The organism is Actinocatenispora sera (genome assembly GCF_018324685.1).
Taxonomy (GTDB): domain Bacteria; phylum Actinomycetota; class Actinomycetes; order Mycobacteriales; family Micromonosporaceae; genus Actinocatenispora; species Actinocatenispora sera.
Map to the genome: position 1 here is coordinate 2,262,080 of NZ_AP023354.1, position 57,250 is coordinate 2,319,329.

Sequence of the window (57,250 nt, forward strand, 5' to 3'; positions counted from 1 at the left end):
CGGCGCGGACAGCGTGATGCTCGGCTCGCTGCTGGCCGGCTGCGAGGAGAGCCCCGGCGAGCTGATCATCATCAACGGCAAGCAGTTCAAGTCGTACCGGGGGATGGGGTCGCTCGGCGCGATGCAGACCCGCGGTGCCGGCAAGTCGTTCTCCAAGGACCGGTACTTCCAGGGTGAGGTGTCCACTGACGAGCAGCTGATCCCGGAGGGCATCGAGGGCCAGGTGCCCTACCGCGGGCCGCTGCGCGGTGTGGCCCACCAGCTGGTGGGCGGGCTGCGGCAGGCGATGCTCTACTCCGGCGCGCAGACGCTGCCGTCGCTGCAGCAGCGCGGCCGGCTGATCCGGATCACCGCGGCCGGTCTGAAGGAGAGCCACCCGCACGACATCCTGATGACCGCCGAGGCGCCGAACTACCACACCCGCTGAGCCGCCGACCGGTTCCGCGTACCGATCGGGTGGTCCCGTCGACGCACGTGCCGGTCACCGTGACCGGTACAGTGCCGTTTCGGGTGTGAGTTCCGGACAGCGCGGCGATCCGGGCTCCGGATGGCGGGAGGGGTCCATCGTGCGGGACATGGTCGAGATCGGAATGGGCAAGGCGGCGCGCCGCGGGTTCCACCTCGACGAGGTGGCGCTCGTGCCGACCCGCCGCACCCGGGACGTGGACGACGTGTCGACCAGCTGGCAGCTCGACGCGTACCGGTTCGACATCCCGTGCGTGGGGCACCCGTCGGACGCCACGATGAGCCCGGAGTCGGTGGTGGCGCTGGGCCGGGCCGGTGGCCTCGGGGTGCTGAACGCCGAGGGGTTGTGGACCCGGTACGAGGACCCGATCCCGGTGCTGCACGAGCTGAGCCAGCTGGACGAGGAGGCGGCCGCCACCCGGCGGCTGCAGCAGCTGTACGCGGCGCCGATCCGGCCGGAGCTGATCGGCGAGCGGGTCAAGCAGATCCGCGACGCCGGCGGCACCGTGGCGGTGCGGGTATCGCCGCAGCACACGCTGCAGCTGGCCCCGGTGATCCTGGACGCCGGCATCGACATCCTGGTCATCCAGGGCACGATCGTGTCCGCCGAGCACGTCTCGAGCACCGACGAGCCGTTGAACCTCAAGGAGTTCATCGCCGACCTCGACCTGCCGGTGGTGGCCGGCGGCATCACGAACTACCAGACGGCGCTGCACCTGATGCGTACCGGCGCGGCCGGCGTGATCGTCGGCGTCGGCGCGGACGACTTCTCCACCACCGACACGGTCCTCGGCATCCGGGTGCCGATGGCGACGGCGATCTCCGACGCGGCCGCGGCGCGGCGCGACTACCTGGACGAGACCGGCGGCCGGTACGTGCACCTGATCGCCGACGGCGGCCTGTCCACCTCCGGTGACATCGCGAAGGCGCTCGGCTGCGGAGCGGACGCGGTGATGCTGGGCGAGCCGCTGACGATGGCCACCGACGCGCCGGCCGGCGGCGCCTGGTGGCACTCCGCGGCGAGCCACCCGAAGCTGCCGCGCGGCATGTTCAGCCCGGCCGGCGAGCAGCTCGGCAGCCTGGAGGAGATCCTGTACGGGCCGTCCGACGACCCGGAGGGCGCGATGAACCTGTTCGGCGGGCTGCGCCGGGCGATGGCCAAGTGCGGTTACTCCGATCTCAAGGAGTTCCAGCGCGTCAACCTCATCCTCGACCGCTGACCGTCGAGCCGACTCGGACCGTCGAGCGGTCTGGTTGATCTGGGCCGGTGAGCGGGCTGGCCGGCTCGGACCGCTGAGCGGTCGGTTCGGAGCGGCTTCTCACCGGCGCCCGGGGCGGTCGCGCAGCGCGTCGGCGAGGCGGTGGATGCCGTCGTCGATCTGCTCGGCGGGCACGGTGCCGAAGCCGAGGGCCAGGCCCTGTTGCCGGTTTTCGTTGGTGCAGAAGCGATCCAGCGGGTCGACCGCGACGCCCTGACGGGCCGCGGCGGCGAGCCGGGCGCCGAGGTCGGGATCGGGTTCGGTCAGCCGGGCGGCCACGTGCAGGCCGGCGGCGGACGGAACCACGGACAGCCGGTCGCCGAACCGGCGGTCCAGGGCGGCGAGCAGTGCCTCGCGGCGCGCCGAGTACGTGCGCTGGGCGCGGCGGACGTGCCGGGCCAGCAGCCCCTCGTCGATGAACCGCGCCATCGCACCCTGGATGACCGGGTCGCCGTACCAGTCGGCCACCCGGCGGGCCGCGTGCAGCGCCGGGATCAGCGACGCCGGCGCGACCAGGAACCCGAGCCGCAGCATCGGCGCCATCGTCTTGGCGAACGATCCGACGTACACGACCCGGCCGGCGGTGTCCAAGCTCTGCAACGGATCCAGCGGCCGGGCGCCGTACCGGAACTCGCTGTCGTAGTCGTCCTCGACGATCACCGCGCCGTGCCGGCCGGCCCAGTCGAGCAGCGCGTGCCGGCGGGCCGGCGACATCGCCACCCCCAGCGGGAACTGGTGCGACGGTGTCACGTACACCAGCCGGGCGTCGTCCGGCAGCGCGGTCACGTCGATGCCCTCGCCGTCCACCGGAACGCCGGTGAGCCGGGCACCGAGCGCCCGCAGCGCCTGGCGGGCCGGCAGGTATCCGGGGTCCTCGACGGCGACCCGGTCGCCCGGTTCGACCAGTACCCGGCCGAGCAGGTCGATGGCCTGCTGGGCGCCCTGGGTGACGACGACGTCGTCGGCGCCGGCCCGGACCGACCGGGACAGCGCCAGGTGCCGGGCGATCGCGGCGCGCAGCGCGGGCAGCCCGGCCGACTCCGCGTACGGCGGTCGGCGCAGCGTGGTGGCGCGCAGCTCGGCGGCGACCAGCCGGCGCCAGGTGGCGAGCGGGAACAGGTCGGGGTCCGGCACCCCGACCCGGAAGTCGTACGCGGCCGGGGACGCGTCCGGTGCCGGTTCGGCGGCGAGCTGCCGCCAGATCGCCCGCGGCCGGACCCCCTGCCGGGGCGCGGTCGGCGCATCGGCCGGCGCGGTCGACACCGGGCGCACGAACGTACCGGCGCCGACCCGGCCGGTCAGGAATCCCTCGGCGATGAGCCGCTCGTATGCGGCGGTGACGGTGGTGCGGGACACCGCGAGCGTGTCGGCCAGCTCGCGGCTCGGCGGCAGCCGGGAGCCGGACCGCAGCCGGCCGTCCACGATCGCGTCCCGCAGCTGCCGGTAGATCCGGGTGGTCCGGTCGCCGCGGCCGGCCAGGCTGATGTGCACGTCGACCACGAGCAGCAGCCTACCCATTGGTCCAGTCGAGATCACAGATCTTGGCCTGTCGGTGCGCCAATGTCGCACCGTAGCGTGGCGGCCATGAGCCGGTTGACCTCGGTACAGGGCGCCGCCGTGACCATCGGCGCCGTTCTCGGCACCGGCGTGATCACGCTGCCCGCACTCGCCATCCGTACCGCCGGGCCGGCGTCGCTGCTGGCCTGGCTGGCGCTGATCGTGCTGTCGGTACCGCTCGCGGCGTCGTTCGCGGCGCTCGGTGCCCGGTACCCCGACGCCGGCGGCGTGTCGACCTACGTCCGGCGCGCGTTCGGCCGGCGGGCCGCAACGGTCGTCGGCTGGTGCTTCTACCTGGCGGTGATGACCGGCGCGCCGGCCGCCGCGATGTTCGGCGCCGGGTACGTGTCGGCCGCGCTCGGCGGCGGCCGTACCACCACGATCGTGGTGTCCGGGCTGATGATCCTGGCGGTCGCCGCCGCGAACGCGTTCGGGGTGTCACTGTCCGGCCGCATCCAGGTCGGCCTGGCCGGGCTGCTGGTGGCGCTGCTGCTGGTCGCCACGATCGCCGCCGCGCCGCACGCGCACCTGACCAACCTGCATCCGTTCGCGCCGCACGGCGGCCTCGCGGTGGTGTCCGCGGCGACGCTGCTGGTCTGGGGGTTCGCCGGCTGGGAGGCGGTCACCGCGCTGGCCGCGGACTTCCGCCGGCCGGCCCGCGACCTGCCCCGCGCCACCGCCGCCGCCCTGATCGTGATCGGGGTGCTCTACCTGGCGATCGCGGCGGCCAGCGTGCTCGTGCTCGGCGCCGCCGCCGGGCACGCCCAGGCGCCGCTGGCCGACCTGCTCGCGATCGCGTTCGGCGGCGGGGTGCGGATCTTCGCCGCGGTCGCCGCCGTGCTGCTCACGCTGGGCGCGATGAACGCGTACTTCTCCGGTGCGGCGAAGCTCGGCGCGGCGCTCGGCCGGGACGGCGCGCTGCCCGGCTGGTTCGCGCACGGCAGCCAGGCCGGCGAGGTACCGCGGCGCAGCCTCGCCGTCGTGACCGTGATGGGCGGTTTGGCGCTGCTGGTGGTCGCGGTCGCCGGCGCCGGCACCGAGGTACCGACCCGGCTCACCACCGGCTCGTTCGTCCTGGTGTACGTGCTGGGTACGGCCGCGGCGGTGAAGCTGCTGCCGCGCCGCAGCTGGTCCCGCCGGGCCGCGGCGTTCGCGCTGCTGTGCGTGTCCGCGCTGTTCGTGCTGGCCGGCTGGTACCTGCTGTGGACGCTCGCGGTGGCGGCCGCTGCCCTGTGCTACGACCACCTGCGGCACGGCCGGCGGCGCGCGCCGGAGCCGACCGGCGAGGCCGAACTCTCCCGCGCCGGGCAGTGACCGAGGCGCCGGCGGATCCTCCCGGGCGCCGAGCGCCGCCGGGGCCTCGGGCAAATCGAGGCGCCGGCGCATCCTCCTGGGCGCCGAGCACCGCCGGGGCTCAGGCGGGCAGCGGCGGGGTCTCGCCGGTGAGCACCAGCCGCCGCTCGGCCCGGTGCCGGCTCACCGCGATCGTGTAGCCGGCCCGCACCGCCACCAGCTCCAGCGTGTCGCCGCCGGTGGCGCTGCGCACCACCGACCAGCCCTCCGCCACCAGGTGCCGGCGGACCGCGGCGATCCGATGCTCCGGGTCGCCGTCGGCGAGGTCACCGATCTCCACCCGGATCCGGCTGACCAGCGACCGGGCCGCACCGTCGGACAGCGCGCCGGCGCCGATCGGCCCGGCGTCGACCGCGACGACCGGATGCTGGTCCGGCACCGCCGCCACCGCGGTCACCAGCAACAGGCCGCGCAGCTCGTCGCGGGCCTGGTATGGGTTCGTGGCCCGGCGCGGCTCGCTCATCCGCCGGCCCCCGTCGTCGGAGACTGCGTGGCAGCCGGCCGCTGCGTGCCGCTCGACTGCGCCATCGTCGGCTGCTGCGCCGCCGGGGACGAACGGTCCGTGGCCGGTCGGGTGAGGACCCCGTCGAGGCTGCCCAGCACCCCGTCGACCGGTGCCTGGCCGGGCGGGTGCACCACCGCCGCCGGCCGGTCCAGCCCGGCGAGCGCGAGCTCCTCCTCCAGCGTGGTGTCGGTCCCGGTCACCTCGGTCAGCCGGCCGGCGACCACCCGGGCCAGGTTGTCCAGCGACTCGCTGCCGATCGCGTAGTACCGGTCGTGCCCGACGACCTCCGTCCCGCCCTGGGTGTCCAGCCTGGTCACGTCGGCGAAGTCGGCCGGATCGGCGCCGTGCACCCTGGAGTACGCGAGGGTGTCGCCCGGTGCCCGCACGGCCCAGCAGCGGGTGCCGGTGTGCGCCCGCAGCACCGGGTCGGGCAGGTCGTCCCGGCCGCTCGGGGTCGCCGGCCGCAGGTCGGCCGCCGACCTGATGCGCTCGCCGAGGCCGGCGCTGCCGACGAACACCACGTCGTCCGGCTGGTACCCGGCGCGCAGCGCCGCGGCCACCAGGACGGTGCCGAAACCGTGCCCGAGCAACACCGTACGGGCACCCGGGAGCAGGTTCGGGGTGATCCCGGCGACGAACCGGCGCAGCGCGGTCGCCCCGCTGCGGGCCCGCGCCGACATCCCGCCGGGGCCCGCCGCGCCGGCCGAGTCGTACCCCAGCCAGACGACCACCGCGGTACCGGCGCCGGCGGTGTCGGCGAGCAGCCGGGCGTCCGCGGCGAGCGAGTTGAACGTGTCCAGCCCGTTGCGCCCGCCGGGGACCAGCACCGCGACGTTGCGGGCCCGGGCCAGGTCGCCGAACACCTCCGCGACCCGGCCGGCGCCGCTCGGGTCGAAGCCGAGGAAGCTGCGCTCGTACCGGTTGGTGACGCGGGAACCGCTGGCCGGGTCGACCGCGCTGACCGCGCGGGTGGCGAGAAAGGAGTTGAGCGTGCCGATCCGCTGGTTGATCGCATCGGTGGTCCGGGCCCGGGCCACCGACCGCTCGCCGCCGGCCGCGGCGGCCAGCTCGCTGCGGCTGCGCCGCAGCTCCGACCGGCTCTCGTCGATCAGCTGCCGGCTCGCCGCGTACCGCTCCGGCAGCGGTGCGCCGGGCAGCCCGGCGACCAGCCTCGGCCGCTTCGTGCGGGCGGCCCGCCGCCGCGCCGCGGACATGCCGGCATACAGCAGCATCACCGCGGGGGCGAGGTCGTGCACCGAGCTGTGCCGGGTGGACAGCTCGTCGAGCCGGTCGGCGTCGTCGGGCTGCTCGGCCGGCGGGTCCGGGTCCGCGTCGTCGGCGCTCGCCAGCGCGCTGCCGCCGGCGCCGGCCGGCGGGGCGGTGACCTGCGGCCGGTCGGCCGGTTCTGGGTCGGCCAGCTCGCCCGGCGCGGCGCCGAGCTCGCGGGACGCGTGCAGGTCGGCCGCCTCGGCGACCACCAGCGCGCGGGCCGCGAGCGAGGCGGCGGTGCGGCGGACCGAGTCGTACACGTTGGCCAGCGGGCCGAGCATGGTGGACGGCAGCACGGTGACCTCGGCCCGGCCGTGCACCCGGCAGCCGACCAGCTCGGCGAACGAGTCGGCCAGCGACAGCAGCTGGGTCGCCTCGTCCAGCCGTTCGGCCACGTCGGCGACCACCGTCGCGGCCTGGGTACGCGCCTCGCCGAGCCGGCGCGCGTCGTCGACCAGCGCGTGCCGGTGCGCGGTCGACGCGGTCGCCGCCGGCCCGTGCCAGTTCGCCAGGTCCTTGCCGGCGGACTCGACCGCCTGCTCGACCACCGATGCCATCCGGGCGGCGTCGGCGCGCAGCGCGTCGGCGACCGCGGCGACCCGGCCCGGCCGTACCTGGCGGAGCTGTTCGACGGTGAGCATCACGAGTCGCCGCCGCGCAGCACCTGGTCGATGATGCGTTCGGTGTCGTCGTACCGGTCGGCGGCGGCGCGCAGCTGGTCGGCGTGGTCGGAGTAGTCGGCGGCGAGGCCCGCGACGCAGGCGTCCCAGCTGGCGTGCAGCCGGGACAGCGCCGAGCCGAACGACCAGCCGTCGAGCCCGGCGTCGCCCAGCAGCTGGGCCGGATCCGGCATCGGGCCGAGCGGTTCGTCCGGGCCGGTCGCGGCGTCGGAACGGCCTGGCCGGGCGTCGCCGGACGGAGTCGTCGGGGTGCCACCGGTCGGGCGCTGGCCCGACTCGACGGGGTGGCCGAGGCGGTCGCCGATCTCGGCCAGTCGGGCGGCGGCGCTGCGCAACCGATCGGTGTCGACCTCGAACCGGTCCGCGGTCATGACCGTCTCCCTCCTGCCCGCGTACCGAAGATGGACCGCCGTGCCGAGCATCCCCCGTACCTGCTCGGGCAGCGGTGCGGCCGACCAGCGACCGCGCACCACGCCATACCACCGGCGCGCTACCCATCAGGTGCCATACGGGGGATCATTGTCCATCGACGCAAACCCCGCAGCCGGAGGAGCACGATGACTGTGACCGAGCCGATCGCCGGCTTCGACGTGGTGATCGTCGGGTCCGGATTCGGGGGCAGCGTCGCGGCCCTGCGGCTGACCGAGAAGGGCTACCGGGTGGCCGTCGTGGAGGCCGGTCGCCGGTTCGCCGACGACGAGTTCCCGGAGACGTCGTGGCGGCTGCGCCGGTTCCTCTGGGCGCCCCGCCTGGGTTGCTACGGCATCCAGCGGATCACCCTGCTACGCAACGTGTTGGTACTGTCCGGTGCGGGTGTCGGCGGCGGCTCGCTGGTCTACGCGAACACGCTCTACCGGCCGCCGGAGCGGTTCTTCGCCGACCCGCAGTGGGCCGACATCACCGACTGGTCGGCCGAGCTGGCGCCGCACTACGACCAGGCGGAACGGATGCTCGGCGTCGTGCCGTACGTGGGGGAGACGCCGTCGGACCGGGCGATGCGCACGGTCGCCGAGCAGATGGGTGTCGGCGACACGTTCCACAACGCGCCGGTCGGTGTCTTCCTCGGTACCCCGGGTGAGCCCGTCGAGGACCCGTACTTCGGCGGTGTCGGCCCGGCCCGCAGCGGCTGCCTGCAGTGCGGCGAGTGCATGACCGGCTGCCGGCACAACGCCAAGAACACCCTGGTCAAGAACTACCTCTACCTGGCGGAGAAGGCCGGCGCACGGGTCTTCCCGCGCAGCACGGTCACCGCGGTCCGGCCCCGGCCCGGCGGCGGGTACCGGGTGGAGATGACCCGGACCGGTTCGGTCGGTACGCGGGCCAACCGGCAGGCGTTCGCCGCCGACCAGGTGGTGTTCGCGGCCGGTGCGCTGGGCACCCAGCGGCTGCTGCACGAGATGCGTGACACCGGGGTGCTGCCCGGGCTCTCGCCCGCACTCGGCACCCTGACCAGGACGAACTCCGAGTCGATCGTCGGCGCGAAGTCGAACCGGTCGGACGTGGACTTCACCCGCGGGGTGGCGATCACCAGCTCGTTCCACCCCGACCCGGACACCCACATCGAACCCGTCCGGTACGGGCACGGGTCGAACGCGATGGGGCTGTTGCAGACGCTGCTCACCGACGGCGGCGGGCGGCTGCCCCGGTCGCTGAAGTGGCTGGCCGAGGCGGCCCGGCATCCGGGCGCGCTGGCCCGCGGCATCTCCACCCGCCGCTGGTCCGAGCGCACCATCATCGCGCTGGTGATGCAGTCGCTGGACAACTCGCTGACGGTCCGCCGGCGGCGCGGCCCGTTCGGCGGGCTGACCAGCAGCCAGGGGCACGGCGAGCCGAACCCGGGCTGGATCCCCGCCGGCAACGAGGCGGTACGCCGGCTGGCCGAGCTGATCGACGGGACACCGGGCGGCAGCTGGGGCGAGATCTTCAACATCCCGCTGACGGCGCACATCCTGGGCGGCTGCCCGATCGGCGCCGACCCGGAGCACGGCGTGGTCGACGCCTACCAGCGGGTGTACGGGCACCCCGGGCTGCACGTGCTGGACGGTGCGGCGGTGTCGGCGAACCTCGGCGTCAACCCGTCGCTGACGATCACCGCACAGGCCGAGCGGGCCGTCTCGCTGTGGCCGAACCACGGCGCCGACGATCCGCGCCCGCCGCTCGGCGCCGACTACCGGCGGGTCGAGCCGGTGCCGCCGTCCGACCCGGTCGTCCCGCCGTCCGCGCCGGCGGCGCTGCGCCTCCGGCCGGCCCGCTGAGGCGTTCGCCCCGACCTGTCGTGATCTGCCCGCGACCCGGCAGCCGACCTGCCGCGGTCGGGCGCCGGCTACCGCGAACCGGCGGGGAAGCCGTGGCGCAACCCGGTGAAGGCGAGCTGAAACCGGCTCGCGCCACGCTGTCCGTATGAGCATCACAAGCATGGACACCACCCGCCGGCCGTCCGGCCGCCCGGGTACCGGGGGCGCCGACCTCGCGGTGTACGCCGAGGGGCTGGTCAAGTCCTTCGGCGGGCAACGCGCGGTCGACGGCATCGACCTGGTGATCCCCACCGGCGGGGTCTTCGGGGTACTCGGCCCCAACGGCGCCGGCAAGACCACCACGCTGCGGATGCTGGCGACGCTGCTGCGCATCGACGCCGGCCACGCGGAGATCTTCGGCGTCGACGTGGCCCGCCAGCCACACGTGATCCGCCAGCTCGTCGGCGTCACCGGGCAGTACGCCTCGGTCGACGAGAACCTGACCGCGCGGGAGAACCTGTGGCTGTTCGCCCGGCTGCACGGCATCCGGTCGGCGCGCGGCAAGAAGCTCGCCGTCGACCTGCTGGACCGGTTCGGGCTGGGCGACGCGGCGGACAAGACCATCGCCAAGTTCTCCGGCGGGATGCGCCGGCGGCTCGACCTCGCCGCGAGCCTGATCACCACCCCGCCGCTGATCTTCCTGGACGAGCCCACCACCGGGCTGGACCCGCACACCCGCGGCCAGATGTGGGACACGATCCGCGGCCTGGTGGCCGACGGCTGCACCGTGCTGCTGACCACCCAGTACCTGGACGAGGCGGACCAGCTCGCCGACCGGATCGCGGTGATCGATCACGGCCGCAAGGTCGCCGAGGGCACGCCGGAGGAGCTGAAGGCCGCGGTCGGCGACACCAGCCTGAAGCTGGTGCTCGCCGAGCCGGAGCAGACCGGTGCGGCCGGCGACGTGATCCGCCGGGTGCTGGGGATCGATCCGATCCTCAGCCCGGAGCGGTCCCGGCTGCAGGCGCCGCTGAAGCAGGCCGACCTGGCCGCCGAGGTACTGGTCGCGCTACGCGACGCCGGCATCCGGGTTGCGTCGGTCAGCGTCGAGGCGCCCAGCCTGGACGAGGCGTTCCTCACCCTGACCGGCCACCCGGCCGAGTCCCAGGACGACGAGTCCACGAAGGAGGAACGGCGATGAGCGAGCGTGAGCGAGTGAATCATGGGCATGGTGCGCCTTGGTGCCTCATCGGCGTTCCGACGAAGGAGGAACGGCGATGAGTGCGATTTCGGTGACCGGTGAGCGGGTACGGCCGGCGGACCGGGTCGCCGCGGCACGCCGGCGGATCAGCCCGGGTGAGGTCGTCAGCCAGACGATGACGATGGCGTGGCGGGCGTTGAAGAAGATGCGCCGCAACCCGGAGCAGTTCTTCGACGTGACGCTGCAGCCGATCCTGTTCACCGCGATGTTCGCGTACATCTTCGGCGGCGCGATCGCCGGCGACGTGCGCAGCTACCTGCCGCTGATGATCCCCGGCATCCTCGCCCAGACGGTGCTGACCACCTGCATGGCCACCGGTACCCAGCTGCGCGAGGACATGGAGAAGGGCGTCTTCGACCGGTTCAAGTCGCTGCCGATGGCGCGGATCGCGCCGCTGGCCGGTCCGATGGTCGCCGACCTGGTGCGGTACGCGATCGCCGCGACGCTGACGTTCGGCATGGGCATCGCGGTCGGGTACCGGCCGGACGGCGGGGCGCTCGGGGTGCTCGGCGCGATCCTGCTCGCGATCATCAGCGGGTGGTCGCTGGCCTGGGCGTTCACCTGGGTCGGCACGATCGCCCGCAGCGCCCAGGCGGTACAGGGCATCTCGATGATGATCATGTTCCCGCTGACGTTCCTGTCCAACGCGTTCGTGCCGCTGACCTCGCTGCCGGGCTGGCTGCAGGCGTTCGTCCGGGTCAACCCGGTGTCGCACATGGTCACCGCGGCCCGTGACCTGGCCAACGAGGGCACCATCAGCGCCGAGGTGGGCTGGACGCTGCTGGCCTGCCTGGTGGTCGTGGCGATCTTCGCCCCGCTGTCGGTACGCAGCTACCGCCGGCACCTGTGACCCACCGCCGTACCACGGTGCCGGCGTGACGGTGGCGCCGGCAGTGCCTCGATCCGGGCGCTGCCGGCGTCAGCCTGCGTCCGGTCCGAACGCCTCGTCGAGTACCCGCTCCGCCTCGTCCCGCAGCGCCGGTCCGCGGCGCTGGCCGTACTCCGCGCGTACCGCGTCGAGGCGGCCCGGCGCGGCCCGTTCGGCGTGCGGGACGAGTCGCTCCGGCGCCATCACCGGGACCACGCGTACCCCGCCGAACCGTTCGGACAGCACCAGCATCCGGACCGCCGGTTCGGTCTCCAGTGCGTGTCGCAGCAGCGCCCAGCTGGCGAGCCCGAACAGCAGCGCGCCGGCCACCGGGTAGTCCGGGAACGCGGTAACGCCGAACAGCAGGCGGCGGACGCTGCGGACGGAGTCGGCGTAGAGCCCCGTGCCGAACGCCAGCTCCGCCGGCCCGGCGAACCGGGCGTACGCGGTCAGCGCCGCCGCCTCGGCGGTCATCACCCAGGGCTCGGCGCCGGTGAAGACCGCCGGGTTCGGTACCCGGAAGTCGCGGGCCCGGCGCACCGCCAGCCGGAACTCCGCCAGCGCCCGCTCCCGCTCGCCACTCGCCAGGGCCAGCTCGGCGGTACAGAGGTGGATGAGCCCGAAGCTGCCGAAGACCGCGGTGCCGTCGACGGCCCGGGCGATGCCGGCCAGCTCGCGTTTCGCGGCGTCCAGGTCGCCGTGGTGGATCGCGGCGGTGAACAGCACGGCCCGCATCTGCGTCTGGTCGTCGACCGACCCCACCCGGGTCAGTACCGGCAGCGCAGCGCGGGCGTGCTCGACCGCGCGCCGAGGGTCGCCCAACCGCAGTCGCAGCGACGCCAGCATCGCGTGCAGGATGGCCGCCACCCACGGACCGTCGGTGCCGAGCGACAGCGCGAGCGCCTCCTCCGCGGCGGTCGCCGCCGCCTCCGGTTCGCCGGCGTTCTCCAGCAGGAAGCTCGTCACCTGCGCGGCCAGGAAGACCACGTTGGGGTCGTCGCTGCGCCGGAGCTCTTCGAGCTGCCACCGGCTCGCGAGGCCCTCGGCCGGATCGCAGGCCAGCAGTACCGTCGCCATCGCGGCGATGCGGGGCTCGGTGTCCGGCCCGGTCGGCAGCCGGGCGAGCAGCTCGCGCAGCGGCAGCGACAGCTCGTCGTCCAGGATGGTCATGATGTTCATCAGCGTCGTCACCACCGCCGCCCGGGTGACCTCGACCAGGTCCGGAGGTGGGTGCCAACCGGCGAGAGTGGCGCTGATCGCGTCGCCCTGCGCGATGAGGCGCAGGTGGTCGCCGCGCAGCGACCACAGCGGCGCGAGCCCGGCCAGCAGGTGTACCAGGGTCGGCCGGTCCGGCTCGGCCAGCGCCTGGCGCAGCAGCTCGCCGAGGTTGCCCTCCTCGGCCCACAGGGCGTCCGCCGCGTCGAACTGGTCCGGACCGAACAGCGCCGCGGAGTGCCGCGCGGTGTAGTCGATCGCCCAGTCGCGCTGGGCCGCTCGGGCCGCGTCCGCCTGGCCCGCCTCCGTCAGCCGGAGCCGGCCGAACTCCCGGACCGTCTCCAGCATCCGGTAGCGCAGCCCCGTCCCGGTCTCCTGGACGGTCAGCAGCGACTGCTCGGCGAGCGCATGCACCGCGGACAGCGCGGCCGGGCCGAGCATCCGTTCGGCCGCGTCGAGGGTGAACCCGTCGCCGAACAGCGACAGCCACTCCAGCGCCTGCCGCTGCGCGTCGTCGAGCAGGTTCCAGGACCACTCGATCACCGCACGCAGCGTCCGGTGCCGGTCCGGCGCGCTACGGTCGCCGCCGCGCAGCAACGCGAACCGGTCGGCCAGCCGGCGGGCGACCTCCTCCGCCGACATCACCCGTACCTTGGCCGCGGCCAGTTCGATCGCGAGCGGCAGGCCGTCCAGCCGGGTGACGATCTCGCGGACGGTCGGCTCGGCGAGGGTGGCGCCCGGCCGGACGGCCAGGGCACGCTGCGCGAAGAGCGTCTCGGCGTCCGGGCCGGCCAGTTCGGCGAGCGGGTAGACCTGCTCGGCGGGGATCGACAGGGGCGCCCGCGAGGTGGCCAGCACCCGCAGGTCGCGGGTCGTGGCCACCAGGTACGCGGCGAGCTCGGCCACCGCGGCCACCAGGTGCTCGCAGTTGTCCAGGATCAGCAGCGCGGGTGCGCCGTCCAGCTGCCGGGCCAGCCGGCCGCGTACGTCGGCGCGCTGCTGGGCGGTGAGCATCCGCCGGCCGGGCACCGAATCGCGCACCCCGAGCATCGCGCCCACCTCGCCGACCACCGCCTCCGGCGTGGAGACGCCGACGAGCTCGACGAAGTGCACCACCGGTGCGGTGGAGCGGCGGCCGACGGCGTGCGCGAGCCGGGTCTTGCCGAGTCCGCCGGGGCCGACGATCGACACCACCCGGTGCGAGCCGAGCAGGCCGAGCACCGCGGCGATGTCCCGGTCGCGGCCGAGCAGGGCGGAGGAGTCGTAGTACAGCCCGGTGCGTACCGGCCGGTCGGCGGCGAGCAGCTCCGCGTGCACCCGGGTCAGCTCGGGCCCGGGGTCGGCGCCGAGCCGCTCTCGCAGCGCCGCGCGATGCCGCTCGTACCGCTGCAGTGCCGGCCCGGTGCCCCGGACCGCGGCCTCGCTGCGCAGCAGCTGGGCGAGCAGTTCCTCGTCGCCGGGGTGGTCGGGCAGCGCCGCCTCGAGCAGCGGCAGCGCGCCGTCGTGGTCGCCGCCGAGGCTGCGCGCCATCCCCGCGATCCGCCGGGCGGCGGCGCACCGGGCCGCGGCCTGCCCGGTGAGCTCGGCGAGCGGCCCGTCCGGCGGTACCGGGAGGGCGCCGCCGAGCCGCAGCGCGTCCTCGGCCAGCCGGCGGGCATCGTCGGCCCGGCCGGCGCCGAGCGCCTGCCGGGCCTGCTGCACGGCGGAGGTCAGTCGCAGCGCGTCCACCTGGTCGTCGGCCAGCCCCAGCCGGTACCCGCCCGGGGTACGCAGCACCGCGTCCGCGGCGGTCGCCGCCCGGGTGCGCGAGACCACCACCTGCAGCGCCTTGGTCGGGTTGGCCGGCGGCTGGTCCGGCCACAGCCGGGCGACCAGCTGCCGGTCGGCGACGCCCGCGTGCGGGTGCAGGGCGAGCAGCGCGAGCAGCGTCCGCGCCCGGTCCCCGGAGATCGGCGTCCCGTGCCAGCGGACGCCGTCGAGCAGGGTCAGCACCGGAGCCACACGACCCAGGATATGGGCCGCCGCCAGCGGATTTCGGCGCCGCACCGGTGCCGGGCGTGCGGGGGCGGGCAAGGATCGCCCCGAAGGGCGCGCAGCGGACATCTCGACCGGGTCAGCCGGTACCGGCGACCGGCAGGTCGGTCGGTGTGCGGGTGACCGACAGCCCCGCGGTACGCGCCAGCTCGGCCAGCTCGACCGCGTCGGTGACGGCGAACCCGTGCGGGTCGTTGTTGAGATACACGTAGGTCTCGGTGCCGGCGAACGTCTCGCCGATGCGGTCCAGCCACCGGCGCAGCGCGTCGCTCGGGTAGTGCGGCCACGGCTCGGTACCGCCCTCGTGCAGCCGCAGGTAGCCGAAGTCGGCGGTCCGCCAGGTGGGGGTGACCGGGCCGAAGCGGTCGGCCCAGCACAGCGCGGCGCCGTGCCGTTCGAGCAGGTCCCGGGTCGACGGCGTCCACCAGGACTCGTGCCGCGGCTCGACCGCCACGCGCTGCCCGGCCGGAAACGCCGCGAGGGTGGCGGCGAGCCGCTCCGGTTCGGCGGTGAGGGTCGGCGGCAGTTGCAGCAGGATCGGGCAGAGCCGGTCGCCGAGGCCGGCGGCGTGCGACAGCAGCCGGGCCACCGGTTCGGCCGGCTCGCGCAGCCGGCGTACGTGGGTGAGGTAGCGGCTGGCCTTGACCGTGAGGACGAACCCGTCCGGGGTGCGCTGCCGCCAGGCCGCGAACGTCTCGCGGCTGGGCAGCCGGTAGAACGCGTTGTTCAGCTCGACCGTGTCGAACCGCGCCGCGTAGTGCTCCAGCCAGCGGCGCTGCGGCACCCCGGCCGGGTAGAGGACGCCCCGCCAGTCCCGGTATTGCCAGCCGGACGTGCCGAGCACGATCCGGGCCGCTCCGCGACCGCTCACCCACCCAGTCTGCGCTGCCCGCCGGCTCCTCGCCCGGCGCGGCGCGCTACACGGTGGGCGAAATCGTCCGGCATGTGGGATCGGGGCAACGCGGGCATAACAGTTTGCAGATCGCGCCGGAGAGACCTATCCGGCATGTCAGTCGGCTTGTAAGCTCAAGCATCGTTCATAGCCGGAACTTTCCAGACTAACCCTTGGGATACGTTCGGCGCCTTAACTTCCCGAAAACTGGAAGTGTGAGGCGGGAAGAGGACGTGCGAGACCGTGGCGACGACGCAGCTAGACCGACCCAGCCGGCGCGGGGTCGCGGTGCGGAGCCGGCGACGCTCGCGCGACCGGTCCGGTCCGACCGCGGTGCTGTTCAGCCTGCCGGCGCTGGCGATCTTCGCGGTCTTCACCATCCTGCCGACCGGCTACACGTTCGTGATCAGCCTGTTCAACTGGAACCCGCTGAACGCGTCGCAGTCGACGTTCATCGGCGCGGACAACTACCGCAGGCTGTTCGCACACTCCACGCCGTCGTTCGCGGCGAGCGCGCTGACCTCCCTGTACTTCACCGCTGGCATGGTCATCGGCGGCACCGCGATCTCCCTCGCGATCGCGCTGCTGCTGTCCCGCGGCGGGGCCTGGCTGTCCGGCGTGCGGGTGGCGGTGTTCGTGCCGCACGTGACGCCGCTGGTGGCCACCTCGATCGTCTGGGTATGGATCTTCAACCCGCAGTTCGGCCTGGCCAACGCGATCCTGCGCTGGCTGCACCTGCCGGCGGTGGACTGGCTCGAGTCGTCCACCACCGCGATGCCGGCGATCCTCACCTACAGCCTGTGGCACGAGGTCGGGTTCACCGTGGTGATCTTCCTCGGCGGCCTCGCCGTGGTCAGCGGCGAGCTGGGCGAGGCGGCCCGGGTCGACGGGGCGAACCGCTGGCAGGAGTTCTGGTACGTCACCTGGCCGCAGCTGCGGCCGGTCACCCTGTTCGTCGTCACCGTCTCGACGATCTCGTCGCTGCAGGCGTTCACCCAGTTCTTCGTGATGACCGAGGGTGGCCCCGCGGACGCCACCACCACGCTGAGCTACCTGCTGTACCAGGAGGCGTTCGTCTTCTTCCACACCGGCTACGCGGCGGCGCTCGCCGTCGTGCTGTTCGTCGTCACCGCGCTGTTCACGGTGTTGCAGTTCCGCACCCGTCGGTCCACCTCAGCTAGGAGTACCAGTGCGTAAGACTCGTGTCGCCGCCGCGCTCGCGGTGTGCGTGCTCGGCGCGGGCGGGCTCGCCGCCTGCGGATCGGGCTCGTCGTCCGGCAAGACCACGATCACCTTCATGGAGGCGATGAGCGCCGGCGCGCTCAAGCCCACGATGGAGACGCTGACCAGGCGGTTCGAGAAGGCGCACCCCGACATCGACGTGCAGCTGCAGGTCGAGCCGGACTACGGCACGCTGCGCAACAAGGAGACCGCGGCGCTGTCCGCCGGGAAACCGCCGACGATCGGCCAGGTGTACTCGGACTGGGCGGCCACGTTCGCCAACAGCAACGTGGTGGTGCCGCTGACCGACTACGCGAAGCCGGCCGACCTGAAGGCGCTGTATCCCAGCGTGCGCGGCGACCTCTACCTGCCGTCCGACCACAAGCTCTACATGTGGCCGTTCAACAAGAGCGTGGTCATCCAGTACTACAACCAGAAGATGCTGTCCGCCAAGGGAAAGGGCGCCCCGAAGACCTGGGACGAGTTCGCCGCGGCGGCGAAGGCGGTGTCCGGCAACGGAACCGTCGGCATCGCCATCGACCCCGGCGGCTCGGCCGGGCCGGCCGGCGGCGAGGCCTGGTTCGAGATCCTGTCCCAGGCGAACGGGACACCGGTGTTCTCCGCCGACGGCAAGCCGCAGTTCACCAGCCCGGCCGCGGTCAAGGCGATGAACTTCCTCGTCGGGCTCAAGAAGGCGGGCGCGCTGACGCTGGGCAAGAACTACCCGGGCCAGGTGGCCCTCGGCGCCGGCAAGGGCGGCTTCGACATCTCCAGCGTCGCGAGCTACTACTTCAACGCCAAGGCGGTGGGCGGGAAGTTCCCGATGGGCACCGCCCCGCTGCCCACCGGTCCCGGTGGCACCCGGGCCAACCAGATGGCCGGCACCAACATCGTGATGTTCGCCAAGGCGTCCGACGCGGAGCGCAAGGCGGCCTGGAGCTACCTGAAGTTCCTCACCTCCGCCGACTCCCAGGCGTACTGGGCGGAGTACTCCGGCTACCTGCCGGTGACACCCGCCGCACTGCCGAAGATGACCGACTTCGTCAAGAAGAACCCGTACCAGAAGTTCGCCGCCCAGGCGCTGACGACCGCCAAGGCGGACCCGCCGTACCCGTGGATCACGCAGGCGCAGGGCATGCTCGCGGTGGCGATGCAGTCGGCGATCACCGGCAAGCAGTCGGCGTCGGCGGCGCTCGGCTCGGCCCAGAAGCAGGCCGTCGACGCGATGAAGTCGGGGCAGTAGGTGGCGACCCGGCGACGCGTGGTCGGCCCGGTACTGCGCCGTGTCGTGGCGGTCGTTGTCGGGTTGACGTTCCTGGGCCCGTTCTGGTGGGTGCTGATCACCTCGCTGGCCCGCACCAGCGACGTGTACACGTTCCCGCCGTCGCTGCTGCCGCACTGGCACTGGGCGAACTACGCCCGCGCCTGGGCGGCGGCACCGTGGGTCCGGCTGTTCGGCAACACCGTCCTGATCGCGCTGTGCACGGTGGTCCTCGCCGTGGTCACCTCGGTACTGGCCGGGTACGCGTTCGGGGTGCTGCGGTTCCGCGGCCGCACGGCGCTGTTCACCGTCGTGCTGGCCGTGATGATGGTGCCGCAGACCGTCCTGCTGATCCCGGACTACGTGATCGCGCAGACGATCGACTGGCTGGACACCTACTGGATCCAGATCATCCCGTTCGGCGGCAGCGTGTTCGGCATCTTCCTGGTCCGGCAGTTCTTCGCCGGGCTGCCGGCCGAGCTGTTCGACGCCGCCGAGCTGGACGGCGCCGGGAAGCTCCGCGCGCTGTGGTCGATCGGGGTACCGCTGGTGCGTCCGGCGGTCATCATCGTGGCGCTCAACGTGTTCATGGGCTCGTGGAACGCGTTCGTCTGGCCGTTCATCATGACCTCCTCCACCTCGGTGCAACCGGTCGAGGTCGGCCTGGCCACGTTCTACGGCGCCGAGGGCACCGACTGGACCGGGCTGTCGGCCGCGGTCACCTTCACCACGCTCCCGGTGCTTGCGATCTTCCTTGCGCTGCAACGACACTTCGTCACCGGCGCGTACTCCGCGGCAGGAGGCCTGAAGTGATCGAGGGTATCCTGCTGATCGACCTGGACGGCACGCTCTACACCGGCGACGAGCCGATCCGGTGCTACGCCGCCGAACTGGCCGCGCTGACCGGCAACCCCGCCCTGGTACCCGGGGTCGAGGAGTACCTGGCCGGCACCTCGCCGATCGTCGCCGCCGACGGCTGGGAGGCGGTACGGTCACTCGCCGGTACGGTGCCGCGCCGGCTCGCCGACGCCGCGTTCCTGCGCTCCCGGTACGGGATGGCCGACGGGACCGTGTCGGTCACGGTCTCGGAACCGCTGGTACGGCTGGTGACCGAGCTGCGCGACCGTTGCCTGCCGGTGCTCGCGACCAACAGCCCGGCCGACGGGCTGGCCGCGCTGCTCGACCGGCTCGGGGTGGCGAACCTGTTCGCCGAGGTGGTCTTCAGCGCCCGCAAGCCGGACGGGCTGGTTCCGCTGGCGACCCGGCTGCTGCGCTCGATCGGCGCGGCCGCGCAACCGCACCGGTTGCTCAGCATCGGCGACCACTGGCGCAACGACATCGCCCCCGCGTTGCGGCTCGGTGCGATCGGTGGGTATGTTGACCGGTTCGGCCGGCGGGCCGGGCCGGCGCAGCTCTCCGGGCGAGTCGTGGACGACCTGCTGCCCGGAGTCCGCAGCTGGGCGGCCGATCCGGCCGCGTTCGTCGCGACCCACCAGGTCGGCTGACGACCTTCGTCGGCCGGCGGTGGCGATCGATCCCCAACCAGCAACGGGAGTTGTGCGTGTCCACTGTGGAATTCTTCGGCGGCCTCGGGGTCATCGGATCCAGCAAGATCATGGTTAGCCACGGCGGGCACCGGGTGTTGCTGGACATCGGCCTGGACATCCCGGCCGGCGGCGACCTGTTCCGCGCGCCGGTGACGCCGCGACCGGGCCGGGAGCTCGCCGACCGGCTGCGGGTGGGCGCCGCACCGAGGATTCCCGGGCTGTTCGATCCGGCCCTGCTGCCGGGTTCCGGTGAGCCGGCCGCGCTGGCCGGCGCCGGCGCGGAGGCTGAGTTGGCCGCGCTGGCCGAGCCGGTGGGGGAGACCGCCGTGTTCGTCAGCCACCCGCACCTGGACCACGTCGGCCTGGCCGGATTCGTCCGCCCGGACGTTCCGGTGCACGCGCACCGCGACGCGGTGCGGCTGCTGGCCGCGCTGGCCGACACCGGGGAGGGGCTGCCCGGGCACGAGCCGTCCTGGCGGCCGCTCGACGACGGCGAGATTGTCCACTGTGGAGAGATCAGCGTCGAGTGCGTGCCGGTCGATCACGACGTGCCGGGCGCCAGTGGCTACCTGGTCCGCACCCCCGACGGGGTGCTCGCCTACACCGGCGACATCCGGTTCCACGGCCGCCATCCGGGCCGGTCGGAGGGTTTCGTGGACCGGGCGGCGGGCTGCGACCTGCTGGTCACCGAGGGTACCACGCTCGGCTGGCCGGCGCCGGACGGCCCGCCCCGAAACGAGGACGACGTCACCGACTCGTACCGCACCCTGCTGCGCGAGACCGCCGGGCTGATGCTGCTCGCGCTGTACCCGCGCGACGTCGAGCGGGCCGCCGAGTTCGTCGCCTGCACGGAGACGGCCGGCCGCCGGCTGCTGTGGCCGAGCGGGGTCGCCGCCTTCCTGCGTCGAATGGGGGTCGACGCCGAACCGCTCGACGCGGTACCGCTCGCCGACCTGCACGCCGCGCCCGGCGACTTCGTCGTCGCGCCGGAACCGTACGAGTTCCCGGCGCTGCTGGATCTGCCGCTGTCCGCGGACTCCGCGTACGTGCACGCCAACGGCGAGCCGCTCGGTGCGTTCGACCCCCGCTGGTCGCTGCTCACCGGCTGGCTCGCCACGCTGTCCGTACCGCTGCACACGATCGGCTGTTCCGGCCACGCGTCGCCGGACGACCTGCACCGGATGGTGCAGCGCATCCACCCGACCACGGTCGCGCCGATCCACACCACCGAGCCGACCCGCCTGCACCCCCCGATCGGCACCCACCGCCTCGTGCCCAGCTACGCCACCCGGTACACCATCACCGGTGACCCGCTCTGACCCGTCACCGCCAAGGCCCTACGGACAGCCAGCGCCCTTTGCTCTGCTTCCTCATGGGAAGCGCCCGTGCTTCCTACCCGGAAGCAGAGCAAAGGAGCGCCGGAACGCCCACGCGGGGCGCGAGTCGCCGCTCGCCGGCCGCTGTTGTTGCGCAGCGAGGGTGCCGGGTCGCCGCGACGCCGCGGGTCTGGTGGGGTTCGCGCATCGAAAGAATGCAGGTACGAGGCGGACGAAGCGTCGTCTCGCTCGTCGTGGCGGCGGTCCTGAACGTGCTGACCGCGGCGATGTTGACGGTGCTCATCGCGACCTCCTGGACGAGCTACCGGTCCGAGCGGCTGGCCGAGCGCGGCGGTACGTTCATGGCACCGCGACACGACTTCGCGACGCAGCAGCTCCAGTTCGCGGTTCTCCTGATGCCAACCCTGATCGTGGTGGTGAGCGCGGGTTGTTGGTTGTCGGCGCGGCCCCGGCCGCCGGAAGAGCGATGGGCACTGTTGTCGGTGGCGGCCGTCCTGGCGGCGCTGGGTGGAATCATCGTCGACATCTGTTGGGTCCTCGACCAGGCGCTCTTCGTCCTGTGATCGGATGGCCGGTCAGGCACGGACGACGGTCGCGTTCTCGGCGTCGAGGAGGTCGATCAGGCGGGTGGCGTTGGTCTGGGCATAGTCGCGGTAGCAGTTGTTGAGCAGGACGTAGGTGCGGTCCGAGTCGTCGGCGAGGCGGGCGAGCCGGGGTGCCCACTGCGCGAGTTCGGCGTCGGAGTAGTGGTAGCCGAACTTCTCGTGGATGTCCTTGCTCGTCCACTGTGGACTGTGCCCGTGGAAGCGCATCGCCGAGACCGGGGCGGTGGCGCGCAACACCGGCGGTACCGAGGAGCGGTGGCCCTGTGGCATGTCGACCGCGACGTATGGGATCTCGTTGCGGGACAGCAACTTCAGCGTCTCGTCCGCGTTGTCGCCGTCGAACCAGCTGGCGTTGCGCAGCTCCACCAGAGCCGGGATCGGCGCGCACCGGTGCGCGCACTCCAGGATGAACTGCTTGTTGTCGCTCCGGATGGTGAACCACGGCGGGAACTGGAACAGGATCCCGCCGAGCTTTCCCGCCTGCGCCAGCGGGTCCAGGGCGGAGAAGAACCGGTCCCAGCAGTCCTCCAGCGTCTGCGGTGTCAGGTCCTTCGGGTACACGGTGCGCTTGTCGGTGTCCGGCCGCAGGTCCTTGTAGATTGCCGAGACCCGGGTCGGGTGGCCGGTCAGCAGGCTGAACGCCTTGATCGTGAAGGTGAACCCGTCCGGCGTACGAGACGCCCAGCTGCTCGCGGTGCGCTCGGCCGGCGGCGTGTAGTACGTCGCGTCCACCTCGACCAGCGGGTACTGCCGGGCGTAGTAGCGGAGCCGCCGCTCCGGGTTGTCCGCCGTCGCCGGGTACCAGCCGGAGTCGAGCAGCGTCCGGTCGGTCCAGGACGCGGTACCCACCCGGATCTCCCCCATACCCGACAGTTCACCGCGCCGGCGGCGCGCCGGCAACCGGAACCGGGGTCACGGCCCGGTATCGGACCGGTTGCACCCGGTGTCCCGCGTCGCGTCGCGCCGATACCCTGCCGGCATGCGTCTGTCCAGGGTCCTCGGCGCCGTCGCCGCGCTCGGTCTCGTCGCGGCCGGGCTGGCCGGCTGCGGGTCGGCCACCACCGAGGTACACGCGCCGGAGTTCACCGTGCCCGACCCGCCTCCGCTGACGCAGCAGGGCCGACCGGGCAGTGCCGGTCAGGCGAACACCTTCCTGACCAACTGGATGCACGGGCTGCGCGAGGCCGCCGATCCGGAGGGTCGCGCCGAGCTCGCGGGCAGCTGCCACGACGACCCCGGCCGCCTGCGCCTGATCCGAGCCGCGGCGACGCTGCCGAAGCCGTCCGGTGACGTGTACTACGAGAACTGGTCGGTGGGGTTCACCCAGGCGGTCCAGGCCGATCCGAAGCACTCGGACAGCTGGACGGTGGTGATCCGTCCCACCTGGGTCACCTACGACAAGTTGCTCGACGGCCGGTACGACGGGTGGACCACCCGCACGCCGGTGCGGGTGCGGCTGGCGCTGGTGGGCCAGGACGTGCAGACCGACTGGCGGCTCTGGCTCACCCCGTTGCCCGCCGGTTCGCACGCCGCCGGCGGGGTCCAGCTGTCCCACCCGAAGTACGGCGACATCTGACCCACGCCGCGCCCGGCCCGATCGCGCGCCACCGGTCACGACGCCCCGTTTCCGGCGACCGCGGGTCGCCGCTTCTCGGCGCCGCAGCACAGCCGGTCGGCCAGCCCCGGTGCCGGCTGACCGCGGGTTGCCGCGCCGGCCGCGCCAGCCGTGGCCGCGCCCGGCGCCGACCGGCTGGCCGCCCGCTGGGCGCCGCGTCCCGGCGCCGGGACGCTCCGGCCCGCTGGCTACCCTCGGACCATGGAAAACACGCCGCGTCCGGTGCTGGTCGTCGACTTCGGGGCGCAGTACGCGCAGTTGATCGCGCGCCGGGTGCGCGAGCTCCAGCTGTACTCCGAGATCGTGCCGCATTCGGCGTCGGTGTCCGAACTGCTCGCCCGCGACCCGGTCGCGATCATCCTGTCCGGCGGCCCGGCCAGCGTGTACGCGGCGGACGCGCCCGGCGTCGACCCGGCCCTGTTCGGTACCGACGTGCCGGTGTTCGGCATCTGCTACGGCTTCCAGGCGATGGCCCGGGCGCTCGGCGGCACGGTGGCGCAGACCGGCCGGCGCGAGTTCGGCGGTACCCCGCTGCTGGTGGACGCGCCGGGCGCGGTGCTGGCCGACCTGCCGGCGGAGCAGTCGGTGTGGATGAGCCACAACGACGCGGTGACGGCCGCGCCGGACGGCTTCGCGGTGACCGCGCGCTCGGCCGGCGCACCGGTCGCGGCGTTCGAGGACACCGCCCGGCGGCTGGCCGGCGTCCAGTTCCACCCGGAGGTGGCGCACACCCCGCACGGGCAGGACGTGCTGCGTCGGTTCCTGTACGACGTGGCCGGGTTGACCCCGAACTGGACCACCGGTTCGGTCATCGACGACCAGGTGGCCGCGATCCGGGCCCAGGTGGGCGACGCGGCGGTGCTCTGCGCGCTGTCCGGCGGGGTCGACTCGGCGGTCGCCGCGGCGCTCGTCCACGAGGCCGTCGGTGACCAGCTGACCTGCGTGTTCGTCGACCACGGGCTGCTGCGTGCGGGCGAGGCAGAGCAGGTCGAGCGCGACTACGTGGCGGCCACCGGGATCAAGCTGAAGGTGGTCGACGCGGCGGAGACGTTCCTGTCCCAGCTCGCCGGCGTCACCGACCCGGAGCAGAAGCGCAAGATCATCGGCCGCGAGTTCATCCGTACCTTCGAGGCCGCCGCGCGGGAGGTCGCCGCGGTAGAGGGCGTGCAGTTCCTGGTGCAGGGCACGCTCTACCCGGACGTGGTGGAGTCCGGTGGCGGCACCGGCACCGCCAACATCAAGTCACACCACAACGTCGGCGGGTTGCCGGACGACCTGGCGTTCACCCTGGTCGAACCGCTGCGCACGCTGTTCAAGGACGAGGTGCGCGCGATCGGCGCCGAGCTGGGGCTGCCCACCGAGATGGTGCAGCGGCACCCGTTCCCGGGGCCGGGCCTGGCGATCCGGATCATCGGCGCGGTGACGCCGGAGCGGCTGACCATGCTGCGCGCCGCCGACCTGATCGCCCGCGAGGAGCTGACCGCCGCCGGCCTGGACGGAGCGATCTGGCAGTTCCCGGTGGTACTGCTGGCCGACGTGCGGTCCGTCGGGGTGCAGGGCGATGGCCGCACGTACGGGCACCCGGTGGTGCTGCGGCCGGTGGTCAGCGAGGACGCGATGACCGCCGACTGGGCCAAGCTGCCCTACGACGTGCTCGCCCGCATCTCCACCCGGATCACCAACGAGGTGCCGGAGGTCAACCGGGTCACGCTGGACATCACCAGCAAGCCGCCGGGCACCATCGAGTGGGAGTGACGACCGGGGGCCGCGTCCGGCCCCCGGTCCCGGGGTGGGGTGTGAACGCCTGTCGTCAGTCCTCCGGGATGAACAGCGCCGCCGCCAGGTAGGCGATGACCAGCGTGCCGCCGGTGAACAGCGAGCCGAGTACCACGGCGATGCGCACCAGCGTCGGGTCGACGTCGAAGTACTCGCCGAGGCCACCGCAGACGCCGACCACCTTCCGGTCGGTCCGGCTGCGCAGCAGTCGCCGATAGGTCGTGTTGGTCTGTGTCGCCATCGAAGCCGCCTCCCGGCTGTCGTCGGTTCCCACCCTGGTGCGGTAGGAACTGGGTATGCCTCCACGGTGCGGCACCGATCGCCCGAGCGGCATCGGGTGCGTTCCCTGGTCGCACCCTGACCCGCGACCCTGACCCGGTGCGGGTCCACCCATCCGAGACGGAGGCAGCGTGCAGACTCGGCGGATCGGCGCGTACGGAGTGCTCACCGACGACGCGGGCCGGGTGTTGTTGACCCGTTCGTCCGCGCTGTCCGACGTCGCCGGCACCTGGTACCTGCCCGGCGGCGGCGTCGAGCACGGCGAGGCGCCGGCCGACACGGTGGTACGCGAGGTCGCCGAGGAGACGGGGCTGCGGGTCGCGGTGACCGGGGTGCGCGACGTGGTCTCGGACGTGCTCGCGATCCCGGCGCGCGGCCAGCGGCTGCACACCGACCGGGTGCTGTACGACCTGCGGCTGCTCGGCGGCGAGCTGCGCGCCGAGGTGTCCGGCAGCACCGACCTGGTGCGCTGGGTGGCGCCGGAGGAGCTGCCCGGGTTGCGGCTGATGCCGTTCGTGGCGGCGGCGCTCGGGCAGCCGGTGCGGGCCCCGTGGGTACGGCCGGACCTGCCGCCGGCGGAGCCCGCGCCCGAGCCGTCGCCGGACGGGGCGCCGCGCGGCCAGCGGTTCGCCGCGTACGCGGTGGCCACCGACCCGGCCGGCCGGCTGCTGCTGACCCGCATCTCGCCCGGGTACCCGGGCGCCGGGCGCTGGCACCTGCCCGGTGGCGGCGTGGATCACGGTGAGCAGCCCGGCCAGGGCCTGCTGCGCGAACTGCGCGAGGAGACCGATCAGCTCGGCGTGCTGGGGGAGGTGATCGACGTGTCCAGCCACCGCGATCCGGCCGCGCTCGGGCCGGAGGGGTATCCCCTGGACTGGCACGCGGTGCGCGTACTGTATCGGGTTCAGGTGCCGGAGCCGACCCGACCCAGGGTGATGGACCCGGACAACTCGACCGATGCGGCCGAGTGGTTCAGTCCGACACGGATCGCCGACCACGCGATCACCGATGTCGTACAACGGGCACTCGACGCACTCTCGTCGTCGCGCTGAGCATCACCCAGCGTATTTCTCATCCGCAGGCATATGCAGTGGTTCGTCACGCTGTCGGCTAGAGTGACCGATCACTGGCATCGCCAAGGCATGTACTCATATGCCATGGTGTAGGACGCGCGCCGGTCGGCCGCCGACGAGGCGGGACCAGCCGATCCGGCGAGGAGGAGACTGCGTGCCGACAAGTCCTTGGCGCCGCCGTCGTGTGACGGACAGTCCACGACCCGGCGGTCGCCGTATCAGCCGAGGTCTGCGCCGCGGCGGGTCGCTGGCCCGCCGGGTGCTCGTCGGGCAGCGCTCGTACGAGCCGACCGCCACCATCCGGCGGCCGGACGACGCGCCCCGCGACGGGCAGCACCGCACCATCGGCACCATCGTGCCGCCGCGCCCCGAACCGGCCGCGCTGGCGCTCCCGTCCGTACCGGCCGAACCGGCCCTCGGCGCGCCAGGGCCGCGGGTGCCCCGACTGCTGCCGGGGGAGCACACCTTGCGGCGCCGGATCGGCTTCCTGCTCGCCAACGGCTGCACCGTGGCGAGCCTGCTGCTCGGCGTCACCTCGATCTTCCTGGCGATCGCCGGCGACCTGCGGATCGGCGCGCTGTGCCTGGTCGGCTGCGTCGTCTTCGACGGCCTGGACGGCGGTGTCGCCCGCGCGTTCGGCGTGTCCAGCCCGTTCGGCGCACAGATGGACTCGATGGCCGACATGTGCTCGTTCGGTATCGCCGCGCCGGTGCTGGTGTTCCGCTGGCTGTCCAGCGACACCCCGCTGTACGTGCTGGGACCGGCCTGCGCGCTGATCGCGGTGTGCGCCGCGATCCGGCTCGCCCGGTTCAACGTGTCGCCGAAGGACGGGCACTACTTCTCCGGCATCCCGACCACGATCGTCGCCTGCATCCTGGCGCTCGGCTGCCTGCTGCACCCGGACCACGGCGCGCCGATCGTGGTCAGCATCGCGGTGCTCGCGCTGCTGATGGTCACCACCTTCCCGTACGCGAAGCTGGCCCAGCTGCGGCGGCTGCCGCTGTGGCTGGCCATCGTGCCGATCGCCGGTGCGCTGCTCGACCTGAGCACCACGTTTCTCGCCCTGGTGGCGATCTACCTGCTGTCCGGGCCCGCCATCTGGCTGTTCCGGCGCCGCCGCACCGCCACCCCCGCCTGACCCCCGCAGCGCCCGGCGTGGGGTCGACCCCGGCGCCGGGCCGCTCACCCGCACCAGCCGCCCGGCCCGCCGGGCTCAGACGGCGACCAGCCCCGACTGGTACGCGAAGACGACCAGTTGCGCGCGGTCCCGGGCGCCGAGCTTGGTCATCGCCCGGCTGACGTGCGTCTTCGCCGTCGCCGGGCTGATCACCATCCGGGCGGCGATCTCGTCGTTGCTCAACCCGTACGCCACCAGAGCGACCACCTCGCGCTCCCGGTTGGTCAGGACCGTCAGCCCTTCCGCGGGCAGCGCGTCGGCCGGCCGGGAGACGAACTCGGCGATCAACCGGCGGGTGATCGCTGGCGACAGCAGCGCGTCACCGCGGGCCGCGACCCGTACCGCGCTGAGCAGTTCGGCCGGCTCGGTGTCCTTGAGCAGGAACCCGCTCGCGCCCGCGCGCAGCGCGGTGAACACGTACTCGTCCAGGCCGTAGTTGGTCAGGATCACCACGTGCACGCCGGCGAGCCGCGGGTCGGCGACGATCCGGCGGGTCGCCTCGATCCCGTCCAGTACCGGCATCTGCACGTCCACCAGCGCCACGTCCGGGACGTGCTCGGCGGCCAGCGCGACGCCCTCGCTGCCGTTCGCCGCCTCCGCCACCACCTCGAGGTCGTCCTCGGCGGACAGCAGCGCCCGCAGCCCGCCGCGGATCAGCGCCTGATCGTCCACCAGCAGTACCCGGATCACGCCTGCTCCTGGAGCGGGAGCTCGGCGTGGACCAGGAACCCGCCGTCTGGACGGGGCGCGGCCGACAGGGTGCCGCCCAGCGCCGTGACCCGTTCGCGCATGCCGAGCAGCCCGATGCCCGGTCGCGGTGGCGCGTCCGGGGTGGCACAGCCGTCGTCGGACACCTCGACGACCAGGCTGTCCGGCAGCCGCCGGATCGCCACGGTCGCCGCCGACGCCCGCGCGTGCCGGCCGGTGTTGGTCAGCGCCTCCTGCACGATCCGGTACGCGGCGCGGTCCACCGCGACCGGCACCCGGCCCGCCGTGGCGTCCCGGTGCAGGGTGACCGGCAACCCGGCCGCCACCGTCCGGCCCACCAGGTCGGGCAGCGCGTCGACGCCGTTCCCCGGCTCCGCCGCGTCGGTACGCAGCGCGCCGAGCGTGGCCCGCAGCTCCCGGTTGGCGTCCCGGCCGGCGTCCTGGATCGCGGTCAGCGCCTCCGGTACCGGCTCGCCGCGCTTGTTGGCCAGGTGCACCGCGACGCCCGCCTGCATGGCGATCACCGAGATGCTGTGGGTCAGCGAGTCGTGCAGTTCGCGCGCGATGCGCAGCCGTTCCTCCACCGCGCGCCGGTGCGCCGTCTCCTCCCGGGTACGTTCCGCGTCGGCCGCCCGCTCCTCCAGCTGGCGTACGTTCGCCGCGAACTGGCGCCGCGCGGCGCCCATCGCGGTCGCCGCGACGATCCAGCCGAGCAGCAGGAACGCGGTCTGGGACGCCTGCCGTACGGACTGGCCGGCGAGCACCCAGAGCACCGCGCTGGACGCCAGCGCGGCGAGCGGCACCAACGCGATCCAGCGCCCACCGGCCCGTACCGCGGAGAACAACGCGACGAGCAGCGGCAGCGCGATGCCGTACCCGGGATAGTCGAAGTCGAAGTAGACCGCGATGCAGACGGTGGTCAGCACGACGACGGTGCGGGGCAGCCGCCGCCGGGCCAGCAGGCTGACCGCCGCGACGACCGGCAGCGCGTAACCCAGCGCGTCCAGCCCGGTGCGGCCGGGCGGCGCGATCAGCGCGGCCACCGTCGCCACCGCCGCGACCACGACCACCAGCGCGATCTCCTGGCCGCGCCGGCCGCCGGCACCCGTGGGACCCATGCCCGAACGGTAACCGAGCGTCCGGCCGGGCACGTCCTCCGGCAAGCCGAGAGACCGGCTACTCCCGGTGTGGTAGTCGGCTCCGGATGCTGCCGCCGGCCGCGCAGCGGCGGGTGTCATCCCCCGTCCGACGACAGCGGGCATCGCCGTGACCAGCATCGATGGCATGAACACGACACCGATACAGACCTCCGCCGGGAGGGGCCGGGCACGCGCACCGGGCCGCCCGCGTACCACCGCGAAGGACCGGCTGTTCCACCTCTCGACCTCGTTGCACCGGCGGATCTTCCGGGCCACGAAGGGTCGGGTCCTCGGCCGTGCGATGGGCATGCCGGTCGCCGAACTCGTCACCGTCGGCCGCCGTACCGGCCGGGAACGCGCCACGATGCTGGCCGTCCCGGTCCTGGAGGCGGACCGGCTGGTGCTCGTCGCCTCGTTCGGCGGCGACGACCGCCACCCGGCCTGGTTCCTGAACCTTCGCGCCAACCCCTCGGTGCGGGTCACCGTCGCCGGCTCGACCCGGCGGCCGACGGCGCGGGTCGCGACCGGCGCGGAACGCGCCGCGCTGTGGTCACGCATCGTCGAGCGCTACGCCGGCTACGCGCGCTACCAGCAGCGCACCGAACGGGAACTTCCGATCGTCGTCCTGGAAGGCGGGAGGCAGCAGCGATGATGAGTCTGGACGGGGAGATCGTCGGCCCGGGCGACCCGGCGTACGAGGAGGTGCGGCGCACGTTCGTGCACCGCGGCCGGCCGGCGCTGATCGTCCGGTGCCGCAGCGCGGCCGACGTCGCGGCGGCACTCGACCATGCCCGTACCCACGGGCTCGCGGTGGCGGTGCGCGGTGGCGGCCACCACGCGGCCGGGTTCGGTACCAACGACGGCGGGCTGGTCGTCGACCTGTCCGGGCTGGACGCGGTCGAGCTGCTCGACCGCGACCGCCGGCTGGTCCGCATCGGCGGCGGCGCCACCTGGGGCCCGGTCTCCAAGGCCCTCGCCGGGTACGGGCTCGCGCTCAGCTCCGGTGACACCGCCGACGTGGGTGTGGGCGGGCTGCTGCTCGGCGGCGGGATCGGCTGGCTGGTCCGGCGGTACGGGCTGGCGGTGGACGCGGTCGTCGCCGCCGAGGTGGTCACCGCGGACGGCTCGATCGTGCGGGCCAGCGCCACCGAGCGGCCGGACCTGTTCTGGGCGCTGCGGGGCGGCGGCGGCAACTTCGGCGTGGTCACCGCGTTCGAGCTCGTCGCGCAGCCGGTCACCGACGTGGTGTTCGGCGCCGTGCAGCACGCCGCGGCCGACGCCGGCGCGGTGCTGCGGCAGTGGAGCCGGCACGCGGCGGACGCGCCGGAGGAGCTGACCACCGCGGTCAACCTGCTGCCCGGCGGTGGGCCCGTGACGGTACAGGCCTGCCACGCCGGCGGTGACCTCGCCGCGGCGCGCTCGGCGTTGCGGCCGCTGCTCGGGCAGCACCGCAGCTGTCCGACGACCTGCGGACCGTCCCGTACCCGGAGATCCTGGCCGACATGCCCGGACTGCCGCCGGGCTTCCGGTTCGTGCTGCGCAGCGCGTTCGTGCGGCGGATCACGCCGGAGCTGGTCGACGAGCTCGTCGCCGCGACGGCGACGGCGGCCGTGAACGTCCGCGCCCTCGGCGGCGCGGTGGCCCGGGTGCCCGCGGACGCGACGGCGTTCGCGTACCGGGACAGTGCGGCGCTGGTGACCCTCGCGCTGATGGGCGAGGAGGCGATGGTCGAGCGGGCCACGCCGCGGCTGGTCGAGACGTGGCAGCGGATCGCCCCGTTCACCACCGGTGCCTACTCGAACTTCGGCACCGCCGACCATCCGACCGACGCCGCCTCGATCTACCCGGCGTCCACGCACCAGCGGCTGGCGGAGGTCAAGCGCAGCTACGACCCGGACAACGTGTTCCGGCACAACTACAACATCGCGCCGGCGGCCTGACCGGTAGCGGCCGCTGGCCACCCTGCCGGCGTGTACGACGGTGCGCGGCAGGGCGGCGGGCGGCTGGGGCTGTCCGCCGGCCTGTCACCGACACCGATGCGCTGGTGGTGCAGGAGGACCCGGCGGGGGGTGTGGGGCGGCGCCGTGCTCGCCGGGGCCGGCGCCGTGATCCTCGCCGTCACCGCCTGGCGCCGGCGCACCGCCTACCGACCCGCACTCTCAGCGAGCCCGATCCACCCACGAGCAAGCGCTTGCCCGCCGCGCCGCCCCGATCAACCACGGCGGAGGGCGCGCGGTGCCGGCTGGTTCGGCTGCCAGCGCGCGATGACGGTGGCGCCACCGGCCACCTTGTCGCCCGGCGCCACGACGGCCTCGGCGGCACCCGCCGGCAGGTACACGTCGGTGCGCGAACCGAACCGGATCAGGCCGAACCGCTCGCCCCGGGCCAGGAGCCCGCCGACCGGCACCCGGTGCACGATCCGGCGGGCGACCAGCCCGGTCCGTTGCGCCACGACGACCGGCCCGTGCGGCGTCTCCAGCACCGTGTACGCGGCCACGTTGTGCTCGGCCGCCGCCTTCATCGCCGGTGCGTACCCGCCGGTCTCCCGGAACACCTCGATCACCCGGCCGGCCACCGGCGCCCGGTTGACGTGCACGTCGAGCACCGACAGGAAGACCGCGATGCGCAGCCAGTCGCCGTCGCCGACGCCGAACTTGTCGTCGTGCAACTGCTCGATGCCGAGCACGGTGCCGTCGCTCGCCGCGACGACCGCGTCCGGGTCGGTCGGGGTGGTCCGCTGCGGGTCGCGGAAGAACGCCGCCGCCGGCACCGCCGCCAGCGCCGGAACCAGCCACAGCTTCGAGGACGGCCGCGCCCGCTTGGCGAGCAGCGCCAGCCCGAGGCAGGCGACCCCGGCGGCGACGCCGTTCGAGTCCAGGTGCATCCCGCCGGTCAGCGGTACGCTGCTGGGCCGCGTCACCGGTGCCAGCCGCTCGGCGAGCGCCGGTTCGGCCGGGGTGAACCGCAGCCGGTGCACCCGCAGCGCCGGCCGGTGCCGCAGCAGCAGATCGGAGCCGACACCGTGCCGGTCGGTCAGATCGGCCAGCTCGGCCGCGGCCGGATCGGTCATCCGGGCTGCCGTGGCCACGACCAGGACACCGCCCGGCGCCACCAGCTCGCGCAGCTCGGCGAGCAGCTCGGCGGCCGCCGCGGCCAGCCCGGCCAGCGGCTGGGCCACGATCACCACGTCGCACGGCTTCGCGTCGGCCAGCGAGTCGACGACCTCGACCCGGTCCGGCCGGGTCGAGGCGAGCTCGGCGACCTGCGCCGGCGCCTCGATGCTGCCCGCGTCGGCGAGCACGACCAGGCGGTCCTCGGTGGTGGCGGCGTCGAGCGCGCCGGCCAGCACCGGCGAGTCGGCCGGCACCCCGACCAGCAGCGCCGACTTCGGCCCCGGATGGCGGGTCAGCTCGGACAGCAGCGCGCGGGCCAGCCGCGCGCTCGGCCGGGTGGTACGCAGCGGCAGCACGTCACGGCTCGCGCCGGTGCGGCTCGTGGTCATGGTGACGGGTGCTCCGTCCTGATCGGCGGGCTGACGACGCCACCGTACCCGTGCGGCGCGCCACGGCCCGCGGTCAGGTCTTGCTCCGGCCCACCCGGACCGCGGCGAACAGCCCGACCGCGCCGATCACGATCAACGACAGGGCGAGCAGCCAGCCGAACGGCAGCTCGATCGAGGAGACCTCGGCCACCAGCCACCAGCCACCCGCGCCGAGAAAGATCAGCCCGAACACCAGCGACAGCACGTCGGTCGGATGCGGAGCCAGCCCACGCCGTCGCTCGGTCTCGTCCTCGCGCTGGTTCACCGGGTCACCTCCACGTCGCCGGCGTTGTTCTTGATCTGCAGTTCCAGGGTGCCGCCGCCGGGCCCGTCCGGGCCGAGATCGGTGCGTTCCTGGGACTTGTTGTGCGGAGCTTCCACCCGCTGACCGAACAGGGTCGCATCGCCCAGACCGGGCTCGAGCGTCACCGTGACGTCCACGTTCGGCGGGAGCAGGACCTTCACGTCGCCGACCGAGTTGTGCACGCTGACCGCCTCGTGCTGGCCGGTGAAGTCCACATTGGACAGATCGAGGGTCGAGTCGCCGACCGAGCCGTTGTACTCCGGGCGCAGCGACCCCACGTCCCGGGGTACCCAGACGTGGTCGCCGGGGGCGAACTCCCGGGAGCGCGACGGGGCGTCCCACTGCGCGTTCTCGGAGAACCAGGCGACCGGCAGGGCGAGCGCGAACACGCAGCCCAGGATGATCAACCAGCGGGCCCGGCCGCGCCAGGCGCCGAACACCAGGCCGCCGCCGAGCACCACCAGCCCGAGGGCGAAGAACGCCGACACGGGTACGTGCAGGCCGGCCGCGGCGAGCACCGCGAGCGCGCCGATCGCCAGGCACAGCAGGAAGAACGTCAGCCGGCCCAGGATCGACTTCTGCTTCGGCGGCTTCGGCGGCTTCGCCCGGTACTGCGGTGGCGGGGGCGGCGGGAGCATTCCGCCGATCGGTACCTCGCCGGCGCCGAGCGGGCTCGCGGTACCCGGGCCGTACGGGCCGTGCGGCGCGAACGGTGCGCGGTAGCCGGGCTGCTGCGCCGCCGTCGGCGGCACCGTGTAACTGGGCGCCGTCGGGGCGGGTGTCACCCGGTACCCGGCCGCCGGCGCGGCGCCGGCGGCCGCCATGGTCGGATCCGGCGCCGGTCGACCCGCGCCGCCCGGCGCCGCGGCACCGGGCGGCGCGGCACCGGGCATGCTGTCGGTACCGGGCGGGGCCGCGGCGCCGTCGGTGGATCGGGTCTGGTTGCGACGGGTCAGCACCACGGCGACGACCAGCGCCACACCCATCACCAGCACCATGGCCCGGAAGCCGCTGTTGAACACGAAGAACACCAGCCCGATGCCGGCCACCCCGAGCAACACGGTGACCGCCGGGGAGGTCGCGGAGCGACCCCGCCCGACGAGCGACTCGACCGGGGCTGCCTGGTCGTCGTCGCGCGGCATGCACAGCCAGCCCACCACGTAGGCGAGCAGGCCGACCCCGCCGAAGAACACCAGCACGGTGAGGACGACGCGCCACAGCACCGGGTCGGTGCCGGTGGCCCGGCCCAGCCCCGCGCAGACGCCGGCCACCTTCTTGCCCTGTACCGGCCGGATCAGCTGGTGTCGCCGGGCGAAACCGGTGATCGGCGGCGGTTCGTCCGCCCAGCCGGCACCGGACCCGCCGGGCGGCGGCGGTGGCGGCGTACCGCCACCGAACTGGCCGGCCGGTGGTGCGTCGGCGCCGAAGTTGCCGGCCGGTGGTGCGTCCGAGCCCAGGTTGGTGGTGGGCGACTCGTCCGCGGCGGCGAAGCTCGGTGCCTCGCCGCCGGCCTGGTAGCCGGGTGGGACGTCGTCCTCCGGCTCGGCCGGGCCCGCCGATCCGGCCGCTGGCGGCTCGGTCACGTCCGCCGGCCCGGCAGCGAGCGGTTCGGTCAGCTCGGCCGGTTCGGCTGGTAGCGGCTCGGTCGCGGCCGCCGGCCCGGTCTGCTCGGTTGCGGCGGCAGGCCGCTCGGCGGCCGCCGGATCGGTGCCGGCCGGCGGGGTCGGGCCGCCGGTGGGTGTGATCGGCTCGCGACCGTCGCTCGGCTCGGTCTCGCGGCTCATCGACGCCCCTCCTGCTCCGGGACGCATCGCCCCGTAGAGACGCTGTTGTGGGACCTCATGCCTCGATCGTGCCCGCTGCCGGCCGGCCGGGCATCGGGGCCACGACCCTGAGTCGACCCTGACCCTGGGCGGCCCGAAGGTCCGGGGTCGATCCGGTGGCCAGGGTGTTTCCCGCGTGTGAGGATCGATACGAGTGACACGATCGCCGCGCCAGCGTGAGGAGCCGGACATCAGCCACCCGACGGGACCCGAACCCGCCGATCCGCGGCGGCAGGGTGAGCAGCCGACGGCGCCCGCCGCCGGCGGTGACCGGCTGAAGCCGTATCCGCCGCACTGGGCGGCACAGCACCAACCGCAACCGGTGTCGCCGGGAATGGTCGGTTCCGGTACCGGTCGTCCGCCGTGGTGGGGTCGGGGCGGGCCATCCGGCCCGCCCCGACCGGTTGCGTCCGGACGGTGGCAAACCCCACCGGCCCAGGCCCAGCCGACCCAGCCGGCGCCGGTCCCGCCTCAGGCCCAGGGCCAGCGGGGGTGGCACGCGGGCGAACCGACGCGGCAGCAACCGGCGGGCCAGCCCGCCGGCATGCCGGCCACGGGGCAGAACCGGCGACCACCGATCGCGCTGCGCCCACCGGCGCCGGCTCCGGTGCCGCCCGGCCCGAGGCTCTACCGGTCGACGAACGGTCGCGCGCTGGCCGGTGTCGCCGCCGGCATCGCCCAGCATCTCCGGGTACCGGTGCTCGCGGTGCGGATCGCGTTCGTGGTCCTGCTCGTCGCGTACGGCCTGGGCGCCATTCTCTACGCCGCGTTCTGGGCGGTGCTGCCGGTCGACCGCAGTACCCCACCGAGCCGCCGCGACGTCGGCCAGTTGTCGGCGTTGGCGGCGCTGAGCATCGGCCTGGTCACCCTGCTCGGGATGGCCGGCTGGGGCGGTACGGCGTTCCTGATCGGGCTGCTCGCCGCGGTCGTCGCGGTCGGTGTCGGGGTGATCTGGCACCAGGCCGATCCGGACCGGCGCCGCCGGATGGAGGACGCCGGTGTCCCGGACGTGTCGAAGGTGCCGGTGCTCGGTGCGCTGAGCGGTGCGCTGGGCGACCGGCGGTCGATGATCCTGCGGTTCGGCGGCGGTGCGCTGCTGGTCGCGGTCGGCATCATCGGGCTGGTCGTGGTCACCTCGGCGCTGGCCGGCGCCCAGATCAGCTGGACCGCGCTGCTCAACGGCCTGCTGTTCGCGCTGCTCGCGGTGCTCGGCATCACGGTGGTGTTCGGGCCGGTGCTGTGGCGCTCGGTCGGCGCGCTGCGCACCGAGCGGGAGGCCCGGATCCGGGAGACGGAGCGGGCCGAGATCGCCGCGATGGTGCACGACCAGGTGTTGCACACGCTCGCGCTGATCCAGCGCAACTCCGGTGACGCGCGGGAGGTGGCGCGGCTGGCCCGGGGGCAGGAACGCAGCCTGCGCAACTGGCTGTACAAGCCGACCGCGTCGCCGGCGGAGAAGCTGTCCGCAGCGCTGGAGGAGGCCTCGGCCGAGGTCGAGGACACGTACGCGATCAGCGTCGACACGGTCGTCGTCGGTGACGTGGACGTCGACTCGGACGTGGCGGCGCTCGCCGCGGCCGCCCGCGAGGCGATGGTGAACGCCGGCAAGCACGCCGGCGTCGACACCATCTCGCTGTATGCGGAGGTCGAGCCCGAGCAGGTCAGCGTGTTCGTCCGGGATCGGGGTGCCGGCTTCGAGCTGGCCGCGGTGCGGGATGATCGGCACGGGGTGCAGGGCTCCATCATCGGCCGGATGCAGCGGCACGGCGGCCGGGCGGAGATCCGCAGCACTCCGGGCGAGGGCACCGAGGTCCGGCTGTACCTGCCGCGCCGGTCCGACGAGGGCACGAACAAGGAGAGCGGACATGACTGACGAGAGCCGCCCGCTGCGGGTGTTCCTGGTCGACGACCACGCCATGTTCCGCGCCGGGGTCCGGGCCGAACTCGGTACCCGGGTGTCCGTGGTGGGCGAGGCGGCGACCGTCGCCGAGGCGATCTCGTCGATCGCCGCGCACGAGCCGGACGTGGTGCTGCTCGACGTGCACATGCCCGACGGCGGCGGCCGAGCCGTGCTGGAGGCGATGCGCAAGACGCACCCGCAGGTCAAGTTCCTGGCGCTGTCGGTGTCCGACGCGGCGGAGGACGTGATCGGGCTGATCCGGGCGGGCGCCCGCGGGTACGTCACGAAGACCATCTCGGCCGAGGAGCTCGCCGCCGCGATCCGCCGGGTCGCCGAGGGCGACGCGGTGTTCAGCCCGCGGCTGGCCGGTTTCGTCCTGGACGCCTTCGCGGCCCGGCCGGACCAGCCGGTCAGCGACCCGGAGCTGGACCAGCTGACGAACCGGGAGCGCGAGGTGCTGCGGCTGCTCGCCCGCGGCTACGCGTACAAGGAGATCGCGAAGGAGCTGTACATCTCGATCAAGACGGTCGAGACGCACGTCTCCAACGTCCTGCGCAAGCTGCAGATGTCCAACCGGTACGAGCTGTCCCGCTGGGCCGCCGACCGTCGCCTGGTGTGACACCGGCCCGGTCCTATCCAACGGCGTCGATACCTCGGATGAATTGATCCGATTCCCGCCATTGCTGTGCTCGGCTTGCTTCGCCGTTTCCTGCTTTCGTCCGCATCCATTCTTCGCTTTCCGCAATGGACGATCGGTACGTTGCCGGGGGATGGTGACCATCCGTGTGATTGTTCGTGCCGCTGCGCAACGTCATATCGTGTGTGGTGGTTGCTGATGATCGCTGTGAACTAGCTCCCCTACGTTGGGTCTTGTTCCAAACACGGGATTCGCGTAGTGTCTGGCTCGTTTTCCCCTTTTTTCCAGCAGAGCTGGTTGCCTCTGCGCGATTGGACCTCGTGCCGGGGCGGCCAAGATCCTCAACATGACATCCCGTGCCCGGCTGGCCGATCGGCGCAGCCGGGCAGTCCATCCCTCAAGCGCAGAGGAAGGCAATCAGTGTTCCCAGGAAAGAGCCGGCGTCGAGGCTTCGGCCTGCGCGCCGCGGTCGTGCTCGCCGCGACGGGCGCCCTCGTCTTCGGTGGCGCCGCTGCCGCTTCCGCCCAGGGCAACGACGGTGCGCAGAAGGACTCGGTCAAGCCGAACTCCGCTCTCCCACCGGGCGGTGCGAAGATCGGCACCCAGGGCAGCGGGGTCTCGGTGGAGACCAACAAGGGCAAGGCGCCGATCGTCGAGATCACGCTGACCTTCGCCGACGGGACCGTGAAGCACGCCTACTGCATCGATTACAAGCACGAGGCCGGTCGCAAGGGCACGCAGTACGACGCCGGTGCGTGGAACGCGTCGAACGTCAACAACCTGCCGAAGATCCAGTGGATCCTCACCAACAGCTTCCCGAACCAGACCGCGTCCTCGGTGCTGAAGGCTGCCGGTGTGACCGACATCGACGGGCTGCACAACAAGGAGCTGGACACCTACGCCGGTACCCAGACCGCGATCTGGCACTACAGCGACGGTGTGGAGCTGAAGGGCCCGGGCAGCCTGACGGGCGCCGACTACCAGGCGGCCGTGAAGGTGCACGACTACCTGATCGAGAAGGCGAAGGACGGCGCCGAGCCGCCGGCGCCGAGCGTGTCGATCTCCCCGGACCAGGCCTCCGGTCACGTCGGTGACAAGGCCGGCCCGTTCACCGTCAAGGCCACCGGCGTCAAGGACGTCTCGGTGACCGCCGACAACGGCCAGGTCGTGGACGCCGACGGCAAGCCGGTGACCTCGCTGAGCAACGGCGGCAAGTTCTGGGTGAAGACCGACTCCGAGGGCACCGTCTCGGTGGCCGCGACCGGGAGCGGCACGCTGCCGAGCGGCTCGGTGTTCATGGTCAAGGGCCACGAGAACAAGTACCAGAAGCTGATCCTGGCCGACACCGCCACCCAGAAGGTGGGTGCGAAGGTGACCGTGACCGTCACCGCGCAGCCGTCGGCCAGCCCGACCACGGCGGCGCCGTCCGCCTCGCCGTCGGAGACCAGCGCCGCGCCGGCCTCGCCGAGCGCGTCCGGTACCGCCGGTGGCGGCCTGCCGGTGACCGGTACCTCGCTGCCGATCATCATCGGTGTCGCGCTGGTGCTGCTGGTCGGTGGTGGCGCGGCCGTGTTCATGGCCCGCCGTCGTCGCCTGACGCACTGAGCTGACTGACCGAAACACGGCGCCCCGGGCAACCCGCCCGGGGCGCCGTTCTGTGTGGTCTGAACGTGCTGTGTGGGGACGTGAGCGAGCCGGGATCCAGGCGCCGGCTGGCAAGGCGGAGGAGGGTCCGTGTGCGAACGCACTCGGGCCCGACGACAACGCCGCCAGCAGGTGTCTGGGCCCGGCGCAGCGCCCCTTCCTACTTGGCGATGCGGAAGGCCTCGGCGATGCGGCCGGGGGACATGCCGGCCCGCTCGGCCTGGGCACCGAACCGTTCCCGCAGGCCACCGACGATCGCGTCCGGGTCGGGCAGCTGGCTGGCGTGCGAGCGCAGCGCCGCGATCTTGCGATCGAAGGTGTCGGTGATGTCGACGAAGTGGTCCGGCTCGGGCACGCCGGAGTACCAGACCTCCGGCACCGTCCAGGCGGCCAGACCCTCCTCGGCGAGCAGTTCCGGATGCGCGAACGGGTTCCGCGCGTCCGGGTACACCGCGTAGGTGGTGGCCTGGCCGACCGCCTGGTGGTCCGGGTGGCTCGGGCCGCCGAGCATCGACCAGCTGCGCACCGGGGAGTTGGTGAGGACCCGGTCGGGCCGGAACCGGCGGATCTGCCGGGTGATGTCGCGCCGCAGCTGATGGGTCACGTACACCGCGCCGTCCGGGTAGCCGTCGAGGAAGTGCACCTCGTGCACGCCGACGGCGGCGGCCGCCGCCTTCTGCTCGGCCTCCCGGATCTTCGGCATCTCGGCCCGCGGGGTGTCGTCGAAGCCGCCCGCGTCACCGCGGGTGACCAGCACGTACGCCACCTCGATGCCGGCGTCGGTCCACGCCGCGACGGTGCCTGCGGCGCCGAAGTCGATGTCGTCGGGGTGCGCGAACACCGCGAGCACCCGCCTGACCCCGTCGTCGCCGGTCGGCCGGCCGTCTCGTTCGCTCTCCGCACGATCGTCCTGTTCGCTCACCGCACGATCGTAGAAGGTGGCGCCGGCACGAGGCGGCACCGACGTCAGGGGGTCTCGGTACCGCCGAGCGGGCCGCGGCCGGCGCGCAGGATCAGCAACGCCACCTGGGTGCCGTCCGGGCCCATGCCCTCCCGGTACCGCTCCATGATCACGCGCTCCCGGGACAGCACCAGCCGGGTACCGCCGGATGCGATGCGGGTGGCGCCGACCTCCCGCGAGGCAGCGGCGCGTTCCTGCCACAGGGCGATGATCTGGCCGTCTATCTCGTCGATGCGTCGTCGCAGAGTCGAGATCCGGTCGCTCGCCGCGGGCTGGTCGGTACCGGTCTCGGGGCTGTCGGTTGCTGGGCTCATCTGCCGTGCTCCTTCGTCGGAAGCCCGATGAGGCGCGACGGCACGATGCCCGTGATTCTGACGCTCGCTCATCGGATGCTCCTGGTCGTCGGCCCGGCACCCCGCCCCGGCAGACGAAACGCCCCGGGCTCGGGGAGCCCGGGGCGTTCGTATCGGTCTGCGGTGTGTTCAGGCGCGACCTACGGCTGCCGGGACTCCGGTGCCATAGCCATAAAATCGCGCGTCGAACAGCACGCTGCGACTATACACGGCGCCGAGAGCGGGTTGCCGCCCTCGGCGCCGGACCAGCGAGCTCGGTGCCTGGGTCAGAACTGCACCGACCAGGAGTCGAGCGTGCCGGTGTCGCCGGAGTACACGTCGGTCACCTTCAGCTTCCAGGTGCCGTTGCGGGTCTCGTCGGAGGCGTTCACCGTGTAGGTCGCGTCCACGTCGGCCGCGCTGTCGTACGGGTTGGCGTTCTTCAGCCGGGCCGTGTCGCCCTTCGGCGAGATCAGGTCGATCTGCAGGTCACCGCGGTACGAGTGGCTGATGTGCACGGTGATCGTGGTCTGCGCGGTGGCGTTGCCGGCGCAGTCCGCCACGGCGATCGAACCGGTCACCGAGCCGGCGTCCGGGATGTCCTGCGGCGCGGCGCTGGTGACCGTGTCGCAGTCGTCCCCGCCGCCGGGCGGCGGCGTCGTCGGGTCGGTCGGGTCCGGCGTGCCGTCGCAGGGCGCGTCGTTGCCGGTCACGCTGACGGCGGACCACGCCGACTGGGTCGCCTGGTACTCGGCGCTGCACTGGCCGTACAGGTCGGTCGCGGCCTTCAGGGTGTCCTGGCGGGCCTGCGCGTAGGTCTCGGTGGAGACCATGTAGGCGTCCAGGGCGTGGTACCAGATGTTCGCGGCCTTGTCCCGCCCGATGCCGGTGACGGTCGAGTTGTTGCAGGTCGGGCTGTTGCCGTACTGGGTGTCTCCGCTGCCCTCGGCGAGCAGGAAGAACAGGTGGTTGCCGACACCCGACGAGTAGTGCGGGTCGGACTGCGGTACGGCCGAGGACCAGCAGTCGTAGGACGCACCGTCCAGCGACGGGTGGTACATGTACCGCAGCGGGGTCCCGTCACCGTTGATGTCGATCTTCTCGCCGATGTCGTAGTCGCCCGGGTCCTCGCTGTTGTTGGCGTAGAACTCGACCATGGTGCCGAAGATGTCGCTGTTGGCCTCGTTGATGCCGCCGACGTCGCCGGAGTAGCCCAGGTCGGCCAGCGCCTCGGACACGCCGTGGGACATCTCGTGGCCGGCGACGTCGATCTCGACGAGCGGGGCGTTGTTGCCCTCGCCGTCGCCGTACGTCATCTGCTGGCCGTCCCAGAAGGCGTTGACGTAGTTGTCGCCGTAGTGCACCCGGGACGGCACACCCTTGCCGTCGCCGAAGATGCCGTTGCGGCCCTGCTTCTCCTTGTAGTAGTCGAACGTCATCGCGGCGCCGTACGCCACGTCGACGCCGGCGGTGGCGCGGTCGGAGTTGCTGCCGTTGCCCCACTTGTTGTCCGAGTCGGTCAGCGTGGTGCAGGTGCCGCTCTCGGTGTTGTTCAGGTCGCAGGTGTAGCCGTTGCCGTGCGACGGGTCGACCATCTCGTAGCCGCTGCCGGACTGGGTGGTGTCCAGGTCGACGGTGCCGACGAACAGGCCCTGCCCGGTACCGGCGACGTTCTCGACCTCGTCCCAGGAGCGGATGGTCCTGCCGGTGTCGGCGTCGACCAGCACGTGCGCCTTGCTCGGGGTCTGCCCGTCGGCCTGGTAGCCGGTCACCACGGTCTCGTACGCGAGAACCGGCGTACCGGCGGTCGCGTCCACCACGAGCTTCGGGTCGCCGACCGCGGTGACCTTGCCCTGGTGGTCGGCCCGGGAGGTCTTCGCGGCCGCGGCCGCACCGACCTTCGCGCTGGTGTCGACGTCGATGGTGTGGTGCTGCGCCACGGTCACCCCGGCGTACGAGCCGCCCGGCGCGTTGTGCACGACGAAGTCACCGCCGTAGACGGGCATCCCGTGGTACGTGCGGGTGTAGCGGACGTGGGTCGCGCCGCTCGGGTCGGTGACGACCCGGCGGACCTTGAAGTTGTCGGAGCTGGACGCGTGGATCGCGCTGCGGTGTGCGGTCAGCGCGCTGTTGGCCGTACTGATGGCCTGCGCCCGGCTGGGGATCACCGGTCCTGCTTGTGCAGACGCGGCCAACCCGGCGCCGATGCCTCCGGCGACGAGTACCGCGGCGCCCGCGGCGGCGAGGGTCTTTCTCACCCTGAGCCTCCCAGACTTTGAGGGGTACGTGACTGTTGTCACGGAAGGCGGGTATAACAGGGCTTTTGCACCGGCGTAAAGGCACTCTTAACTGGCTTTTAAGATTGATGACGATAATTAGGTAGAATTACCCACAATCGCCACTGAACCGACCGGTCGTACGACCCACAGTCACCGCGGCACCCTGCGCTGCCCGCGGGCGATGACCCCGGCGCGGAAACCGGGGCCATCGCATTCAGGGGGTGTTCCCGTACCGGCATGCTCGGCACCCGGCACCCGGCACCCGGCACCGAACCGGGCGGTCGCCGGCGCCCGGTGTCGGGTGGTCGCGCCGCGAGTGGTGTCGGTGCCCCGGCATAGACTCGGTCGCGATGCACGCACTCTTCGAGATCCCACCGGTCCAGCCCGCCTCGTCGGCCCGTCGGCCGCCCGCCACCGACCCCGACGAGCTGCTGCGCGGGCTCAACGCGCAGCAGCGGGCGGCGGTCGTGCACGCCGGTTCGCCGCTGCTGATCGTCGCCGGCGCCGGGTCCGGCAAGACCCGCGTGCTGACCCACCGGATCGCCTACCTGCTCGCCGCGCGGGACGTGACACCCGGCCAGATCATGGCGATCACGTTCACCAACAAGGCGGCCGGCGAGATGCGCGAGCGGGTCGCCGGCCTGGTCGGGCCGCGCGGCCGGCGGATGTGGGTGTCCACCTTCCACTCCGCCTGCGTGCGGATCCTGCGCGCCGAGCACGAGCACGCCGGGCTGAAGTCGACGTTCTCCATCTACGACGCGGACGACTCGCGCCGGCTGATGCAGCTGGTGGCGCGCGAGCTCGACCTCGACCCGAAGCGCTACCCGGCCCGGTCGCTCGCTGCCCAGGTGTCGAACCTGAAGAACGAGCTGGTCGACGAGGCGACGTTCGCGGCCCGGGCGTCCGGGCCGGCCGAGCGGGCGCTGGCCGAGGCGTACACGTCCTACCAGCAGCGGTTGCGGCAGGCGCACGCGCTCGACTTCGACGACCTGATCATGACCACGGTGCGGCTGCTGCAGACCTTCCCCGACGTCGCCGAGCACTACCACCGGCGGTTCCGGCACATCCTGGTGGACGAGTACCAGGACACCAACCACGCCCAGTACGTGCTGATCAAGGAACTCGTGGGCGGCGGCAGCGGGAGCCTGCCGGAACCGGTGGACGACGAGGGCGAGCCGGTGCCGCCGGCCGAGCTGTGCGTGGTCGGTGACGCGGACCAGTCGATCTACGCGTTCCGCGGCGCGACCATCCGCAACATCATGGAGTTCGAGCGCGACTTCCCGACCGCCGAGACCATCCTGCTGGAGCAGAACTACCGCTCCACCCAGACGATCCTCAACGCGGCCAACCGGGTGATCGAGCGCAACACCGAGCGCAAGCCCAAGAACCTGTGGTCCGACTCCGGGACGGGCGAGAAGATCGTCGGCTACGTCGCGGACAACGAGCACGACGAGGCCGACTGGGTGGCCAAGGAGATCGACCGCCTCGTCGACGACGAGGGGTACAAGCCGGCCGACGTCGCGGTCTTCTACCGCACCAACGCGCAGTCGCGTGTCTTCGAGGACATCTTCATCCGCTTCGGCGTGCCGTACAAGGTGGTCGGTGGGGTCCGGTTCTACGAGCGCAAGGAGGTCCGGGACGCGCTCGCCTACCTGCGCGCGATCGCCAACCCGGACGACGTGGTCAGCGTCCGGCGCATCCTGAACACCCCGCGCCGGGGCATCGGCGAGCGGGCCGAGGCGTGCGTGGATGCGTTGGCCAGCAAGGAGAACATCTCGTTCGGCGCCGCGCTGGAACGGGCCGGCGAGGCGATCGGCATCTCCTCGCGTGCGGTGAAGGGCATCGGCGACTTCACCGCGATCATGGCCGAGGTGCGCCAGATGGCCGCCACCGAGCCGCCCGAGGACGTGCTGGAGGCGGTGCTCGCCCGGTCCGGCTACCTGGCCGAGCTGGAGGAGAGCGACGACCCGCAGGACGCCGGCCGGGTGGAGAACCTGCAGGAGCTCGTCAGCGTCGCCCGGGAGTACACCGAGCGGATCGAGCGCGCCGCCGCGGCCGGCGAGGACGACGACGCGGCCGGCGAGGAGATCGAGGAGACCCCGTCGCTGGCCGGGTTCCTGGAGCAGGTGGCGCTGGTCGCCGACGCGGACGAGATCCCGGACGGCGACGGCGAGCAGTCCGGCGTGGTCACCCTGATGACCCTGCACACCGCGAAGGGGCTGGAGTTCCCGGTGGTGTTCCTGACCGGGATGGAGGACGGCGTCTTCCCGCACATGCGGTCCATGGGTGACAAGCGCGAGCTGGAGGAGGAGCGCCGGCTCGCCTACGTCGGGATCACCCGGGCCCGGCAGCGGCTGTACCTCTCGCGGGCCGTCACGCGCTCGGCCTGGGGACAGCCGCAGTACAACCCGGAGTCGCGGTTCGTGCCGGAGCTGCCGACCGAGCTGATCGACTGGAAGCGCACCGCCGACGCGTACACCAGCTGGACCCGCGGTGGGGTCGGCCGGGGCGAGTCCGCCCAGTACCGGGGGCCGAGCAGCGAGCTGACCGGCGGGCCGAAGAGCAAGGCGCTGGCCGGCAAGCTGGGGCTGGATCCGAAGCTGGTCGGTGCGGCCAGCGAGATGCGGCAGGTGCCGTCGCTGGCCCCGGGCGACCGGGTCAACCACGACCGGCACGGTCTCGGCCGGGTGGTGGCGGTGCAGGGCTCCGGTCCGCGGGCCCAGGCGCAGATCGACTTCGGCGACCAGACCATGTGGATCGTGCTGCGGCACGCCCCGATCCAGAAGCTCTGACCCGCGACGTCCGCGAGCGATATCACGCCGCCGAGGCCGGCCCCGGCGGCTATGCTTGCCTCATGCAGGGCCTCGTGGTGAATCTCGCCGCGGCCGCGCGAGCTGCCAGCTCGCCGGCCGCCGCCTGACCCTGCATTCATCCGGCGACCGGACACGGTCGCCGGATTCGTGTCTCCTCCCGGCCCAGTGGGCCTCGAGACTCCCTGTCGTCGGCGGTGTCCGGTCGCGCCACCCGCGCACCGACAGGAGTCCACGATGGACACCACACCGATCCACGACATCGAACCGATCCACGACACCGGGCCGGTCCACGACACCGAGCCGGTCCACGGTACCGAGCGGGATCTCGACAGCGAGCGGATGCTCGACGGCCCAAGGGTTCTCGGCGGCACGCCGAGTTCCGGGTACGGGACCGAGCAGATCCTCGCCACGTTCCTCGACTTCTACCGACGACTCGGGCACGAGCCGCTGCCGGGCGGCTCGCTGATCCCGCCGCCCGGCGATCCGGTGCTGTTCACCACCTCGGGCGTGCATCCCCTGGTACGGCACCTGGAGACCGGTCGCCATCCGCTCGGCGGCCGGCTGGTGAACGTACAGCGCTGCCTGCGCACCACCGATCTGGACGAGGTCGGCGACGACCGGCACTACACCCTGTTCGAGATGCTCGGCAGCTGGTCCTTCGGCGACTACTCGCACGAGCAGAGCCTGCGCTGGGGGTACGAGCTGCTCACCGACGGGTTCGGCCTGCGGCCGGATCGCTTGTACGTCACCGTGTTCGGCGGCAGCGACGAGCTCGGGCCGGACGACGAGTCGGAGCGCACCTGGACCGAACTCGGCGTACCGGTGGAGCTCGAGCCGGAGAACTGGTGGTCGCTGGGGCCGACCGGCCCGTGTGGCCCGGACTCGGAGATCCACGTCTGGACCGGCGACGGTACGCCGACCGGCACGCCCGGCACCGACTCGCGCTGGATGGAGCTGTGGAACCACGTCGAGATGCGCTACCGGCGGCTCCCCGACGGCTCGCTGGAACCGCTTCCCCGGCGCGTCGTGGACACCGGCATGGGCCTGGAACGCCTGGTGACGCTGCTGAGCGGGGTGTCCACCGGGTACGACACCGACCTGTTCCTGCCGTGGCTGTCGACCGCGCGGCGGTTGTGGGGCGTGCACGGGCCCACCGAGCGGGTCGTCAGCGACCACCTGCGGTCGGTCGTCGCGCTGCTCGGTGACGGGGTGCGTCCCGGGCCGACCGGCCGCGGCTACGTGCCGCGCCGGCTGATCCGCCGGGTGCTGACCCGGCTGTGGCGGGAGGACGAGACGCACTCGCTGTCCGACCTGCCGGACGAGGTGATCACCGAGACGCTACGGCACTTCCGGCAGGACCCGCGGACGCCGGTCCGTGGCGTCCTGCTCGACGAGCAGCGCCGGTTCGGCGAGCTGGTGCGGCGTGGCCGGCGGGTGCTCGGCCGGTACCGGGGGCGGCCGCTGACCGACGACGACCTGCACTACCTGCACGACACCCACGGCCTGCCGCCGGAGGTGGTCACCGACCTGTACGAGGGGGTGTCCGCGTAGCCAGCCACCGGCCGCGCGGGCGTGGTTCGTCCGCGCGGCCGGGACGGCCCCCTCGGCCGTGTCGATGGCGGTACCGTCCCGACATGGTGGACTACCGGGATGCGGAGCTGCGCGGCTCGCGGTTCGAGCACACCGATCTGAGCGGTGCCGAGTTCCGCGCGGTCGACCTGAGCGGGACCCGGTTCCGTGCGGTGGACCTGTCCGGCGCGGTGCTGCGTGGTGTCGAGCTGGACGGCGTCGACATCCACGGCGAGCTGCGCAACGTGACGATCAACGGGGTGCGGGTCGACGAGTACGTCACCGCCGAGCTCGACCGGCGGTACCCGGACCGCGTGCGGATGCGGCCGACCGACCCGGCCGGGTTCCGCACGGCGTGGGACGTGGTGGAACGGCTGTGGGCCGGTACGGTCGGGCGCGCCCGGGGGCTCGATCCCGCGCTGCTGCACGAGTCGGTCGACGGCGAGTGGTCGTTCACCGAGACGCTGCGGCACCTGGTGTACGCGACAGACGCGTGGGTCCGGCGGGCGATCCTCGGCGATCCGGCGCCGTGGGATCCGCTGGACCTACCCTGGGACGAGATGCCGGACACGCCGGGCACCCCGCGGGACCGCGCGGCGCGACCGTCGCTGGACGAGGTGCTGGCGCTGCGCCGGGACCGGATGGGGACCGTCCGGGAGGTCGTCGACGGGCTGACGGACGAGTCGCTCGCCGCGGACACCGAGCCGGTCGACGCGCCGGGCTGGCCGCCGCCCCGGTCCTTTCCGGTACGCGAGTGCCTGCTGACCGTGCTCAACGAGGAGTGGGAGCACCGGCTGTACGCCGAGCGCGACCTCACCGCGCTGGCGAACCGGAGCCGCTGACCGGTCAGCCGCCGGCGAGCAGGTTCAGGCCGCGGGCCCGCAGGTACGGGACGGGGTCGAAGGCGACGCCGTCGCGGCGCAGCTCGAAGTGCACGTGCGGGCCGGTCGAGTCGCCGGTCGAGCCGGAGTACGCGATGAGCTGGCCGCGCGTGACGTGCTGGCCGGCCGACACCGCCACGGACGAGTTGTGCCCGTACACAGTGGACAGTCCGGCGCCGTCGTCGATCTCGACGCCGTTGCCGTACCCGCCGTCCCAGCCGGCCAGCGTCACCGTGCCGGCGTGCGCCGCGTACACCGGGGTGCCGGTACCGACGGCAAGGTCGATGCCCGGATGGTTGGTGCCCCACCGGGCACCGAACTGCGAGGTCACGGTGTAGCCGTGTACCGGCAGTACCCACTCGACCGGCTTCGGCTTCGCCGTTGCGCTCCGGGAGGGGCTGGGGGACGGTGTCGCCGATCGCGACGCGCTGGCCGACGGCGACGCGGTACGGGCCCTGCCCCGCGAGGCGCGCTGCTGCGCCACTCGCTGCCGGTCCGCGGTGGCCGGCGCGGCCGACGCCGGCGCCCCGGTCGGCGGGCCGGTCGGATGTTCGGTGGCCGCGTACGCCGCGCCGGCGCCCAGCGCGGACGCCACGGTCAGGGTGGCGGCGACGGTCAGGGCGCGCCGACCGCGCCGGGGCGGCAGGTGGTGCCGTCCGGTGCTGCGGAACCGCCTCGGCAGCAGCGCCAACGTTCGGTCCTCCAGGGGGTCGTCCGCGGCACCGGGGGTGTGCCGCGAGTCGCCGCGCCGGCGGCCGCACCGACGCGGCGATCACGGTAAGCACTCGGGGCGGCGCGGAGTGTCCGCGTTTGCGTGCCCCATCGGGTACCGGCATCGGTGCGAGGATCGATTAGCCGGTAATGCGCCGATACATCCCCTGCGGGAAGCGTCACACTGTGCCGCGCGCCTCCCTCTGCGGGTCCTGTGGCGGCGCTCGCGACGGCCGCCGGGCGCGGTTCGGCCCCCGACGGCTTAGGATTCGTTCAGGTCGCAGCGGAGGGACGGACGATGAGTGGACGGATCCGGGTCGTGGTCGCCAAGCCGGGGCTGGACGGGCACGATCGTGGCGCCAAGGTGGTGGCCCGCGCGCTGCGGGACGCCGGCATGGAGGTCGTGTACACCGGGCTGCACCAGACCCCGGAGCAGATCGTCGCGACCGCGCTGCAGGAGGACGCCGACGCGATCGGCCTGTCGGTCCTCTCCGGCGCGCACATGACGCTGTTCGCCCGGCTCGTCGAACTGCTCGCCGAACACGATGCGAGCGACATCGTCGTCTTCGGCGGCGGCATCATCCCGGACGCCGACCTGCCCGAGCTGGAGCGGCTCGGCGTCGCGAAGATCTTCACCCCCGGCGCCAGCACCCAGGCCATCGTCGACTGGGTCAACGGGAACGTGCCGGCGCGCGTCTGAACGTCTCGCCCCACCGCCCGCACCGGCCCTCGCCGCTGCGGGCGGCTGGTCGTGCGACGAATCAATACGAACTCTCTGTAAAAGTCAACGCGACCGGGCGTTACCTCGATCACGGACCGTCGTTGAGATCAACGTCGGCGTCGAAACGACTCGGTACCGGCGCAGCAAGACGGCCGATGCCCTGTCGGTCGAGGGGTGGCGGCAGGGCGTCGTGCATAGGGGCCGGGTGTCTGAGGGGTGCACCCGGCCCCTTCTTCCTGCCCTCCGGGAGCCACCGGCCACCGCGGGGTGGGCCGCCGCGTTGTCGCGGCCCAACGGCCCGCGGCGCACTCGCGACCCGGGCACGGCGAACCGGGGCGGCTGCGGCCCGCCACGACGAATCCGCGGGCCGGTTTCCCTTTCCGACCGTTTGCTGGCAAGGTGGGAGAGCCATCCGGCCGGAGCACCTGCGCCGGTGGTCGCGGGCGACGTCGGCCACCGTCGCCGAGGTGCCCGCACACCACGTCCGGTCCGTACAGGAGAATGCGCTCGTGAACGACGCCCCTCGGTACACGACCCGGGTGCCCGCTGGCCGGCCCGTCGTGGTCGAGCCGGACATCCGCCGCATCGCCCGCCGGTACGGCCGGCGGCTCGCCGTCGGCATCGCGATGATGGCGCTGTGGATCGCGCTCGCCGCGATCGGCCTGACCACCGGCGCCTTCGACGTGGACACCCCGACGCTCATCGCCTGGCTGCTCGGCGCGGTCGTGGTGATCATCGGTGTCGTCCTGGTGATCCAGCGCTGGCGCGCCGAGTCGCGCGGCCCGCTGCTGGTCGCCGACGACCAGGGCGTCTGGCTGCGGATGGGCGGCACGATCAAGGTGCGCGGGCTGTTCCTGCCGTGGGACACCGTGGAGAAGGTCGAACTCGTCGAGTACCGCCGGGCCGCCGTGCTGTGCGTGCGCAGCGAGCTGGGCGAGGCGACGGTCCGGCAGAAGTCCGACGACCTGCTGATGGAGGTCCGGCGGCGGCGACGCTGGTGCGACAGTTCGTTCGCGGTGCACGCCTGGTTCACCCGGGCCCAGCTCCCCGACGTGCTCGGTCGCCTGCACTCGCTCGGTGGGGACCGCGTCCAAGCCCAGTAGTCCACCTCTTTGCGCTGAGGTGGGCCCGAAGCGCTGCTGCGTGGCTGGCGTGCGTCCGGCGCTGGCGGTGTAAAGCCCACCCCTGTCCGGCGCCGGTTGCAGCCGGCGGTGTGAACGCGTCTCTGGCCGGGGCCGTTGGGTGCTGGTGGTGTAAAGGCCACCTCTGTTCGCCGCTTTGACCCCGCGTGGGGGAATGCGAGGAGAGGGCTTCGCCCCCTCCTCGCGCTCCTTCCCCGCCAAGGGGATTCCCCTTGGCCATCCCCTTACCCATCCCGGTGACGATGCCCCTCGACGCCCAGTGCCCGTCGAAGAAGACCGGGGGCCCGGCCGGGCATGTCCATCACGCCAACGCCCGCCTCGCAACGCATCGTCGCCTCGCAACGGTTCGCATCGCGTTGTGTCCTGGCGGCCCGCAGGTGGGTTGGGGGTTTGGTTTGGCGTGGCGGGTCCGGCGTCGATGGGTAGGCCGTACCGACACCCCGTAGTTCCGAAGCGGCCAGGCGGCGTCCTTCCTGATCTCTGGTTTTCCGGTGGGGGATTGTCAAGGGGGCGACTGCCCCCTTGACGGGGAGGGGTGTGGGGAGGGGCGAAGCCCGCTCCCCACGGTTCCCCCACGAGGGGTGAAAAGAGGAAACAGAGGTGGGCTTTACACCGCCAGCACCAGCGCACGCCGGCGCTTCGGGGGCACCTCAGCGCAGAGAGGTGACGTACCAGGCATTGGGGCCACCCGGGCAAGCGTGAGTGCGTCCGCGTCGCTACCCTGCGCCGGTAGAGCGCTGCGGTGGCAGCGAGACAATGGACGAACGTCAAGGACGACGGAACGGGACGCGCACGTGGACCTGTACGAGTACCAGGCGCGGGAGCTGTTCGCGCGGCACGGTGTGCCGGTGTTGGACGGCGGCGTCGCTAGCACCCCGACGAGGCCCGGAAGGTGGCCGAGCAGCTCGGCGGCCGGGTCGTGGTGAAGGCCCAGGTCAAGACCGGTGGCCGGGGCAAGGCTGGTGGCGTCAAGCTCGCCGACGACGCAGCGGACGCGCAGGCTCGCGCGACCGACATCCTCGGTATGGACATCAAGGGTCATACCGTTCACAAGGTGATGCTGGCGGTCACCGCCGACATCGCCGAGGAGTACTACTTCTCGTTCCTGCTCGATCGGGCCAACCGCACCTTCCTGGCGATGTCCAGCGTGCAGGGCGGTATGGAGATCGAGCAGGTCGCCGAGGAGTCGCCGGAGAAGGTGGCGAAGGTCGCGATCGACGCCAACGCCGGTGTGGACCGGGCGAAGGCGGACGAGATCGTCGCCGCGACCGGCTTCCCGGCCGAGGTGGCCGACCAGGTCGCCGAGCTGATCATCAAGCTGTGGGCGGCGTTCGTGGCCGAGGACGCCACGCTCGTCGAGGTGAACCCGCTGGCGAAGACCACCGACGGTCGGGTGCTCGCGCTCGACGCGAAGGTGACGCTGGACGAGAACGCCGAGTTCCGCCACCCGGACCAGGCCGAGCTGGCCGACAGCAGCGCGGTCGACCCGCTGGAGCAGCGGGCGAAGGAGAAGCACCTCAACTACGTCAAGCTCGACGGCGAGGTCGGCATCATCGGCAACGGCGCCGGGCTGGTCATGTCCACCCTGGACGTGGTGGCGTACGCGGGCGAGGACCTGCCGGGTTCGCCCAAGCCGGCGAACTTCCTCGACATCGGCGGCGGCGCCAGCGCCGAGGTGATGGCGAACGGGCTGGAGATCATCCTGTCCGACCCGGCCGTGCGGTCGGTGTTCGTGAACGTGTTCGGCGGCATCACCGCCTGCGACGCGGTCGCGAACGGGATCGTCCAGGCGCTCAAGGTGCTCGCGGACCGCGGTGAGGACGTCAGCAAGCCGCTGGTCGTCCGGCTCGACGGCAACAATGCCGAGGAGGGCCGGCGCATCCTGACCGAGGCGAAGCATCCGCTGGTACAGCAGGTGGACACCATGGACGGTGCGGCCCGCCGCGCCGCCGAACTCGCCGCACAGGGAGGCGACAGCGAGTGAGCATCGCAGCGAAGCGAGGAGCGGAGCGAGCGCGGAGCCGACCCGGAAAGCAGAGTGCGTGAGATGGCGATCTTCCTTACCGAGAACAGCAAGATCATTGTTCAGGGCATCACCGGCTCCGAGGGCACCAAGCACACCAAGAAGATGCTGGCCGCCGGTACCAACGTGGTCGGGGGTGTGAACCCGCGCAAGGCCGGCCAGAAGGTCGACTTCGACGGTACCGAGCTGCCGGTGTTCGGCACGGTCGCCGAGGCGATGAAGGAGACCGGCGCGGACACGTCGGTCATCTTCGTCCCGCCGAAGTTCGCCAAGGACGCGATCGTCGAGGCGGTCGACGCGGAGATCCCGCTCGCGGTGGTCATCACCGAGGGCATTCCGGTGCACGACTCGACGGCCGCCTGGGCGTACGCGACGGCCAAAGGCAACCGGACCCGCATCATCGGCCCGAACTGCCCCGGGGTCGCGAGCCCCGGCAAGTCGTACGCCGGCATCATCCCGGCCAGCATCACCGGCCCGGGCCGGATCGGCCTGGTGTCCAAGTCGGGCACGCTGACCTACCAGATGATGTACGAGCTGCGCGACATCGGCTTCTCCACCGCGGTCGGCATCGGTGGCGACCCGGTCATCGGGACGACCCACATCGACTGCCTGGCGGCGTTCGAGGCGGACCCGGAGACCGACGCGATCGTGATGATCGGCGAGATCGGTGGCGACGCCGAGGAGCGCGCGGCCGACTACATCAAGGCACACGTGACGAAGCCGGTCGTCGGCTACGTCGCGGGCTTCACCGCGCCGCCCGGCAAGACGATGGGCCACGCGGGCGCGATCATCTCCGGTTCGTCCGGTACCGCCGCGGCGAAGAAGGACGCGCTGGAGGCGGCCGGGGTGAAGGTCGGCAAGACGCCGACCGAGACCGCGAACCTGATGCGCGAGCTGATGCAGAAGTAGCCGCACCTGCCGGGCCTTCGGGCCCGGCACCGCGGAACACGAAGAAGGGGCACACCGCCATGGTGTGCCCCTTCTTCGTGTTGGCTCAGTAGCTCGTGCTGGCCGAGCCGACCGCGGCGACGCCGACGATGACCCAGATGATGCTGATCACGCACCAGAGCCCGTACCAGCAGGCGCCGATGATGGTGGCGAGCTTCGCCCACTTCTTGGCGTCCTCGGACGCGGCCGTCGCGCCCATGTAGTCGCCGGCGGCAACGGCAGCGTTGCACCGGCTGGCGGCCATGATCGCCGGGATGGCGAGCGGCCAGAACAGGAAGATCGAACCGATCGCCCAGCCCATGTGGCTGTTCACCGGCTCCTGGGGCGCGCCAGGCGGGGGTCCCTGCTGGTACCCCGGTGGGGGAGGCATACCCGGCTGCATCGTTCTCCTTCGAGGGTGTGTTGGGTCGGGTGCGGGTCAGCGTAGTGAAGCAACGCCACGTCGGATCACCCTGGTCTCGGCATCAGATGATGCCGTATGCATGCAACTTGACTCAGCCGGGCGATGCTGGTCACGGCGGGTGATGGTGGGCCGCTTTTCGGCCCCGATGAGCGCCGCACCGCGTGTCGTGCCGGCGATCCGGCCACCGATGGTGTTCGGTGAGAAAGCCATGTCCGTCACCGAACCGAGCACCACTCCCGCCGAGGACTCCCCACCCGCGCCGGCGCCCGCCACCCGCACCGATGCCGCGCCGCTGGGGCGTGCCTCCTTGCTCGTCGCGGCGGCCGCGACCGCGGGCTGGGCCGCGCTCGTCTCGTTCGTCCCGCTGCTGGTTCTCGTCCTGCTCGGCTGGCTGCTCGCCGGTGGGGCCGGCGCCGCCACCAGCGCGTTGCGGGTGGCCGGCGCCGCCTGGCTGCTCGGCAACGGCGTGCCCATCCACACCCCGATCGGGCCGTACGGGCTGGTGCCGCTCGCGCTGACCGCGTTCGTCGCCTGGCGGCTGGTCCGGGCCGGCGGCAACACCGCTCGCGCGCTCGGTGACCGGCGCGCCGCCCTGCTCGGCGCGGTCGGCGTCGCCGTCGGGTACGGGCTGCTCGCCGCCCTGCTGGCGCTGCTGGTGTCCGGGCCGGACGTGTCGGTCTCCGCGCCCCGCGCGTTCGTCACCGCTGGCGGGCTGGCGCTGGTCTGCGCGGTGTCCGGTGCGGCGCACCGCAGCGGCATGCTCCGGCACATCGCCGGCCAGCTCTCCCCGGCGGTACGGGCCGGGTTGCGCTCCGGCGGGTTCGCCGCGGTGACCCTGCTCGGCCTCGGTGCGTTCACCGCCGGCGGCTCGCTCGCCTGGCACGCCGACCGCGCCGCCGACACGTTCCGCGCGTACCAGGCCGGACCGGTCGGTGACATCGGCCTGGCGCTGCTCTGCCTGCTGTACGCGCCGACCGTGTCGGTGTGGGCGGTGGCCTACCTGTCCGGGCCGGGCTTCGCGTTCGGCGCGCACACCGCGGTCGGCATCGGCGGCGTGCACCTCGGGCCGGTGCCGGCGATACCGCTGCTCGCGGGGCTGCCGACCGATGCCGCGCCGGCCGCGGGTGCGCTGCTGCTCGGGCTGCCGCTGTTGGTCGGCGTGGCGACGGGTTGGCTCGTCGCGCGCCGCGACACCGGCCCCGGGTTGACTCCGCTGGTGTTCGCCACGGCGCTGTCCGGCGCGGTGGCGGGTGCGCTGTTCGCCGTCGCCGGCGCGCTGTCGGCCGGCAGTCTCGGTGGCGGCCAGCTCGCCACGATCGGGCCGTCCTGGTGGCAGCTCGGCCTGGCGGTGGCCGGCCTGGACGGCGTCGCCGCGATGGCCGCCGGGCTCACCGCGCGGACCATCGCCCGGGTCCGTCCGCACCGGACGGAGGACAGTGGCGCGGGCCTGGGCCCGACGGCCACGCCCGAGGCAGCCGGCAGGGTCGATCCGGTCGCCGACGGCACCGGCTCGAGCGGGCCGAGGACCGGCCCGGGTGGGTCAGGGGACGGGAAGGCCGAGGCTGCGCAGGATCCAGCGGCCGATCCCGCAGCACACCACCAGGGCCCAGCAGATGGGCCCGGCGACGAGGGCGGCGCGGGTCCAGCGATGTGACTCCTTCGCGTTGTCCTGCGCGACGCCGAGCTGCCCCGCGCGGTAGGCGATCCGGGCCCGCCGGGCGTCGATCGTGGCCGGCAGCGCGAACGGTGGGAACAGCAGGAACATCGCGACCGCGACGCCCAGGTTGTCGCTGAACGGTGCCCCGGCGGGCGGCGCGGTGCCCGGTTGCGGTGCGGGCCCGGGTTGGGGTGCGGGCCCGGGTTGGGGTGCGGGCCCGGGTTGGGGTGCGGGTCTGGGTGGGGGCCCGGGGGCAGGCTGCGGGGTGGCGTACGGCTGGCTGGCATACGGCTGGCTGGAGTACGGCCGGCTCGTTGGCGGCGGCGGATCCTGCAGCGGCGGCAACACCTCGCCCTCGAGCACCGGTTCCTTCCGGGCCCGGGGTGGCACCGGGGGACGCTGCGGCGCGGGGCCGCGCGGCGGGTCGGGCTGGCCGGGCTGCGTCATCGGCTCCTCGCAAACCTTCGCTCGATGCGCGAAAGCTTAGCGGTCCGGCGCCGCGCGGCCGGCCCGCGGCTGTGCGGCGCCCGGCCAAGAACTGGCCGAGCGAACCGACTGTGCGGCGCCTGGCGGAGTGAACTGGCCGAGCGAGCCGGATGTGCGGCGCCCGGTGGAGCGAGCCGGTCGGGCGGTGGGGGCAGCCGCCCGGCCGGCCCGGTCACCGCTCGTTCTGGACGTTCTGCACCCAGTTGGCGCTGACGCCGGTGATCACCAGGATGATCTGAACGACGAAGATCGCGGCGCCGATGATGCCGAGGATGAGGCCGACGGTGCCCATCGTCTTGTTGCTGGCCTGCCCGTTGTCGGCCTTCTTGCGGCCGAGGATGCCCAGCACGATCGCCGGTACACCAGCCCAGATGCCGGCGTAGAAGCAACAGATCACGATCGACACGATGCCGGCGATCATCGCCAGCAGGTTCAGCACGTTGCCGCTGGTGTCCGGCGCCCCACCCCCCTGGTACGGCGGGGGCGGTGGCGGCACGCCGGGGCCGCCGGGCGCGCCGTAACCGGGCTGCTGGCCGTACTCGCCGGGCTGGCCGTACGGGGCGCCCGGCGGCGGGCCGGACGGCTGCCCGTACGGCGGGCCGGAGGGCTGCCCGTACTCGCCGGGCGGCGGGGCCGACGGCTGCCCGTACTCGCCCGGCGGGCCGCTGGGCTGCCCCGGGTAGCCGCCGGGTGGCCCGGAGGGTTGCCCGGGTGGGCCGGACGGCTGGCCGTACGGCGGGCCGGACGGCTGGTCGGGATAACCGCCGGGTGGTCCCGACGGCGGGCCGGGTTGGCCGCCCGGCGGTTGGTCGGGCCGGCCGCCGTAGCTCGGCTCGGGGCCGGGCCGGCCGCCGGAGTACCCGCCGTGGTCCGGGTCTTCCGGCTCTCCCGGCCCGCGCGGTGGTGGCGGTGGGTATGTCACGGTGCTGGTCCCCCCTCGTCCGGTCACCGCCTCCCGGCGGCGACCGTGCACGTTGTTTCCGAGCTAGGCCATGTCTGCGGGTCTTGCTCGACCAGGACCCACCAGACAGCCCCAGTCTTACCGGTCGGACGTGCATGATGCGGCTGGACGGGTGAATTGCACCGGTCGAGGGGCCCGGCCGCGCGAGATCGCCCCGGCCGTACCGGCTATCGTGTGGGCGTCG

At 73.0% G+C, this 57,250-nt stretch carries 49 protein-coding genes and 1 pseudogene (1 of these 50 only partly in view); 30 read left to right on the top strand and 20 right to left on the bottom strand.

Annotation, left to right across the window (positions count from 1 at the left end):
• Together guaB and Asera_RS10945 are read left to right on the top strand one after the other, a co-directional pair.
• Positions 1-427 carry the 3' portion of an IMP dehydrogenase gene (guaB, locus tag Asera_RS10940; protein ID WP_051802946.1) on the top strand. Its footprint begins 1,100 nt before the window's first position, so the window shows 427 of its 1,527 coding nt (coding positions 1,101-1,527); the start codon falls outside the window, past its left edge; its stop codon occupies positions 425-427.
• Between the two features lie 139 nt (positions 428-566).
• Positions 567-1,685: a GuaB3 family IMP dehydrogenase-related protein gene (locus Asera_RS10945; RefSeq protein ID WP_030449268.1), complete on the top strand. Its 1,119-nt coding sequence runs from the start codon at positions 567-569 to the stop codon at positions 1,683-1,685.
• Positions 1,686-1,784: 99 nt separating this feature from the next.
• Here the strand turns inward: Asera_RS10945 and pdxR are convergent, their stop codons facing one another.
• Positions 1,785-3,242, bottom strand: coding sequence for a MocR-like pyridoxine biosynthesis transcription factor PdxR (pdxR, locus tag Asera_RS10950; protein WP_030449269.1), 1,458 nt, complete (start codon positions 3,240-3,242; stop codon positions 1,785-1,787).
• A gap of 66 nt (positions 3,243-3,308) precedes the next feature.
• Between pdxR and Asera_RS10955 the strand changes: the two genes are divergently transcribed.
• On the top strand, positions 3,309-4,595 hold the full coding sequence (locus tag Asera_RS10955; protein ID WP_244843829.1) for an APC family permease: 1,287 nt from the start codon (positions 3,309-3,311) through the stop codon (positions 4,593-4,595).
• Between the two features lie 100 nt (positions 4,596-4,695).
• On the opposite strand, the gene Asera_RS10960 is transcribed toward Asera_RS10955, so the two are convergent.
• From Asera_RS10960 to Asera_RS10970, 3 genes are read right to left on the bottom strand one after another with little or no spacing between them, the layout of a single operon-like run.
• Positions 4,696-5,097, bottom strand: a complete 402-nt coding sequence (locus Asera_RS10960; RefSeq protein WP_030449271.1) for a hypothetical protein — start codon at positions 5,095-5,097, stop codon at positions 4,696-4,698.
• Positions 5,094-7,049, bottom strand: coding sequence for an alpha/beta hydrolase (locus Asera_RS10965; RefSeq protein ID WP_157035144.1), 1,956 nt, complete (start codon positions 7,047-7,049; stop codon positions 5,094-5,096). Before Asera_RS10965 ends, Asera_RS10960 begins: the two co-directional genes overlap by 4 nt.
• Positions 7,049-7,459, bottom strand: coding sequence for a type VII secretion target (locus Asera_RS10970; protein WP_030449273.1), 411 nt, complete (start codon positions 7,457-7,459; stop codon positions 7,049-7,051). The genes Asera_RS10965 and Asera_RS10970 overlap by 1 nt, the downstream gene beginning before the upstream one ends.
• Before the next feature lie 186 nt (positions 7,460-7,645).
• Here Asera_RS10970 and Asera_RS10975 point away from each other — a divergent pair, with 186 nt between their 5' ends.
• The 3 genes from Asera_RS10975 (at position 7,646) to Asera_RS10985 (ending at position 11,433) form a co-directional block, all read left to right on the top strand.
• The gene (locus tag Asera_RS10975) at positions 7,646-9,343 is read left to right on the top strand and encodes an FAD-dependent oxidoreductase (RefSeq protein WP_030449274.1); all 1,698 of its coding nucleotides are present in this window, start codon (positions 7,646-7,648) and stop codon (positions 9,341-9,343) included.
• A gap of 145 nt (positions 9,344-9,488) precedes the next feature.
• The gene (locus Asera_RS10980) at positions 9,489-10,523 is read left to right on the top strand and encodes an ATP-binding cassette domain-containing protein (protein WP_211255776.1); all 1,035 of its coding nucleotides are present in this window, start codon (positions 9,489-9,491) and stop codon (positions 10,521-10,523) included.
• A gap of 76 nt (positions 10,524-10,599) precedes the next feature.
• Positions 10,600-11,433 (top strand): ABC transporter permease, encoded by an 834-nt coding sequence (locus tag Asera_RS10985; protein ID WP_030449276.1) that lies wholly within the window; start codon positions 10,600-10,602, stop codon positions 11,431-11,433.
• 69 nt (positions 11,434-11,502) lie between these two features.
• Here the strand turns inward: Asera_RS10985 and Asera_RS10990 are convergent, their stop codons facing one another.
• Complete coding sequence (locus tag Asera_RS10990; protein WP_030449277.1) at positions 11,503-14,667, bottom strand: ATP-binding protein; 3,165 nt, start codon at positions 14,665-14,667, stop codon at positions 11,503-11,505.
• Positions 14,668-14,779: 112 nt separating this feature from the next.
• The gene (locus Asera_RS10995; protein WP_244843831.1) at positions 14,780-15,571 is read right to left on the bottom strand and encodes a DUF72 domain-containing protein; all 792 of its coding nucleotides are present in this window, start codon (positions 15,569-15,571) and stop codon (positions 14,780-14,782) included.
• Positions 15,572-15,880: 309 nt separating this feature from the next.
• On the opposite strand from Asera_RS10995, the gene Asera_RS11000 reads away from it, so the two are divergent.
• The 6 genes from Asera_RS11000 to Asera_RS11025 all read left to right on the top strand — a co-directional run bounded on the left by Asera_RS11000 (position 15,881) and on the right by Asera_RS11025 (position 21,521).
• On the top strand, positions 15,881-16,789 hold the full coding sequence (locus Asera_RS11000; RefSeq protein WP_051802950.1) for a carbohydrate ABC transporter permease: 909 nt from the start codon (positions 15,881-15,883) through the stop codon (positions 16,787-16,789).
• The gene (locus tag Asera_RS11005; protein ID WP_030449280.1) at positions 16,782-18,056 is read left to right on the top strand and encodes an ABC transporter substrate-binding protein; all 1,275 of its coding nucleotides are present in this window, start codon (positions 16,782-16,784) and stop codon (positions 18,054-18,056) included. The genes Asera_RS11000 and Asera_RS11005 overlap by 8 nt, the downstream gene beginning before the upstream one ends.
• Positions 18,057-18,101: 45 nt before the next feature.
• The gene (locus Asera_RS11010) at positions 18,102-18,887 is read left to right on the top strand and encodes a carbohydrate ABC transporter permease (protein ID WP_211255777.1); all 786 of its coding nucleotides are present in this window, start codon (positions 18,102-18,104) and stop codon (positions 18,885-18,887) included.
• On the top strand, positions 18,884-19,579 hold the full coding sequence (locus Asera_RS11015; protein WP_030449282.1) for an HAD family hydrolase: 696 nt from the start codon (positions 18,884-18,886) through the stop codon (positions 19,577-19,579). Before Asera_RS11010 ends, Asera_RS11015 begins: the two co-directional genes overlap by 4 nt.
• A gap of 56 nt (positions 19,580-19,635) precedes the next feature.
• Positions 19,636-20,940 (top strand): MBL fold metallo-hydrolase, encoded by a 1,305-nt coding sequence (locus tag Asera_RS11020; RefSeq protein WP_157035145.1) that lies wholly within the window; start codon positions 19,636-19,638, stop codon positions 20,938-20,940.
• Positions 20,941-21,152: 212 nt separating this feature from the next.
• Positions 21,153-21,521 carry a hypothetical protein gene (locus Asera_RS11025; RefSeq protein WP_030449284.1) on the top strand — a complete coding sequence of 123 codons (369 nt, stop codon included), beginning with the start codon at positions 21,153-21,155 and terminating at the stop codon, positions 21,519-21,521.
• Between the two features lie 12 nt (positions 21,522-21,533).
• On the opposite strand, the gene Asera_RS11030 is transcribed toward Asera_RS11025, so the two are convergent.
• Positions 21,534-22,427 (bottom strand): DUF72 domain-containing protein, encoded by an 894-nt coding sequence (locus Asera_RS11030; protein ID WP_030449285.1) that lies wholly within the window; start codon positions 22,425-22,427, stop codon positions 21,534-21,536.
• Between the two features lie 115 nt (positions 22,428-22,542).
• On the opposite strand from Asera_RS11030, the gene Asera_RS11035 reads away from it, so the two are divergent.
• Positions 22,543-23,139 carry a hypothetical protein gene (locus tag Asera_RS11035; protein ID WP_030449286.1) on the top strand — a complete coding sequence of 199 codons (597 nt, stop codon included), beginning with the start codon at positions 22,543-22,545 and terminating at the stop codon, positions 23,137-23,139.
• Between the two features lie 240 nt (positions 23,140-23,379).
• The gene (gene guaA, locus Asera_RS11040; protein ID WP_030449287.1) at positions 23,380-24,933 is read left to right on the top strand and encodes a glutamine-hydrolyzing GMP synthase; all 1,554 of its coding nucleotides are present in this window, start codon (positions 23,380-23,382) and stop codon (positions 24,931-24,933) included.
• A gap of 55 nt (positions 24,934-24,988) precedes the next feature.
• Here guaA and Asera_RS11045 read toward each other — a convergent pair whose 3' ends face one another.
• On the bottom strand, positions 24,989-25,195 hold the full coding sequence (locus Asera_RS11045; protein ID WP_030449288.1) for a PspC domain-containing protein: 207 nt from the start codon (positions 25,193-25,195) through the stop codon (positions 24,989-24,991).
• A 169-nt stretch (positions 25,196-25,364) separates the two neighbouring features.
• On the opposite strand from Asera_RS11045, the gene Asera_RS11050 reads away from it, so the two are divergent.
• Positions 25,365-26,285 (top strand): NUDIX hydrolase, encoded by a 921-nt coding sequence (locus tag Asera_RS11050; RefSeq protein ID WP_244843833.1) that lies wholly within the window; start codon positions 25,365-25,367, stop codon positions 26,283-26,285.
• A gap of 250 nt (positions 26,286-26,535) precedes the next feature.
• On the top strand, positions 26,536-27,444 hold the full coding sequence (locus Asera_RS11055; RefSeq protein ID WP_084132722.1) for a CDP-alcohol phosphatidyltransferase family protein: 909 nt from the start codon (positions 26,536-26,538) through the stop codon (positions 27,442-27,444).
• A 75-nt stretch (positions 27,445-27,519) separates the two neighbouring features.
• Here the strand turns inward: Asera_RS11055 and Asera_RS11060 are convergent, their stop codons facing one another.
• Together Asera_RS11060 and Asera_RS11065 are read right to left on the bottom strand one after the other, a co-directional pair.
• On the bottom strand, positions 27,520-28,173 hold the full coding sequence (locus tag Asera_RS11060) for a response regulator (RefSeq protein WP_030449291.1): 654 nt from the start codon (positions 28,171-28,173) through the stop codon (positions 27,520-27,522).
• A complete protein-coding gene (locus Asera_RS11065; protein ID WP_030449292.1) occupies positions 28,170-29,309 on the bottom strand; it encodes a sensor histidine kinase in 1,140 nt (379 codons plus the stop codon). The genes Asera_RS11060 and Asera_RS11065 overlap by 4 nt, the downstream gene beginning before the upstream one ends.
• Positions 29,310-29,475: 166 nt before the next feature.
• Here Asera_RS11065 and Asera_RS11070 point away from each other — a divergent pair, with 166 nt between their 5' ends.
• The 3 genes from Asera_RS11070 to Asera_RS11080 are packed head-to-tail and all read left to right on the top strand — an operon-like array spanning position 29,476 to position 31,270.
• Positions 29,476-29,982, top strand: coding sequence for a nitroreductase/quinone reductase family protein (locus Asera_RS11070; RefSeq protein WP_084132707.1), 507 nt, complete (start codon positions 29,476-29,478; stop codon positions 29,980-29,982).
• Positions 29,979-30,944, top strand: a complete 966-nt coding sequence (locus tag Asera_RS11075; protein WP_212804552.1) for an FAD-binding oxidoreductase — start codon at positions 29,979-29,981, stop codon at positions 30,942-30,944. Before Asera_RS11070 ends, Asera_RS11075 begins: the two co-directional genes overlap by 4 nt.
• Positions 30,833-31,270, top strand: coding sequence for a BBE domain-containing protein (locus Asera_RS11080; RefSeq protein WP_212804555.1), 438 nt, complete (start codon positions 30,833-30,835; stop codon positions 31,268-31,270). The genes Asera_RS11075 and Asera_RS11080 overlap by 112 nt, the downstream gene beginning before the upstream one ends.
• Positions 31,271-31,542: 272 nt before the next feature.
• Here the strand turns inward: Asera_RS11080 and Asera_RS11085 are convergent, their stop codons facing one another.
• From Asera_RS11085 to Asera_RS11095, 3 genes are all read right to left on the bottom strand, one after another.
• Complete coding sequence (locus tag Asera_RS11085; RefSeq protein WP_084132710.1) at positions 31,543-32,832, bottom strand: phosphatidylserine decarboxylase; 1,290 nt, start codon at positions 32,830-32,832, stop codon at positions 31,543-31,545.
• Between the two features lie 73 nt (positions 32,833-32,905).
• Entirely contained in the window at positions 32,906-33,136 is a 231-nt protein-coding gene (locus tag Asera_RS11090; RefSeq protein WP_084132712.1) for a hypothetical protein, read from the bottom strand.
• Positions 33,133-34,959 carry a PspC domain-containing protein gene (locus tag Asera_RS11095; RefSeq protein WP_051802952.1) on the bottom strand — a complete coding sequence of 609 codons (1,827 nt, stop codon included), beginning with the start codon at positions 34,957-34,959 and terminating at the stop codon, positions 33,133-33,135. The genes Asera_RS11090 and Asera_RS11095 overlap by 4 nt, the downstream gene beginning before the upstream one ends.
• A 583-nt stretch (positions 34,960-35,542) precedes the next feature.
• Between Asera_RS11095 and Asera_RS11100 the strand changes: the two genes are divergently transcribed.
• The 3 genes from Asera_RS11100 to Asera_RS11110 all read left to right on the top strand — a co-directional run bounded on the left by Asera_RS11100 (position 35,543) and on the right by Asera_RS11110 (position 39,140).
• The gene (locus Asera_RS11100) at positions 35,543-36,871 is read left to right on the top strand and encodes an ATP-binding protein (protein WP_084132714.1); all 1,329 of its coding nucleotides are present in this window, start codon (positions 35,543-35,545) and stop codon (positions 36,869-36,871) included.
• Positions 36,864-37,517, top strand: coding sequence for a response regulator (locus Asera_RS11105; RefSeq protein ID WP_030449298.1), 654 nt, complete (start codon positions 36,864-36,866; stop codon positions 37,515-37,517). The genes Asera_RS11100 and Asera_RS11105 overlap by 8 nt, the downstream gene beginning before the upstream one ends.
• Before the next feature lie 438 nt (positions 37,518-37,955).
• On the top strand, positions 37,956-39,140 hold the full coding sequence (locus tag Asera_RS11110; protein ID WP_169745911.1) for a thioester domain-containing protein: 1,185 nt from the start codon (positions 37,956-37,958) through the stop codon (positions 39,138-39,140).
• 199 nt (positions 39,141-39,339) lie between these two features.
• Here Asera_RS11110 and Asera_RS11115 read toward each other — a convergent pair whose 3' ends face one another.
• From Asera_RS11115 to Asera_RS11125, 3 genes are all read right to left on the bottom strand, one after another.
• Positions 39,340-40,101, bottom strand: coding sequence for a PIG-L deacetylase family protein (locus Asera_RS11115; RefSeq protein ID WP_051802967.1), 762 nt, complete (start codon positions 40,099-40,101; stop codon positions 39,340-39,342).
• 44 nt (positions 40,102-40,145) lie between these two features.
• Positions 40,146-40,454: a chorismate mutase gene (locus Asera_RS11120; RefSeq protein ID WP_030449301.1), complete on the bottom strand. Its 309-nt coding sequence runs from the start codon at positions 40,452-40,454 to the stop codon at positions 40,146-40,148.
• Between the two features lie 305 nt (positions 40,455-40,759).
• Complete coding sequence (locus Asera_RS11125; protein ID WP_030449302.1) at positions 40,760-42,730, bottom strand: M4 family metallopeptidase; 1,971 nt, start codon at positions 42,728-42,730, stop codon at positions 40,760-40,762.
• A 371-nt stretch (positions 42,731-43,101) separates the two neighbouring features.
• Between Asera_RS11125 and pcrA the strand changes: the two genes are divergently transcribed.
• The 3 genes from pcrA to Asera_RS11140 all read left to right on the top strand — a co-directional run bounded on the left by pcrA (position 43,102) and on the right by Asera_RS11140 (position 47,975).
• Positions 43,102-45,543, top strand: coding sequence for a DNA helicase PcrA (gene pcrA / locus Asera_RS11130; RefSeq protein WP_030449303.1), 2,442 nt, complete (start codon positions 43,102-43,104; stop codon positions 45,541-45,543).
• Between the two features lie 255 nt (positions 45,544-45,798).
• The gene (locus Asera_RS11135; protein ID WP_244843835.1) at positions 45,799-47,115 is read left to right on the top strand and encodes an alanine--tRNA ligase-related protein; all 1,317 of its coding nucleotides are present in this window, start codon (positions 45,799-45,801) and stop codon (positions 47,113-47,115) included.
• Positions 47,116-47,198: 83 nt separating this feature from the next.
• Positions 47,199-47,975: a DinB family protein gene (locus Asera_RS11140; RefSeq protein WP_030449305.1), complete on the top strand. Its 777-nt coding sequence runs from the start codon at positions 47,199-47,201 to the stop codon at positions 47,973-47,975.
• Between the two features lie 4 nt (positions 47,976-47,979).
• Here the strand turns inward: Asera_RS11140 and Asera_RS11145 are convergent, their stop codons facing one another.
• Entirely contained in the window at positions 47,980-48,705 is a 726-nt protein-coding gene (locus tag Asera_RS11145) for a M23 family metallopeptidase (protein ID WP_051802954.1), read from the bottom strand.
• Positions 48,706-49,023: 318 nt separating this feature from the next.
• On the opposite strand from Asera_RS11145, the gene icmB reads away from it, so the two are divergent.
• The 4 genes and pseudogenes from icmB to sucD all read left to right on the top strand — a co-directional run bounded on the left by icmB (position 49,024) and on the right by sucD (position 53,520).
• Positions 49,024-49,425, top strand: coding sequence for a coenzyme B12-dependent isobutyryl CoA mutase small subunit (gene icmB, locus Asera_RS11150; protein ID WP_030449307.1), 402 nt, complete (start codon positions 49,024-49,026; stop codon positions 49,423-49,425).
• 530 nt (positions 49,426-49,955) lie between these two features.
• A complete protein-coding gene (locus tag Asera_RS11155; protein ID WP_030449308.1) occupies positions 49,956-50,549 on the top strand; it encodes a hypothetical protein in 594 nt (197 codons plus the stop codon).
• An 833-nt stretch (positions 50,550-51,382) separates the two neighbouring features.
• Positions 51,383-52,572 (top strand): annotated as a pseudogene (sucC, locus tag Asera_RS11160) (ADP-forming succinate--CoA ligase subunit beta).
• A 63-nt stretch (positions 52,573-52,635) separates the two neighbouring features.
• Complete coding sequence (gene sucD / locus Asera_RS11165; RefSeq protein ID WP_030449310.1) at positions 52,636-53,520, top strand: succinate--CoA ligase subunit alpha; 885 nt, start codon at positions 52,636-52,638, stop codon at positions 53,518-53,520.
• A gap of 85 nt (positions 53,521-53,605) precedes the next feature.
• On the opposite strand, the gene Asera_RS11170 is transcribed toward sucD, so the two are convergent.
• Complete coding sequence (locus Asera_RS11170; protein ID WP_169745912.1) at positions 53,606-53,872, bottom strand: CD225/dispanin family protein; 267 nt, start codon at positions 53,870-53,872, stop codon at positions 53,606-53,608.
• A 298-nt stretch (positions 53,873-54,170) separates the two neighbouring features.
• Here Asera_RS11170 and Asera_RS11175 point away from each other — a divergent pair, with 298 nt between their 5' ends.
• Positions 54,171-55,616 carry a cell division protein PerM gene (locus tag Asera_RS11175; protein ID WP_157035147.1) on the top strand — a complete coding sequence of 482 codons (1,446 nt, stop codon included), beginning with the start codon at positions 54,171-54,173 and terminating at the stop codon, positions 55,614-55,616.
• Here the strand turns inward: Asera_RS11175 and Asera_RS11180 are convergent.
• Positions 55,503-56,066 carry a CD225/dispanin family protein gene (locus Asera_RS11180; RefSeq protein WP_157035148.1) on the bottom strand — a complete coding sequence of 188 codons (564 nt, stop codon included), beginning with the start codon at positions 56,064-56,066 and terminating at the stop codon, positions 55,503-55,505. The two genes, Asera_RS11175 and Asera_RS11180, sit on opposite strands and share 114 nt — an antisense overlap.
• Before the next feature lie 211 nt (positions 56,067-56,277).
• Complete coding sequence (locus Asera_RS11185; RefSeq protein WP_051802957.1) at positions 56,278-57,027, bottom strand: DUF4190 domain-containing protein; 750 nt, start codon at positions 57,025-57,027, stop codon at positions 56,278-56,280.
• Positions 57,028-57,250 lie beyond the last annotated feature (223 nt).

Coding starts and splice junctions, on each gene's coding strand:
- Asera_RS11030 (WP_030449285.1), bottom strand. CDS start 22,427: ATGGGGGAGATCCGGGTGGGTACCGCGTCCTGGACCGACCGGACGCTG.
- Asera_RS10980 (WP_211255776.1), top strand. CDS start 9,489: ATGAGCATCACAAGCATGGACACCACCCGCCGGCCGTCCGGCCGCCCG.
- sucD (WP_030449310.1), top strand. CDS start 52,636: ATGGCGATCTTCCTTACCGAGAACAGCAAGATCATTGTTCAGGGCATC.
- Asera_RS11045 (WP_030449288.1), bottom strand. CDS start 25,195: ATGGCGACACAGACCAACACGACCTATCGGCGACTGCTGCGCAGCCGG.
- Asera_RS10975 (WP_030449274.1), top strand. CDS start 7,646: ATGACTGTGACCGAGCCGATCGCCGGCTTCGACGTGGTGATCGTCGGG.
- Asera_RS11135 (WP_244843835.1), top strand. CDS start 45,799: ATGGACACCACACCGATCCACGACATCGAACCGATCCACGACACCGGG.
- Asera_RS11175 (WP_157035147.1), top strand. CDS start 54,171: ATGTCCGTCACCGAACCGAGCACCACTCCCGCCGAGGACTCCCCACCC.
- Asera_RS11080 (WP_212804555.1), top strand. CDS start 30,833: ATGCCCGGACTGCCGCCGGGCTTCCGGTTCGTGCTGCGCAGCGCGTTC.
- Asera_RS10985 (WP_030449276.1), top strand. CDS start 10,600: ATGAGTGCGATTTCGGTGACCGGTGAGCGGGTACGGCCGGCGGACCGG.
- pcrA (WP_030449303.1), top strand. CDS start 43,102: ATGCACGCACTCTTCGAGATCCCACCGGTCCAGCCCGCCTCGTCGGCC.
- Asera_RS10970 (WP_030449273.1), bottom strand. CDS start 7,459: ATGACCGCGGACCGGTTCGAGGTCGACACCGATCGGTTGCGCAGCGCC.
- Asera_RS10955 (WP_244843829.1), top strand. CDS start 3,309: ATGAGCCGGTTGACCTCGGTACAGGGCGCCGCCGTGACCATCGGCGCC.
- Asera_RS11085 (WP_084132710.1), bottom strand. CDS start 32,832: ATGACCACGAGCCGCACCGGCGCGAGCCGTGACGTGCTGCCGCTGCGT.
- Asera_RS11025 (WP_030449284.1), top strand. CDS start 21,153: ATGCAGGTACGAGGCGGACGAAGCGTCGTCTCGCTCGTCGTGGCGGCG.
- pdxR (WP_030449269.1), bottom strand. CDS start 3,242: ATGGGTAGGCTGCTGCTCGTGGTCGACGTGCACATCAGCCTGGCCGGC.
- Asera_RS11100 (WP_084132714.1), top strand. CDS start 35,543: ATGCCGGCCACGGGGCAGAACCGGCGACCACCGATCGCGCTGCGCCCA.
- Asera_RS11065 (WP_030449292.1), bottom strand. CDS start 29,309: ATGGGTCCCACGGGTGCCGGCGGCCGGCGCGGCCAGGAGATCGCGCTG.
- Asera_RS11070 (WP_084132707.1), top strand. CDS start 29,476: ATGAACACGACACCGATACAGACCTCCGCCGGGAGGGGCCGGGCACGC.
- Asera_RS11075 (WP_212804552.1), top strand. CDS start 29,979: ATGATGAGTCTGGACGGGGAGATCGTCGGCCCGGGCGACCCGGCGTAC.
- Asera_RS11120 (WP_030449301.1), bottom strand. CDS start 40,454: ATGAGCCCAGCAACCGACAGCCCCGAGACCGGTACCGACCAGCCCGCG.
- icmB (WP_030449307.1), top strand. CDS start 49,024: ATGAGTGGACGGATCCGGGTCGTGGTCGCCAAGCCGGGGCTGGACGGG.
- Asera_RS10965 (WP_157035144.1), bottom strand. CDS start 7,049: ATGCTCACCGTCGAACAGCTCCGCCAGGTACGGCCGGGCCGGGTCGCC.
- Asera_RS11140 (WP_030449305.1), top strand. CDS start 47,199: ATGGTGGACTACCGGGATGCGGAGCTGCGCGGCTCGCGGTTCGAGCAC.
- Asera_RS11180 (WP_157035148.1), bottom strand. CDS start 56,066: ATGACGCAGCCCGGCCAGCCCGACCCGCCGCGCGGCCCCGCGCCGCAG.
- guaA (WP_030449287.1), top strand. CDS start 23,380: ATGGAAAACACGCCGCGTCCGGTGCTGGTCGTCGACTTCGGGGCGCAG.
- Asera_RS10960 (WP_030449271.1), bottom strand. CDS start 5,097: ATGAGCGAGCCGCGCCGGGCCACGAACCCATACCAGGCCCGCGACGAG.
- Asera_RS11095 (WP_051802952.1), bottom strand. CDS start 34,959: ATGAGCCGCGAGACCGAGCCGAGCGACGGTCGCGAGCCGATCACACCC.
- Asera_RS11105 (WP_030449298.1), top strand. CDS start 36,864: ATGACTGACGAGAGCCGCCCGCTGCGGGTGTTCCTGGTCGACGACCAC.
- Asera_RS11035 (WP_030449286.1), top strand. CDS start 22,543: ATGCGTCTGTCCAGGGTCCTCGGCGCCGTCGCCGCGCTCGGTCTCGTC.